Here is a 56,906-nt window from a genome sequence, read left to right on the forward strand (position 1 = left end):
GCCGTGGCCCCGCGCCATGGGGTGGAGGGGCGCATGCGCATTTCAGGGGCGCGGGGAACTGCGCGACCAGCCCCCACCGGGCGGCACCCGCGAACACGCCCCCGCCCCACGGCGAACCGGCGGCCCTAGAACGGCCGAAGCCCTTCCTCCCGGCGCTGGGCGAACCCGGGGGTCGGGTCCAGGTACACCCTGCGCACCGCAGGAAACCGCTCCTGCAACCGCCGAGCCGCATCCTCACAGGCCCACTCGATCTGCGCGGCGGTGGACGCGTCCCGGAAGTCCACCTTGGCGGCGACGAGCGCCTCCCGGGGCCCCTGCACCAGCGTGGTCAGTTCGAGCACCGCCTCGACGTGCTCCCCCGCGAGCAGCAGGGACCGGATCTCCGCCCGGACGGACTCCGGAAGGGGCCGCCCCACGAGCAGCCGCACATTGGACCGGCCGAGCACCCACGCCACCCAGAGCAGCAGCACCCCGATGCAGAGCGAGGCGACCGCGTCCCACACCCCGGACCCGGTGAGCTGCCCGCCGAGCAGCCCGCCCGCGGCGAGCGCGAGCCCGACGAGCGCGGCGCTGTCCTCCAGGACGACGGCCTTCACCGCGGTGTCGGGCGTGTGCTTCAGATACGTACCGACGGGCGCCCGGTACCTCGCGGCCTCTCCCCGCGCCTGCCGGACGGCGGTCCGCAGCGAGAACCCTTCCAGGACGCACGCGATCGCCAGGACGATGTAGGAGACCAGCGGGTCGCCCAGCTCCTCGCCCGCGACCAGCGTGTGGATGCCGTCGTAGAGGGAGAAGACGGCGCCGCCGACGAACGTGGCGACGGCGGCGAGCAGCGCCCATACGTAGCGCTCGCCGCCGTGGCCGAGCGGGTGGTCCTCGTCGGCGGGTTTCTCGCTGCGTTTCAGGGCGGTGAGCAGGAGCAGTTCGGTGACGGTGTCGGCGAAGGAGTGCGCGGCCTCGGAGAGCATCGCGCTGGAGCCGCTGATGACACCGGCGACCGCCTTGGCGAGGGCGATGCCCAGGTTGGCCGCGGCGGCGATGATCACGGTGAAGACGCTCTCCCCGCCCGCGGCTTCCTCTTCCCCGGCTCCCTCGGCACCCGCGCCCGCATTCCGTGCGTCCATGTACGGGACGTTATGTCCCTTCAGCGCGGAACGCGAACGACGCCTTCCTGGATGACGGTGATCGCGAGCTGCCCGTCCCGGGTGTAGATCCGGGCCTGTCCGAGCCCCCGGCCGCCCGAGGCGGAGGGCGACTCCTGGTCGTAGAGCAGCCATTCGTCGGCGCGGAAGGGCCGGTGGAACCACATGGCGTGGTCCAGGGAAGCGCCGACGACGTCGCCGACGGCCCAGCCGCCGCGGCCGTGCGCGAGCAGCACGGAGTCGAGGAGGGTCATGTCCGAGACGTACGTGGCGAGGCAGACGTGCAGCAGGTGGGCGTCGGCGTCGGTGGCACCGTCGAGCTTGCCGTTGGTGCGGAACCAGACCTGGGAGCGCGGCGGCTGCGGCTCGCCGACGGAGGCGAACGGCGGGGCGTCCACGTAGCGCAGGTCGACGGCCTCGCGCGCTTCGAGCAAGCGGTGGACGACGCCGGGGTCGACGAAGGCACCGGCGTACCGCGGCAGCAGCTCGGCGGCCGTGGGCAGCGTCTCCGGGTCGGGCGCGGCCGGCATGGCGGCCTGGTGGTCGAGCCCGTCCTCGTAGGTCTGGAAGGACGCGGAGAGGTGGAAGATCGGCTGCCCGTGCTGGATGGCGACGACGCGGCGGGTGGTGAAGGAGCGGCCGTCCCTGATCCGGTCCACGGTGTAGACGATGGGCGCGCCCGGGTCCCCCGCGACGAGGAAGTACGCGTGCAGGGAGTGGGCGTGCCGGTCCGCCGGGACCGTGCGCCCGGCGGCGACGAGGGCCTGCGCGGCCACCTGTCCGCCGAAGACGCGCGGGACCACGGCGGAGCGGGACTGGCCGCGGAAGACGTCCCGCTCGATCCGCTCCAGGTCGAGCAGATCGAGCAGGGACTCAAGTGCCTGATTCATACCGTCAGTTGTACTTAGTAGGCAGGCCGGCCGGGTTACAGGCCCATGTTCTTCGCGATGATCATCTTCATGACCTCGCTGGTGCCGCCGTAGATGCGGTTGACCCGGTTGTCCGCGTAGAGGCGGGCGATCGGGTACTCGTTCATGAAGCCGTAGCCGCCGTGCAGCTGGAGGCAGCGGTCGATGACGCGGTGGGCGACCTCGGTGCAGAACAGCTTCGCGGAGGCGGCCTCGGCGGCGGTCAGCTCACCGGCGTCGAGGGCTTCCAGGGCGCGGTCGGCGACGGCCTCGGCGGCGTCCACCTCGGCCTGGCAGGCGGCCAGCTCGAACTTGGTGTTCTGGAAGGAGGCGACCGGCTTGCCGAAGACCGTGCGCTCCTGGACGTACTCCTTGGCGAACCGGACGGCGGCCTTGGCCTGCGCGTACGCGCCGTAGGCGATGCCCCAGCGCTCGGAGGCGAGATTGGTGCCGAGGTAGCCGAAGCCCTTGTTCTCCTCGCCGAGCAGGTCCTCGGCGGGCACCTTCACGTCGACGAAGGCCAGCTCGGCGGTGTCGGAGGTGCGCAGGCCGAGCTTGTCGAGCTTGCGGCCGATGGAGTAGCCCTCGGACTTGGTGTCGACGGCGAACAGGGAGATGCCGAAGCGGCGGTCGTCCTCGCGCGGCGCGGAGGTGCGGGCGCAGACGATGACGCGGTCGGCGTGGACGCCGCCGGTGATGAAGGTCTTGGCGCCGTTGAGCACGTAGTGCGTGCCGTCGTCGGAGAGCTTGGCGGTGGTCTTCATGCCCGCGACGTCGGAGCCGGTGCCCGGCTCGGTCATCGCCAGGGCCCACATCTCCTGACCGGAGACGAAGTTCGGCAGGTAGCGCTTCTTCTGCTCGTCGGTGGCGAGCATCTTGATGTACGGCAGGGCGAGCAGCACGTGCACACCGGAGCCGCCGAAGGAGACACCCGCGCGCGCGGTCTCCTCGTACTGGATGGCCTCGAACTTGTGGGTGTCCAGGCCGGCGCCGTCGTACTCCTCGGGCACGTTGATGCCGAACAGGCCGAGCTCCGCCATCTTGGCGTACAGCTCGCGCGGCACGACGCCCTGCTGGAACCACTCGTCGTAGTGCGGGACGACCTCGGCCTCGATGAAGGCGCGCAGGGTCTCCCGGAACGCCTCGTGGTCCTCATTGAAAACGGTACGGCGCACGGAGAACTCTCCCTCTACGACGGTCTCTACGGCAGCTGTGCGGACGACGGCCACACTACTAAGCGCTTGCTCAGAGCCACGTTACCGGTCAGTCACGAGAGCGTCCAGAGACGCACGTCACTCGGCGGCGCCCGGTGCGGCGGCCGCCGCGAACGCGCCGCGCGCCAGCTTGTGCAGCAGGGCCGCGGTCGCCGCCCGGCCCGGCAGCGAACCGGGGCGGCTGAGGTGCGGCGTCGAGTTCAGCAGCCCGAAGACCGCGTGCACCGCCACGCGCGCGTGCGGCTCGGCGAGGCCGGGATAGACCCGGCGCAGGCACTCCACCCACAGCTCGACGTACTGACGCTGCAACTGGCGCACCAGCTTGCGGTCGCTGTCGCGCAGCCGGTCCAGCTCCCGGTCGTGCAGCGTGATCAGGTCGCGGTCGTCGAGCGCGAAGTCGATGTGCCCCTCGATGAGCGAGTCGAGCAGCGCCTCGGGCCCGTGCACGGCCTCCGCGACCCGCCGCTCGCCCCCGGTCATCAGCTGGCCGCTGATCCCGACGAGCAGCTCGGCGAGCATCGCGTCCTTGCCCGCGAAGTGCCGGTACAGACCGGGGCCGCTGATGCCGACGGCGGCGCCTATCTCGTCCACCCCGACCCCGTGGAAGCCGCGCTCGGCGAAGAGCCGCGCGGCCTCCTGGAGGATCTGCTCGCGGCGGGTGGGGGCGTCGGTTCTGGTGGCCATAAAACAATTCTAGACAGGGAGGTTAGCGACCGTTAACCTGACCGCAACAGGTTAACGCTCATTAACTTCGGCGGAGGCCGTGGACCGGGTGAGGAGAGCGCAGGATGCACGAGGCACCGGAGCTGTCGAGCGCGGCAGATCCCGCGTCGCAGGCCTGGCGGGCCAATGAGGCGGCCCACCGGGCGCTCGGCGAGGAGCTGCGCGGCAAGCTCGCGGCGGCCCGCCTCGGCGGCGGCGAGAAGGCCAGGGCGCGGCACACCGCCCGCGGCAAGCTGTTGCCGCGCGAGCGCGTGGACTCCCTGCTCGACCCGGGCTCCCCGTTCCTGGAGCTGGCCCCGCTGGCGGCGGACGGGATGTACGACGGCCAGGCGCCGGCCGCCGGAGTGATCGCCGGGATCGGCCGGGTCTCCGGCCGCACGTGCGTGATCGTCGCCAACGACGCGACGGTCAAGGGCGGCACGTACTACCCGATGACGGTCAAGAAGCACCTGCGCGCCCAGGAGGTGGCCCTGGAGAACCGGCTGCCGTGCGTCTACCTGGTGGACTCCGGCGGCGCCTTCCTGCCCATGCAGGACGAAGTGTTCCCGGACCGGGAGCACTTCGGGCGGATCTTCTACAACCAGGCGCGGATGTCGGGCGCGGGCATCCCGCAGATCGCGGCGGTGCTGGGCTCGTGCACGGCGGGCGGCGCGTACGTCCCGGCGATGAGCGACGAGGCCGTCATCGTGCGCAACCAGGGGACGATCTTCCTGGGCGGCCCGCCGCTGGTGAAGGCGGCCACGGGCGAGGTGGTGACGGCCGAGGAGCTGGGCGGCGGCGAGGTGCACTCCCGCGTCTCCGGCGTCACCGACCACCTCGCCGAGGACGACGCGCACGCGCTGCGGATCGTACGGACCATCGTCGCCACGCTGCCGGAGCGCGGCCCGCTGCCGTGGTCGGTGACCCCGGCCATCGAACCCAAGGTGGATCCGGCGGGGCTGTACGGGGCGGTACCGGTCGACTCGCGCACCCCCTACGACGTACGCGAGGTCATCGCGCGCGTGGTCGACGGCTCGCGGTTCGCCGAGTTCAAGGCCGAGTTCGGCCAGACGCTGGTCACCGGCTTCGCCCGGATCCACGGCCACCAGGTCGGCATCGTCGCCAACAACGGCATCCTGTTCGCCGAGTCCGCCCAGAAGGGCGCCCACTTCATCGAGCTGTGCGACCAGCGCGGCATCCCGCTGGTCTTCCTGCAGAACATCTCGGGCTTCATGGTCGGCAAGGACTACGAGGCGGGCGGGATCGCCAAGCACGGCGCCAAGATGGTCACGGCGGTGGCGTGCACCCGCGTGCCGAAGCTGACCGTCGTCATCGGCGGCTCGTACGGCGCGGGCAACTACTCGATGTGCGGCCGCGCCTATTCACCGCGCTTCCTGTGGATGTGGCCCGGCGCCAAGATCTCCGTCATGGGCGGCGAGCAGGCCGCGTCGGTGCTCGCCACCGTCAAGCGCGACCAGTTGGAGGCGCGCGGCGAGGACTGGTCCGCCGAGGACGAGGAGTCCTTCAAGGCGCCGGTCCGCGCCCAGTACGAGACGCAGGGCAGCGCCTACTACGCGACAGCCCGGCTCTGGGACGACGGCGTGATCGACCCGATGGAGACCCGCCAGGTCCTCGGCCTGGCCCTGACCGCCTGCGCCCACGCGCCGCTGCCGGAGAAGTCCGGCGGGTTCGGCGTCTTCCGGATGTGAGGGGAGGAACCGTGAGAGGAGAGACGACGGTGCAAGCCGTTCCACACGCACCGGGCACGCACACCGCGGCACCGGCCCTGTTCGACACCGTCCTGGTGGCCAACCGCGGCGAGATCGCCGTCCGCGTCATCCGTACGCTGCGCGAGCTGGGCATCCGCTCGGTGGCCGTGTACAGCGACGCCGACGCCGACGCGCGGCACGTGCGCGAGGCCGACGAGGCGGTGCGGATCGGCCCGCCCCCGGCCACCGAGAGCTATCTGTCCGTGGAGCGCCTCATCGAGGCCGCGACCGAGACCGGCGCGCAGGCGGTGCACCCGGGGTACGGGTTCCTCGCGGAGAACGCGGGGTTCGCGCGCGCCTGCGAGCAGGCGGGCCTCGTCTTCATCGGCCCCTCCGCGGACGCCATCGCGCTGATGGGCGACAAGATCCGCGCCAAGGAGACCGTCGCGGCGGCCGGCGTGCCGGTGGTCCCGGGCGGCCGCGACCCCGAACTGGCCGAGGCGGCACGGCAGCTGGGCGCCCCCGTCCTGCTCAAGCCGTCCGCGGGCGGCGGCGGCAAGGGCATGCGGCTGATCCGCGACCTGACCACCCTGGAGGAGGAGATCGCGGCGGCGCGGCGCGAGGCGCGCGCCTCCTTCGGCGACGACACGCTCCTGGTCGAGCGGTGGATCGACCGGCCCCGCCACATCGAGATCCAGATCCTCGCCGACGCGCACGGCAATGTCGTGCACCTCGGTGAGCGCGAGTGCTCGCTCCAGCGCCGCCACCAGAAGATCATCGAGGAGGCGCCGAGCGTCCTGCTCGACGAGGCCACGCGCGCGGCGATGGGCGCGGCGGCGGTGGAGGCGGCCCGCAGCTGCGGTTACCGGGGCGCGGGCACGGTGGAGTTCATCGTGCCCGGCGAGGACCCGGGCGCGTACTGCTTCATGGAGATGAACACCCGCCTCCAGGTCGAGCACCCGGTGACCGAGCTGATCACCGGCCTGGACCTGGTCGAGTGGCAGTTGCGGGTCGCGGCGGGCGAACCGCTGCCCTTCACCCAGGACGACATCACGCTCACCGGGCACGCGGTGGAGGCCCGGCTCTGCGCCGAGACGGTCTCCGTGCGCGAGGGCGCCCGCGGCTTCCTGCCGTCCGGCGGCACGGTCCTCGCGCTGAGCGAGCCGCAGGGCGCCGGGGTGCGCACCGACTCGGGCCTCAGCGAGGGCACCGAGGTCTCCTCCCTGTACGACCCGATGCTGGCGAAGGTCATCGCGTACGGGCCCGACCGGGCGACCGCGCTGCGTCGGCTGCGGGCGGCGCTGGCCCGGACGGTGACGCTCGGCGTGCCGACGAACGCCGGGTTCCTGCGCCGCCTGCTGGCGCATCCGGACGTGGTGGCGGGTGCGTTGGACACCGGGCTCGTGGAGCGCGCGATGGACGGCCTGGTCCCGTCCGAGGTCCCGGCCCCGGTGTACGCGGCGGCGGGCGTCCTGCGCCAGGAGCGGCTCGCGCCGGCCGGTGAGGCGGGGTGGACGGACCCGTTCGCGCGCCCCGACGGCTGGCGGCTCGGCGGCGATCCGGCCTGGACCGCGCACCATGTGCGGGTGGCGGGCCACGACCCGGTCGAGGTGCGGGTGCGCGGCGCCGAGGTCCTGGTCGACGGCGTCCCGACGCGGCCGGCCCGGCTCACGGCGACCGCCGGCGACTGGCTGGCCCTGGACGGGGACGCCTGGCACGTACAGGACCACGACCCGGTGGCCGCGAGCCTGACCGGCGCGGGCTCCGGCGGCGCGGGCTCCCTGACGGCGCCGATGCCCGGCACGGTGACGGTGGTCAAAGTGGCGGTCGGCGACGAGGTGACGGCGGGCCAGTCCCTGCTGGTCGTGGAGGCGATGAAGATGGAACACGTCATCGCGGCCCCCCACGCGGGCGTGGTGACGGAACTGGACGTGACCCCGGGCACGACGGTAGCGATGGACCAGACCCTGGCAGTGGTGAACCCGTCAACCCCCGAGCACGCAAGCGTCCCGCCAGGGGCGCGGGGCTGTGCCGATGAGCCGCTCCGCGGCGGAGCGCGAGCAACCACGTCGGCGTCGCACACGCCACCATCGCAGACCTCCCACGGCGAGGAGGCGAAAGCATGACCCCCGAACTCCCCATGGTGACCCCCGCCCAGAACCTGCCAGAAAAAGTCCGCATCCACGAGGTGGGCCCCAGGGACGGCCTCCAGAACGAGAAATCCACGGTCCCCACGGAGGTCAAGGCGGAGTTCATCCACCGCCTGGCCGAGGCCGGCCTCACCACCATCGAGGCGACGAGCTTCGTCCACCCCAAGTGGGTACCGCAACTGGCGGACGCGGAGACCCTGTTCCCCGCTCTCCAGGACCTCAAGGGCGTCCACCTCCCCGTACTCGTACCGAACGAACGCGGCCTGACCCGGGCCCTGTCCCTCGGCGCGAGCCGCCTCGCCGTCTTCGCCGCCGCGACGGAGTCCTTCGCGAAGGCGAACCTGAACCGGACGGTGGCCGAGTCCCTCGCCATGTTCGAGCCGGTCGTGGCGCGGGCCAAGGAGGGCGGCGCGCACGTGCGCGGCTATCTCTCCATGTGCTTCGGCGACCCGTGGGAGGGCGCGGTCCCGGTCCGCCAGGTCGTCGCGGCCGCCACCGCGCTCATGGACCTGGGCTGCGACGAGCTGAGCCTCGGCGACACGATCGGCGTGGCGACGCCGGGGCACGTGACGGCCCTGCTGACCGCGCTGAACGAGGCGGGGGTCGCCACGCCCCGCATCGGCGTCCACTTCCACGACACGTACGGCCAGGCGCTCGCCAACACCCTGGCGGCGCTCCAGCACGGCGTGACGACGGTCGACGCCTCCGCGGGCGGCCTCGGCGGCTGCCCGTACGCCAAGAGCGCCACCGGCAATCTCGCCACCGAGGACCTCGTCTGGATGCTGCGCGGGCTCGGCATCGAGACCGGGGTCGACCTGGACCGTCTGAGCGCCACGAGCGCCTGGATGGCCGCCCGGCTGGGGCGGCCCAGCCCCTCCCGCACCGTCCGCGCCCTGACCCACCAGGAGCAGTGAGTACCGATGGACCACCGCCTCAGCCCCGAGCTGGCCGAACTGCGCCGTACCGTCGAGGCGTTCGCGCACGACGTCGTCGCGCCGAAGATCGGCGACTACTACGAGCGCCACGAGTTCCCGTACGAGATCGTGCGCGAGATGGGCCGCATGGGCCTGTTCGGACTGCCCTTCCCCGAGGAGTACGGCGGGATGGGCGGGGACTACTTCGCGCTCGGCATCGCCCTGGAGGAGCTGGCGCGCGTCGACTCCTCCGTGGCGATCACCCTGGAGGCGGGCGTCTCGCTGGGCGCGATGCCGCTGCACCTGTTCGGCACGGAGGAGCAGAAGCGGCAGTGGCTGCCGAAGCTGTGCGCGGGCGAAGTGCTCGGCGCGTTCGGCCTCACCGAGCCGGACGGCGGCTCGGACGCGGGCGGCACCCGCACGACGGCGGTCCGCGACGGTGACGAGTGGGTGATCAACGGCTCGAAGTGCTTCATCACCAACTCCGGTACGGACATCACGGGCCTGGTCACGGTCACCGCCGTCACCGGCCGCAAGCCGGACGGCCGCCCGCTGATCTCCGCGATCATCGTGCCCTCGGGGACGCCGGGCTTCACGGTCGCGGCGCCGTACTCGAAGGTGGGGTGGAACGCGTCGGACACGCGGGAGCTGTCCTTCTCCGGCGTGCGCGTCCCCGCGGCGAACCTGCTGGGCGAGGAGGGCCGCGGGTACGCGCAGTTCCTGCGCATCCTCGACGAGGGCCGCGTCGCCATCTCCGCGCTCGCCACCGGGCTGGCCCAGGGTTGTGTGGACGAGTCGGTGAAGTACGCGGCCGAGCGGCACGCGTTCGGCAAGCCGATCGGGACGAACCAGGCGATCCAGTTCAAGCTGGCCGACATGGAGATGCGGGCGCACATGGCCCGCGTCGGCTGGTACGACGCGGCCTCGCGGATGGTGGCCGGGGAGCCGTTCAAGAAGGAGGCGGCGATCGCCAAGCTCTACTCCTCGACGGTGGCCGTGGACAACGCGCGCGAGGCGACCCAGATCCACGGCGGGTACGGCTTCATGAACGAGTACCCGGTGGCCCGGATGTGGCGGGACTCCAAGATCCTGGAGATCGGGGAGGGCACGAGCGAGGTGCAGCGCATGCTGATCGCGCGGGAGCTGGGGCTCACCCCGTAGGGCCCCGGGTACGGCGGGCCCCGCCCTCTGGACATGCCAGGAACTTAGGTTAACCTACCCTCAGTTCCGCAGAAGCGACCCGGCGCCTGGTCCGGCACGTCCGAAAGCAGCTCGTCATGCCCTACGCCCGCCTGTCCCGCCCCACCCGCCGCGGCGTGCTCGCCGCCGGCGGTGCCCTCGGCCTCGGTGTCGCGCTCGCCGCCTGCGGCGACGACGACGGCGCCAAGGACGGCGGCGGCGCCGCGACGAAGGGCGCCTCCGGCCCCTGGTCCTTCAAGGACGACCGCGGCACCACGGTCAAGCTCGACAAGGCCCCCGCGACCATCGTCGCCTTCACCGGCGTCGGCGCGGCCCTGTGGGACTACGGCGTGCGGGTCAAGGGCGTCTTCGGCCCGACGACGACCAAGGGCGGCAAGCCCGACGTCCAGGCCGGCGACATGGACGTCTCCAAGGTGACGGTCCTGGGCAACGCCTGGGGCCAGTTCAACATCGAGAAGTACGCGGGCCTCGCCCCGGACGTGCTGGTCTCCACCACGTTCGACGCCGCCGGCACCCTGTGGTCGGTCCCCGAGGAGTCGAAGGACAAGATCGCGAAGCTCGCCCCGAGCGTCGCGATCTCCGTCTTCGACCGTCAGCTGACGCAGCCGCTGGAGCGCATGTACGCGCTGGCCGAGTCGCTCGGCGCCGACCTGAAGGCCGACAAGGTCGTCGCGGCGAAGAAGCGGTTCGAGGACGCGGCGGCCCGGCTGCGCAAGGCCGCCAAGGCCCACCCGGACATCAAGGTCCTCGCGGGCAGCGCGAGCCAGGACATCTTCTACGTCTCCGGCACGAACCTCTCCATCGACCTGGAGTACTTCAAGGCCCTCGGCGTGAACTTCGTCGAGCCGACGGAGGCCGCGAAGAAGGAGTCCGGCGGCTGGTTCGAGAACCTGAGCTGGGAGAACGTCGACAAGCACAAGGCCGACATCATCATGATGGACGACCGCAGCCAGACCATCCAGCCGGCCGACATCGACGAGCCGACGTGGAAGCAGCTGCCCGCCGTCAAGGCCGGCCAGGTCATCCCGCGCTCCCCCGAACCGATCCTCTCCTACGACAAGTGCGCCCCGCTCCTGGAGAACCTGGCCAAGGCCATCGAGACGGCGAAGAAGGTGTCCTGATCCCATGACCGTGACGGCCGAAGCCCCCACTGTCGCCCCTTTCCGATTCTTCGATCTGCGAGTGGTACACACCCGGCGGCTCGGCCCGTCACTGCTCCGGGTCACCTTCACCGGAGAGGACCTGGCCGCCTTCCACGGCGGCGGCCGGGACCAGTCCCTCTCCCTCTTCCTGCCCCACCCCGGCCAGCCCGCCCCCGTCCTGCCGCCCGCCGAGCCGGGCGACGACGGCCGTGCCTGGCACGCGGCGTACCGGGCGATCCCGGCGCACGAGCGGGCCGTGATGCGCTCGTACACGCTGAGCGGCCAGCGCCGCGGCCCGGACGGCGCCGTGCGGGAGGTCTCCATCGACTTCGTCCTGCACGACGACGGCCTGGCGCCCGCGGGCCCCGCCTGCCGCTGGGCGCAGGGCGCGCGCCCGGGCGACCGGGTCGCCGTGCTGGGCCCGGCGGTCGCGGAGAACGCGGCCGTGCGCTGCCGGCCGCCGCGGGACTTCGACTCCATCGTCATGTGGGGCGACGAGACGGCCCTGCCCGCGGCGCTCGGCGTGCTCGCGTGGCTGCCCGCGTCCGTCGCGGCCCACGTCTTCCTGGAGGTTCCGCACCGCGACGACATCCAGCCGATCGTGACGGCGGCCGACCTCACCGTCACCTGGCTGGTGCGCGGCGAGGGCTGCGTCACCGCCCTCGAAGCCCTGCGCGCCGCGCGGCTGCCCGAGCGCGCCCGCCCGTACGCGTGGCTGGCGGGCGAGTCCGGGACCATGAAGGAGCTGCGCCGCCATCTCGTGCGTGAACGCGGGTACGACAAGCGGGCGGTGACGTTCGTGGGGTACTGGAAGCGCGGTCTGAGCGAGGACGCGCTGCGGGAGCAACCGGTCGCCGCGTAGCGAGGATCCAGCCATCGCCGGGCAATCCGGTCAGTTGTCCGGGGCGGGGTCGCGAACTCAAGTTAGGTTAGGCTAACCTAACCAAGGGGTTCGCGCCCCGCCCCGCTCTTTTCCCCGCCCCGCCCGCTTTTTCCTGCCCCACCCGGGACCACCCTCATCCCCACCCGGAGGAACCGTTCATGCGCTCGCACCTGCTCAATGACACGACCGCGGAGCTGTACCGCAGTTCCGTGACCGAGGGAATCGAGCGGGTGGCGGCCAAACTCGCCACCACCGCACGGCCGTTCACGGGCGTCACCCCGGACGCCCTCGCTCCCACCGTCGACGCCGTCGACCTCGACACGCCGCTGCACGACACCATGGCCGTGCTCGACGAGCTGGAGGACGTCTACCTCCGCGACGCCGTCTACTTCCACCACCCCCGCTACCTCGCCCACCTCAACTGCCCGGTCGTCATCCCGGCCGTGCTCGGCGAGGCGATCCTCTCCGCCGTCAACTCCTCCCTCGACACCTGGGACCAGTCCGCGGGCGGCACGCTGATCGAGCGCAAACTCATCGACTGGACCGCCGGGCGGATCGGCCTCGGCCCCGCCGCCGACGGCGTCTTCACCTCCGGCGGCTCGCAGTCCAACCTCCAGGCGCTGCTCCTGGCCCGCCAGGAGGCCAAGCCGGGACCCGAGGGCTGGCAGGGCCCCGCCTCGCTCGCGAAACTGCGGATCTTCGCCTCCGAGGCCGGCCACTTCAGCGTGAGCAAGTCCGCGCAGCTCCTCGGCCTCGGCGCCGATGCCGTCGTCTCCATCCCCGTCGACCGCGAGAAGCGCATGCAGACCGTGGCGCTCGCCGCCGAGCTGGAGCGCTGCCGCGCCGACGGCCTGGTCCCCATGGCCGTCGTCGCCACCGCCGGCACCACCGACTTCGGCTCCATCGACCCGCTGCCGGAGATCGCCGAGCTGTGCTCCCAGTACGACACGTGGATGCACGTCGACGCCGCGTACGGCTGCGGGCTGCTGGTCTCGCCGAAGAACCGCGACCGGCTCACCGGCATCGAGCGCGCCGACTCCGTCACCGTCGACTACCACAAGTCCTTCTTCCAGCCGGTCAGTTCGAGCGCCGTGCTGGTCCGCGACGGTGCCACCCTGCGCCACGCGACGTACCACGCGGAGTACCTCAACCCGCGCCGCACGGTCGCCGAGCGCATCCCCAACCAGGTCGACAAGTCCCTGCAGACCACCCGCCGCTTCGACGCGCTCAAGCTGTGGATGACGCTGCGCGTGATGGGCGCCGACGGTATCGGGAACCTCTTCGACGAGGTCTGCGACCTGGCCCACGAGGGCTGGAAGGTGCTCGCCGCCGACCCGCGCTTCGACGTCGTCGTCGAGCCGAGCCTGTCCACGCTCGTCTACCGCTACATCCCGGCCGGTGTCACCGACCCCGCCGAGATCGACCGCGCCAACCTCCATGCCCGCAAAGCCCTGTTCGCCTCCGGTGACGCGGTCGTCGCGGGCACCAAGGTGGGGCCGCGCCAGTACCTGAAGTTCACCCTGCTCAACCCCGAGACGACCCTCGACGACATCTCGGCCGTCCTCGACCTCATCGCCGGCCATGCCGAGCAGTACCTGGGAGACACCCTTGACCGCGCTTCCTGAATCCCGTGACCGTCACGACTTCATCGGGATCGGACTCGGCCCGTTCAACCTCGGCCTCGCCTGCCTGACCGAACCGATCGCCGAACTGAACGGCGTCTTCCTGGAGTCCAAGCCGGACTTCGAGTGGCACGCCGGGATGTTCCTCGACGGCGCCCATCTCCAGACCCCGTTCATGTCGGACCTCGTCACCCTGGCCGACCCGACCTCCCCCTACTCCTTCCTCAACTACTTGAAGGAATCGGGGCGGCTGTACTCGTTCTACATCCGCGAGAACTTCTATCCGCTGCGCGTCGAGTACAACGACTACTGCCGCTGGGCCGCCGCCAAGCTCTCCTCGATCCGTTTCGACACGACCGTCGCCGCCGTCACGTACGACGAGGACGACGGCCTCTACACGGCCACCACCGAGGACGGCACCCGCTACCGCGCCCCGCACCTGGTCCTGGGCACCGGCACCCCGCCGCATCTCCCGGAGGCCGTCCAGGGCCTCGGCGGCGACCTCCTGCACAACTCGCAGTACATGCAGCACAAGCGGGAGTTGCAGCAGAAGAAGTCGATCACGCTGGTCGGCAGCGGCCAGTCCGCCGCCGAGATCTACTACGACCTGCTGGCCGAGATCGACGTCCACGGCTACCAGCTCAACTGGGTCACGCGCTCGCCGCGCTTCTTCCCGCTGGAGTACACCAAGCTCACGCTGGAGATGACCTCCCCGGACTACATCGACTACTTCCACGCGCTGCCGGAGACCACCCGGTACGCGCTGGAGGAGCGGCAGAAGGGCCTGTTCAAGGGGATCGACGGCGAGCTGGTCAACGCCATCTTCGACCTGCTCTACCAGAAGAAGCTGGGCGGCCCGGTCCCCACCCGGTTGCTCACCAACTCGGCCCTGCGCAGCGCCGGTTATGAGAACGGCACCTACACCCTCGGCTTCCACCAGGAGGAGCAGGACAAGGCGTACGAGGTGCGGACCGAGGGACTGATCCTGGCCACCGGGTACAAGTACGCGACGCCCGCCTTCCTGGAGCCGGTCAAGGACCGCATCCGCCTGGACGGCCGCGGCCGCTTCGACGTCGCCCGCAACTACACGATCGACACGAGCGGGCGCGGCATCTTCCTGCAGAACGCGGGCGTGCACACGCACTCGGTCACCAGCCCCGACCTGGGCATGGGCGCCTACCGCAACAGTTACATCATCGGCGAGCTGCTCGGCACCGAGTACTACCCCGTCGAGAAGACCATCGCCTTCCAGGAGTTCGCCGTATGACCTTCGCAATACGCCCCCTCGACCCGGCCAAGGACGCCGAGCTGGTCCACGGCTGGGTCACCCACCCCAAGGCGTCGTTCTGGCTGATGGGCGACGCCACGCTGACGGACGTGGAGCGCGAGTACCACTCCATCGCCGCGGCCGAGCACCATGACGCCTTCATCGGCGAGCGGGACGGCGTCCCCGTCTTCCTGATGGAGCGCTACGACCCGCGCCACGTCGAGCTGGTCGGCCTGTACGAGCCCGAGCCCGGCGACATCGGCATGCACTTCCTGGTCGCACCCACCGACACCCCCGAGCACGGCTTCACCCGCGCCGTGATCACCGCGGTGATGGCGCACCTGTTCGCCGACCCGGAGGTCGAGCGCGTCGTCGTCGAGCCCGACGTCCGCAACAAGGCCGTGCACGCGCTCAACGCGGCCGTCGGCTTCGTCCCCGACCGGGAGATCGACAAGCCGGAGAAGCGGGCGCTGCTCAGCTTCTGCACCCGCGCCCGGTTCGAAGCCGCGACGGCCGCGGGCACGGAGGTGCGCGCATGACCCTCACCGACACCGTCTCCCACCTCTCCCCCGAGCGCTGGGCCGAGGCCAACCGCCTCCTCGTCCGCAAGGCCCTCGCCGAGTTCAGCCACGAGCGGCTCCTCACCCCCGAGCCGCTCGGCGACGGCCGGTACGCCGTGCGCAGCGACGACGGCGCCACCCGCTACGAGTTCCGCGCCCGCCGGCTGCTCCTGGACCACTGGCAGATCGACGCGGCCTCCCTCACCCGCCACCGTGACGGCGTCGAACTGCCGCTCCAGGCGCTGGAGTTCTGCACCGAGATGAGGGACGCGCTCGGCCTGTCCGACGCGATCCTGCCGGTCTATCTGGAGGAGATCTCCTCCACCCTCTCGGGCACCTGCTTCAAGCTGACCAAGCCCGATGTCACCGCGGCCGAGCTGGCCGCGTCCGGTTCCTTCCAGTCCATCGAGACGGGCATGACCGAGGGCCATCCGTGCTTCGTCGCGAACAACGGCCGGCTCGGCTTCGGCATCCACGAGTACCTCTCGTACGCCCCCGAGACGGCGAGCCCGGTCCGGCTCGTCTGGCTGGCGGCGACCCGCGAGCGGGCCGCGTTCACCGCCGGCGTCGGCCTGGACTACGAGTCGCTGCTCCGCGCCGAACTGGGCGAGGAGACCCTCGCCCGCTTCGACGCCGTCCTGCGCGACCAGGGCCTGGACCCGGCCGGCTACCTGCTCATCCCGGTCCACCCGTGGCAGTGGTGGAACAAGCTCTCCGTCACCTTCGCCGCCGAGGTCGCCCAGCGCCGCCTGGTCTGCCTGGGCGAGGGCGACGACGAATACCTGGCGCAGCAGTCGATCCGGACGTTCTTCAACGCCACGTCCCCCGAGAAGCACTACGTGAAGACGGCCCTGTCCGTCATCAACATGGGGTTCATGCGCGGCCTGTCGGCGGCGTACATGGAGGCGACCCCGGCCATCAACGACTGGCTGGCCGGGCTCATCGAGAACGACGAGGTGCTCAAGGGCACGGGCCTGACGATCATCCGCGAGCGGGCGGCCGTCGGCTACCGGCACCTGGAGTACGAGGCCGCCACCGACCGGTACTCGCCGTACCGCAAGATGCTGGCGGCGCTGTGGCGCGAGTCCCCGGTGCCGGCGCTGGCCGAGGGCGAGCGGCTCGCCACGATGGCGTCGCTGCTGCACGTGGACCGCGCGGGCCGCTCCTTCGCGGGCGCCCTGATCGAGCGCTCGGGGCTGTCGCCGCGGGAGTGGTTGAAGCCCTACCTCACGGCGTACCTGACGCCACTCCTGCACAGCTTCTACGCCTACGACCTGGTGTTCATGCCGCACGGCGAGAACGTCATCCTGGTCCTGGACGAGTGTGGCGTCGTGCGGCGGGCGGTCTTCAAGGACATCGCCGAGGAGATCGCGGTGATGGACACCGACGCGGTGCTGCCGCCGAAGGTGGACCGCATCCGGGCCGACGTCCCCGACGACATGAAGCTCCTGTCGATCTTCACGGACGTCTTCGACTGCTTCTTCCGCTTCCTTGCGGCGAACCTGGTCGAGGACGGTGTCCTGGACGAGGCCACGTTCTGGGCGGCGGTCGCCGACTGCGTGCGCGACTACCAGGAGTCGGTGCCGCACCTGGCGGACAAGTTCGCCCGGTTCGACATGTTCGCCCCGACCTTCGCGCTCTCCGCCCTCAACCGGCTCCAGTTGCGCAACAACGAGCAGATGGTGGACCTGGCGGACCCCTCGGGCGCGCTCCAGCTCGTCGGTGACCTGGAGAACCCGATCGCGTGAGCCGCTGACGCCGCAGCGACCGGAAGGGGCTCGGGAGACGGTCCTCCCGAGCCCCTTTCTCATGCCGGGACTACGGTGCGGGCCACGGCACCTGCGGCGACTTGTAGTAGCCGATGCCGAGCGCGTCCCAGCGCGGGCCCTGCGCCGCGAGCCGCACCTTGTACGTGTCCCAGTCGTGGGTGGCCGCGGGCGACCAGCCCAGTTCCGCGACGCCGGGCAGCCGCGGGAACGCCATGTAGTCGAGGTGCGCGGAGGTCGACAGGGTCTCCGACCACAGCGGCGCCTCGACGCCCTTGACCGCCGAGGCGGGCGCCGCCGGCAGGTAGCTGCCCGGGTCCCAGTCGTAGGAGCGCTGGACCTCCACGTATCCGGCCCAGGCCAGGCCCAGCGGCGTGTCCTTGGTGTACTTCATGTCGAGGTACGTCCGGTCGGCCGGTGAGATGATGAGCCCGGTCCCGTTCTTCGCGGCCTCGGCCACCTGCGCCTTCTCCGTGGCGCTGGTCCCCTCGGTGCCCCAGTACTGCGCGAGCGCGCCCTTGGCCGGGGTGGCCTGGACCAGCTGGTGCCAGCCGACGACCGTCTTGCCGTACTTGGCGACGATGGGCTGCACCTTGTTCATGAAGGTGACGTAGTCCTCGTGGCTGGTGGAGTGCGCCTCGTCCCCGCCGATGTGCAGGTACCTGCCCGGCGTGAGGGCGGCCACTTCCCGCACCACGTCGTCGATGAAGTCGTAGGTGACGTCCTTGCCGACGCAGAGCGAGCTGAAGCCCACCTCGGTGCCGGTGTAGAGCGGCGGGGCGACGCCGTCGCAGTTGAGTTCGGCGTACGAGGCGAGGGCCGCGTTCGTGTGGCTCGGCATGTCGATCTCGGGCACGACCTCCAGGTAGCGCGAGGCGGCGTACCGGACGATCTCCTGGTACTGGGCCTTCGTGTAGTGGCCGCCCGCGCCGCCGCCGACCTGCGTCGAGCCGCCGTACGTCGCCAGCTTCGGCCAGGAGTCGATGGCGAGGCGCCAGCCCTGGTCGTCGGTGAGGTGCAGGTGCAGCTTGTTGACCTTGTAGAGCGCCAACTCGTCGATGTAGCGCTTGACTTGCGGCACGGTGAAGAAGTGCCGGGCCACGTCGAGGTGGGCGCCGCGCCACGCATAGCGCGGGGTGTCCTCGATGGTGCCGCCCGCGACGAGCCAGGGACCGGGCTGTCTGCGGTCCGCCTCGACGGCGGCGGGCAGCTGCTGGCGCAGCGTCTGGACGCCGTGGAAGAGCCCGGCGGGCGCGTGGGCGACGATGGTGACCGACCGCCCGGTGCTGGTCAGCCGGTACCCCTCGGCGCCGAGCCCCTTCTCCTTGCCGCTCAGCCGCAGCCGGATGCCGTCGTCGGCGCGGCCGCCGGTGACGGGCAGCTTGTATCCGGTGGAGGGGCGCAGCACTCCGGCGAGGTAGTCGCCGACCCCGCGCGCGGAGCGCGATCCGTCCTCGACCCGGATGCGCGTCTTGCCGGTGATCCGGTACGCGGAGCCGCCCGCGGTCGCCTCGGCGGGCGCGGGGACGATCTGCCCGAGGGGCGTGGGGGCGGCGGCCGGGGCGGAGGCGGCGGCCGGGACGGTGCCGAGCGCGCCGGCCCCCGCGGCGACGAGCAGCAGCGCGCCCAGCAGGGCGGTGGCGGGGCGGCGGTGCGGGCCGGGGTCTGAGCCGGGGTGCGAGTTGAGGTACGTCCTCACGAACGGTCCCTTCGACGGAGTCGTTGGCGGTGTTCGTTGTGCGGCGTTCACTGTGCGGGATGGGCAACCGATCGGTCACCATGCGTACCGTCCGCCTCCCGGCCGGTCAAGGTGTAGACCACTTCTCCGCGGGGCGGATGCCAGAATCGCCCCATGGCGGAAATCATCCAGCGCGACGGCACGTGGACCTTCGACGGGGAGGCGCTGCGGCTGGTGCCGGGGCACGACAAGAACGTGAGCCTGCTCCGCCGGACGCTGGGTGAAGTGACCGTGCCGCTGCGGGCGTTGGCCGGGATCTCCTTCGAGCAGGGCAGGAAGTCCGGGCGCCTTCGGCTGCGGCTGCGCGACGGCGCGGACCCGCTGTCGCAGGCGACCGGCGGGAAGCTGCCGGACGGGTCCGACCCGTACCGGCTGACCGTCGAGCCGGACCGGTTCGGGGTCGCCGAGTACGTCGTGGACGAGGTGCGCAACGCGCTGCTGCTCGAACAGGTCCCGTCGTCCGCCTGCACGGAGTACGTGCTGCCGGGCCCGGCCGTGCCGCTGTCGGTCTCCGCCGGGGACGGCACGGCGAGCTTCGACGGGGAGCACATACGCCTGGAGTGGAACTGGAAGACGGAGGACGCCAAGGCCGCGGCCGGGGCACGGCTGCTCGCCCTCGCCGACATCGCGGCGGTGGAGTGGCAGCCGGCGGCGGGCCTGGACAACGGCTGCCTGCGTTTCGTCGTCCGCTCGTCCCCGACGAAGGCGCCGCCCAAGTACGACCCGAACTCCATCGAGCTGTGGGGCTTCAAGAAGGACCCGCTCACCGCCCTGGTCGCGGCCGCCGTCCAGGCCCGGCTGCCGCACCCCGGCGCGGGTCCGGCGCCGAACGAGCTGACCCCGGCACCGGCGGCTACCCCCGCTGCGGCCCCCGCCCCGCCCGGGGACGACCACGACACGCTCCTTCGGCGGCTGCGGGAGCTGGGCGAGCTGCACCGCTCGGGGGTGCTGACGGACGAGGAGTTCGCCGCGGCCAAGCAGGCCGTGCTGAAACGGATGTGACGGCGAGCACGGCACCCGTGAGCAGCACCAGGGCGCCGGCCGCCTGGAGCGCGCCGAAGGACTCCCCCAACAGCACCGTGGCGCAGAGGGTGTTGACGACGGGGACCGCGAACATCATCAGCGAGGCGGACGCGGGCCCGACGGTCGCGACGCCCCGGTAGTAGAAGAGGTTGGCGCCGGCGCCGACCGCCAGACAGGCCGCGTTCAGCCACCCGCTGCCGGGCAGCTGCGACCACCGCACGTGCGGCATCACCCCCGGCATGTTCCTGCGCGCGGCGCAGCCGCAGCCGTAGCCGTAGCCGCAGCCGCAGGAAGGAAGGTCAGCGCTTCACCTTCCGGGCGACGACGAACCGGTCGATCTCCTCGCCGGTCTCCGCAAGCCCGCGCACCGTCAAGGTGGCCGTACGGCCCACCGGCGCCGGCTCCACGTCGACCCGCAGGAACGAGTAGTCGGTGTACCGCACCCGGGACCAGTCCACCGTCACGGCCTTCTTGCTGCCGTCGGCCTGGGTCACGTACGACGCGAACGGGTCGGTCTCCTGCTCGTGCCCCTGGTAGGTGTCGGCGACCGGGAACGCGTACAGGCTCTTGCCCGCCGCGCCCGCCGTCACGTAGACGACGCCGTCGGTCTCGGGGTACGCCGTGCCGCCGACCGGCAGCTCCTTGGTGACCTTCTCGCCCTTGAGCACGTCGGAGCGCTCGTACACGTGGTTGTGGCCGTTGATGACGAGGTCCACGGTGTACTTCTCGAACAGCGGCACCCATTCCTTGCGCACGCCCCCCTCCGAGGCGTGCGCGGTGGCGGTGCAGTAGGCGCAGTGGTGGAAGAAGACGACGACGAAGTCGATGCCGGAGCCGTGCGCCCGGAACTTCTTCAGCTGCGCCTCGAACCACTTGGTCTGGGTGCCGCCGGAGAGGCCGAGGTTGGCCGGGATCTCCCAGGACACGTCGTTGGCGTCGAGCGAGACGACCGCCGTGTTGCCGTGCACGAAGGAGTAGACGCTCGGCAGGTTCTTGGGGTCCGGGCCGTTGCGCGGCGGCACGAAGCGGGCCTCCTGGCCGCCGTAGCCGTGCGGCGCGTACCAGGCCTCCATGTCGTGGTTGCCGTAGCTGACCATCCACGGCACGGTCTTGGCGACCGTCTCGGTCTGCGCGAGGAACTGGTCCCAGGTCCGCGCGTCGAACGTGTCCGTGGTCTGCCCCGAGCCGGACGGGTCCGCGTAGGCGATGTCGCCGGCGTGCAGGTGGAAGGAGGGCCCCTGGGCGAGGATCAGGCTGTCGTTGGCGAGCGCGTGGTAGCTGACACCCTGGTCGCCGAAGGCGGTGAAGGTGAAGCGCTCCGCGCGCGAGGGCGCGGTGGTGAAGGTGCCGATGGTCCCGGCGAACTTCGGCGAGGCCGGGTCGAAGCCCTGGTGCCCGACGCCGTAGTAGTACGTCTTGCCGGGCTTGAGGTGGGTCAGCTCGGCGTGCACGTAGTACTGGGTGTGGTCGGCGCTGGTGCCGACACCGGCCGGCGTGTACAGCGCGCGGACCTCGGCGGGGATCTTCCGCGACAGGTCACCGGCGTGCGCGCCGATGCGGATGTACGGGTTCTTGACGGCGACCGGCACCTGCCAGGAGACGGTCATCTCGGTGCGCGGGTCACTGCCGTACGACAGGTGGCGCCCGAAGGGGGCGACGAGCGCGCCGTCGACGTGCTCGTGGGCCGGCGCGGTGGCCGCGGCGGACGCGACCGGGGCGGCGGCGTGCGCGGCGCCCGGTACGAAGACGCCGCCGGCGACCGCGCCGAGGGTGACGGCGCCGCCGCGCATCATCGTGCGGCGGGAGAACCTGCTGCGCAGGTATTCGTGCTGCTCGGCCAGGCTCCGGCCGGCCAGCTCGTCGGGTACGCCCATACGTGGAATGTCCATGGCCTGAAAGTTGCTGGGGGCACCCATCCCGCCCGGATACGCCGGATGAACGGGGCCGGAACAACCGGCATAACACGCTCCAAGCCCGGCCCATTTTCCGGCCAAGCCGCTCACGCCTCACCCGGCCACCCTGCTTCCTGCCCGATATCGGGCAGATTTCTTGCGAAAGCGCCGCCGGTCCCCCAGGATCGTCCAGGTGCACGAGGAACTGGTCGACCATCTGACCCGCAGCACGTCCCTGGGCCGGGGCGAGGCGCTGCGGGTCGTCCAGGACGTGCTCGCCTACTTCGACGAGTCGACCCAGGACTTCGTCCGCCGGCGCCACCGTGAGTTGCAGGGCGCCGGCCTTGTGAACGCGGCGATCTTCGAACAGATCACCGCGGAGCTGCCGTACCGGGCGGTGGCGCCGCCCGAGCTCTCGCAGCGCCAGCTGCGCCGCATGGTCTACGGCTGACCGGCGCGCCCGGCCCGGAACAGATCCACCACCAGAGGGGACCCTCCTTACCTATGTGCGGAATTGTCGGTTACATCGGCAGGCGCGACGTCGCGCCGCTCCTCCTGGAGGGGCTGCAGCGCCTGGAGTACCGCGGCTACGACTCCGCGGGCATCGTGATCACCAGCCCGAAGGCGACCGGTCTGAAGATGGTCAAGGCCAAGGGCCGGGTCCGCGACCTGGAGGCGAAGGTCCCGGCCCGCTTCAAGGGCACGACCGGCATCGCCCACACCCGCTGGGCCACCCATGGCGCCCCCTCCGACGAGAACGCCCACCCGCACATGTCGGGCGACAACAAGGTCGCCGTCGTCCACAACGGCATCATCGACAACGCCGCCGAGCTGCGCGCCAGGCTGACCGCCGAGGGCGTCGCCTTCCTCTCCGAGACCGACACCGAGGTCCTCACCCACCTCGTCGCGCGCTCCGCGCAGACGGACCTGGAGGACAAGGTCCGCGACGCGCTGCGCCTCGTCGAGGGCACGTACGGCATCGCGGTCGTCCACGCCGACTTCCCCGACCGCATCGTGGTGGCCCGCAACGGCTCGCCGGTCGTCCTCGGCATCGGCGACAAGGAGATGTTCGTCGCCTCGGACATCGCCGCCCTGGTCTCGCACACCCGCCAGGTCGTCACGCTCGACGACGGCGAGATGGCCACCCTCAAGGCCGACGACTTCCGTACCTACACGACAGAGGGCACCCGCACGACGGCGTCCCCGACCACCGTCGAGTACGAGGCCGCCTCCTACGACATGGGCGGCCACGACACGTACATGCACAAGGAGATCTTCGAGCAGGCCGACGCCGTGGACCGCGTGCTGCGCGGCCGCATCGACGACCGCTTCTCCACCGTGCACCTGGGCGGCCTGAACCTGGACGCCCGCGAGGCCCGCTCGGTGCGCCGCGTGAAGATCCTCGGCTGCGGCACCTCGTACCACGCTGGCCTGATCGGCGCGCAGATGATCGAGGAGCTGGCCCGCATCCCCGCGGACGCCGAGCCGGCCTCCGAGTTCCGCTACCGCAACGCGGTCGTCGACCCCGACACCCTCTACATCGCCGTCTCCCAGTCCGGCGAGACCTACGACGTGCTCGCCGCCGTCCAGGAGCTGAAGCGCAAGGGCGCCCGGGTCTTCGGCGTGGTGAACGTCGTCGGCTCGGCCATCGCCCGTGAGTCGGACGCCGGGGTGTACGTGCACGCGGGCCCCGAGGTCTGCGTCGTCTCCACCAAGTGCTTCACCAACACCACGGTCGCCTTCGCGCTCCTCGCCCTGCACCTGGGCCGCATCCGCGACCTGTCCGTCGCCGACGGCAAGCGGATCATCGAGGGCCTGCGCAAGCTGCCCGCGCAGATCACCGCGATCCTGGAGCAGGAGGCGGAGATCAAGAAGATCGCCGAGGAGTACGCGGACGCCCGCTCGATGATGTTCATCGGCCGCGTCCGTGGCTACCCGGTGGCGCGCGAGGCGTCCCTGAAGCTGAAGGAGGTCTCGTACATCCACGCCGAGGCCTACCCGGCCTCCGAGCTGAAGCACGGCCCGCTGGCGCTGATCGAGCCGGCGCTCCCCACGGTCGCGATCGTCCCCGACGACGACCTGCTGGAGAAGAACCGCGCCGCGCTGGAGGAGATCAAGGCGCGTTCCGGCCGCATTCTCGCGGTCGCGCACCAGGAGCAGGAGAAGGCCGACCGCACCATCGTCGTCCCGAAGAACGAGGACGAGCTGGACCCGATCCTCATGGGCATCCCGCTCCAACTCCTCGCCTACCACACGGCGCTGGCCCTCGGCCGCGACATCGACAAGCCGCGCAACCTGGCGAAGTCGGTGACGGTGGAGTAGCACCCGGCGACGCGCGAACGGGTCCCCCGCGCGGGGGACCCGTTCCGGAAAGAGAGTGGCAAGGTGGCCGCCCGACTCCCGTGCTGTGTACCGCAGTTGCGCGCGGACGACGCTGCTACGGGATGACCACCACGGGCCGCTGCGCCCGCCGCGCGAGCCGGCCCGCGACCGAGCCGAAGATCCGCCCCACGAGCCCGTGCGTCGAGCCGACGACGATGGCGTCCGCGGAGTACTCCCGCCCGACCTCCTCCAGCTCGTGGCAGATGTCGCCCCCGCGCTCGACGAGGATCCAGGCCACCTCGGCCAGGTACTCCGCGCAGGCCAGCTCCAGGCCCAGCACCTCGGTGCGGTGGTCCGGCACGTCGACGAAGACGGGGGGCTCGCAGCCGGCCCACACCGTGGTCGGCAGCCGGTTGGCCACGTGCACGATGATCAGCCCGGAGCCCGAGCGGTGGGCCATGCCGATCGCGTAGGCCAGCGCGCGCTCGCTCGACATCGAACCGTCGAAGCCGACGACGACTCCGTGGCGGAAGGCGGGATCGCAGGCGTGACGTGTCTCTTCCGCCGCTCGGGGGGTCACCGTGGGGTCGGCGACCTGCCGCTTGCGGTCCGCGGGTTCAGGAATCTCGTGACCGGCCATGAGTGTCTCGGCGTGTACCTCGTGGGCCTCTGGATGAGGGGACGACAACGGACTCGGCGGAGCTGTGTCCGGGAATCATCTTCCCCACCTGATACCCCCAAGGGTACGGCGGCACTCCTCCTCCGCCCAGTTGCCGGCCCGGCGACAGACCTGCTTCCGCCTGCTGGTGGGTCACGCTCCGCAGCGTTCAGGGGAGCATGCACGAGGCCCGCCCGGATGGCAATGGTTGCTGCCCCGTACAGGCGTTTTGCGCACTCTTGTGGCGGCTGTCCGGGTCGGATCAGGTGACCGGGGCGGACACCGTGCGTTGAACTCCCGAATCCATGACACAGGGAGCACTCCGTGCCCGGACCGACCCCCGCGCACCACGCCGCCGACCACGCCGTCACCGCGCGCCGGAGCGTTCCGGCGCCCGCGGCGGCGCCCGCACCGCACGCCGGGCCCCAGGACGGCTCCGGCGCGCCCCCCGCCCCGGCGGACGGGGTGGGCGACGTCGTGCGCTGGGCGGCGTTCAGTTGCGTCCTGGTGCCGCTCGTCCTCGTCGGGTACGGCACCTCGGCGGCCGGTGCCGCCGGGACCGCGCTGGGACTCGCCGCGGTCACCGCCGCCTGCCGGCTGCTGCTGCGGCGTTCGGAACGTGGCGCAGCACAGTTGCACAGTGAACAGTGTTGCCCCCATCGTGGGCGACACGGACGGGGTGGTGCGGGGGCGCGCGGAGGGGGTCACCGGGCGGGCCGCGGTGCGCCGGTGGAATGACCGAACGCGGGTGCTGCTCCGTACATTTTCAGCCAACTTCGCTGTGGGGCACTCCCCTTGCCCGCGCGCTCTCCCAACCCCCGTTCCAGCAGGGCGGAAAGGGGCCCGGAGGGCTGATGCGCCATACGGGGACCGGCCACTGCGCCGAGGCGTACTTCCCAGCGACGCCCACGAGTGCGACGCTTCGTGATCGACTGCTTCACGCCACGTTCCCATGTCGACAATGTGCCAGGTCTTTAACTGGTCACGACGGCACCACGGGACACAGTAGATTCGATCATGACTGTCTGATCTGTAGGCGGCGGGGGACTTCGTGCAGGACCGAGGGGAAACGTGCAGGAGCGAACAGCCCGTCAAAGTATTGAGGGAGCCGCGATCACCGAGGGGGGCTTAGCAGGATGAGCCACGACTCCACCACCGCGCCGGAGGCGGCGGCTCGCAAGCTGGCGGGGCGCCGCCGACGAGAGATCGTCGCGGTGCTGCTGTTCAGCGGCGGACCCATCTTCGAGAGTTCCATCCCGCTCTCCGTGTTCGGGATCGACCGCCAGGACGCGGGAGTTCCCCGGTACCGGTTGCTCGTGTGCGCCGGCGAAGAAGGGCCGCTGCGGACCACCGGCGGCCTCGAACTCACCGCGCCGCACGGCCTGGAGGCGATCTCGCGGGCGGGCACGGTCGTCGTGCCGGCCTGGCGGTCGATCACCTCGCCGCCGCCGGAGGAGGCGCTGGACGCGATCCGGCGCGCCCACGAGGAGGGCGCGCGCATCGTCGGCCTGTGCACCGGCGCGTTCGTGCTCGCCGCGGCGGGCCTGCTCGACGGCCGGCCGGCCACCACGCACTGGATGTACGCGCCGACGCTCGCCAAGCGCTATCCGTCGGTCCACGTGGACCCGCGCGAGCTGTTCGTCGACGACGGCGACGTCCTGACGAGCGCCGGCACCGCGGCCGGTATCGATCTGTGCCTGCACATCGTGCGCACGGACCACGGCAACGAGGCGGCCGGGGCGCTCGCCCGCCGCCTGGTGGTCCCGCCGCGCCGCAGCGGCGGGCAGGAGCGCTACCTCGACCGGTCTTTACCCGAGGAGATCGGCGCGGACCCGCTGGCCGAGGTCGTCGCCTGGGCCCTGGAGCACCTCCACGAGCAGTTCGACGTGGAGACGCTGGCTGCCCGTGCCTATATGAGCCGGCGCACCTTCGACCGCCGTTTCCGGTCGCTGACGGGGTCCGCCCCGCTCCAGTGGCTGATCACGCAGCGGGTGCTCCAGGCCCAGCGGCTCCTGGAGACCTCCGACTACTCGGTCGACGAGGTCGCCGGGCGCTGCGGCTTCCGCTCGCCGGTCGCGCTGCGCGGCCACTTCCGGCGCCAGCTGGGCTCGTCCCCGGCCGCGTACCGGGCGGCCTACCGCGCGCGCCGGCCGCAGGCGGGCGACTCCGGGGCCGTCGTCAAGGCGGACCGGCCGCTGGACCTCGCCCCGGTGCCGGGTCCCGAGGCCGCGGGGCCCGGGCCGGTGCCCGCGCAGTCCCGGCGGACCGCTGCCGCCGCGCACACGCTGGGCGCGGCGGCGGCCTCGATGCAGACAGGTCCGTCGGGGCACGCGGAGGGCGTCAAACAGGCGTCCGAGGCGTTCGCGCAGGGCCGCGCGAGCCTGCCCGGGCCGCGTTCGGCGCCGTAGCACCGGACAAGGAGCCGGCACCCGTCGTCTGCCAGCGGGAAGGTCCGACCCGTAGGGTTGGTCGCATGAACGATCGCATGGTGTGGATCGACTGCGAGATGACCGGACTCTCGCTGGCGAACGACGCGCTCATCGAGGTGGCCGCACTGGTCACCGATTCGGAGCTGAACGTACTCGGCGACGGTGTGGACATCGTGATCCGCCCGCCGGACGAGGCCCTGGAGACGATGCCGGAGGTGGTGCGGAACATGCACACCGCCTCCGGTCTCCTCGACGAACTGGCGGGCGGTACGACGCTCGCCGACGCCGAGGCCCAGGTGCTCTCCTATGTACGTGAGCACGTCAAGGATGCGGGCAAGGCCCCGCTCTGCGGGAACTCGGTCGGTACCGACCGGGGCTTCCTGCTGCGTGACATGGCGGCGCTGGAGGGGTACCTGCACTACCGGATCGTCGATGTGTCCTCGGTCAAGGAACTGGCCCGGCGCTGGTACCCGAGGGCGTACTTCAACAGTCCGGACAAGAACGGCAACCACCGGGCGCTCGCCGACATCCGCGAGTCCATCGCCGAGCTGCGCTACTACCGCGAGGCGATCTTCGTCCCGCAGCCCGGGCCCGACTCCGACACCGCGAAGACGATCGCGGCGAAGCACGTCCTGCCTGCGCAGTAGCGCCCTTCACCCCCGTCCCCCGTCCATCCGTACGGGGTCCCGAAAAGGGGTGCGCGAGCACCCCGCCGGACCCTGTACACTTTTTCTCGGCCGGTCGGAAGAGCGACAGAAGACCGGACATGGTGGGTGTAGCTCAGTTGGTAGAGCACCTGGTTGTGGTCCAGGTGGCCGCGGGTTCAAGTCCCGTCACTCACCCTGATCGGCGAAGGCCCGATCCGCGCAAGCGGGTCGGGCCTTCGCCATTTCCGATCGGGGGCCCTCGTCGTCGTGGCTGTGTTCGTCGCGCTACTGACCGTGCTGGTGGTGCGGCAGTGGTTCGGTCCGGTAGGTCACGGGCCCGGGCGGTCCCGCTGGGTCGAGCGACACGGACGGTTCCTCGGGGCCGCCCGGCCCGTCCGGGGCGCCAGGGGCGGGACGGGGCCGATGGCACGCACGGCGCGGACGGTGTCGGTTCGCCCCGGCGGGGGCCGGCGAACCGCAGGGGCGGACGGCCGGGACGGCGCGGACGGGACGACGGAGTGTCCGGACGGGTACAGCTGGCAGACGCGGGCCCCTCGCGGGCGGTAGGGGCTGTTTCGTCATGCCGGATTGCGCGCAACAGCCCTAGGACAGGGGCCAGGGACGCAATCTCACGCAATCCCGCTCCGTAGAAAGCCAATCCACCACATCCTGAAACCCCACCACCAGACCGAGGGAGACAGACCATGGTTCGACAACTCCGCATGCTCGGCACCACCAGCGACGACGGCAAATGCCCCACGCTCTACGAGGACCTCGACACCGGAGACGTCCTCGTGCAGGGGCCGGAGGCCAGCGCCGAGGACATCGCGCAGATGACGAACCCGCTCTCTGGAGAGACCCTCGTCGTCATCCCCCGCGAACTGCTCACCCGCTTCGCCCCCAAGGAGTAGAACGAGTGCCGGAGTTCATCGACGATGCCACATTCGGCACCTACTTCGAGGAGTTCGCGCATACCGCTTGGAGGCTCGAAGCCCGCCGGGGCTACGGTTCGGACCGGTCCAGCGAGAAGTACCGCCAGTATCTGCAGACGGGGGAGGTACCCACCGACACGACGCGCCCATGGTGTGTCAACGTCCGGGCCCAGACCAGCGCCGGCAAGCGCATTGAGCGTGTACGGATCGTCGACTCTCCACCTACCGAAGAGCAGATGTACCTCCTCGCGGGAGCGGCCAGCAACAACGCCGCGGGTGAGGACATCCGCAACATGTGGCGAGTGGACGCCGAGGATCTGGGGCTGCCCGCCCTGGACTTCTGGCTGTTCGATGCACGCTGCGCTCTGGTCCTGCACTTCGACGACGCTGATTCGTACCTCGGCGCCGAGCTCGTAGAGGATCCGGCACGACTCGTGCAGTTCTGCCAGATCCGCGACGCGGCCTGGCACCACGCGGTCCGTCGCGAGGACTTCGTGGCACAGGTAGCGTCGACTGTGTGACCACGGACTTCCAGCTGGCCCGCGAGGCCCTCGGTGTGCGGCTGCGCGAACTGCGCACCGAGGCCGGCCTGAACGGCAAGGAGTTTGCGGAACGGATCGGCTGGCAGCGTTCCAAGGTGAGCCGACTTGAGAACGGCAAGCAGACCGCGACGCCCGAAGACCTCGAGGCGTGGGCCCGTGCAGCCGAAAGCCCGGGCGATGCAGCCGAATTGCGGGGGCGCCTTCGTGGGCTCGAATCGACCTATCGCAGTTGGAGGCGTGAACTCTCCGGCGGCCACCGTGCCGTGCAGGAAGGTCACGCTTTCCAGGAGGCGCACGCCGAGACCATCCATATCTTCGAGTCCGGCATCATCCCGGGCATCTTCCAGACCGCTCCGTACGCCCGCGGTGTCCTGACCGATGTGTCGATACGACTTGGCACCGCGCGTGACATCGAGGCCGGAGTGCGGGCCCGCATGAGACGCCAGGAGGCCCTGTACGAGCCGGGCCGCCACTTTCACGCCCTGATGTGGGAGGGCGCCCTGTACGTGGTGCGCTGCTCGGGCGAGGACATGGCCGCACAACTGGACAGGCTCGGCGCGTTGATCGGCCTCGACACTGTCACGCTCGGCGTGGTCCCGTTCGGGGCCCGCACGCCATTTTCGCCGAAGCACGGGTTCTGGATCATCGATGATCGTCTTGTTGTCGCTGACACCTGGAATGCCGAGGTGTGGCTCGACTCCGGCAAGGATTTGGCGTTCTACCGAAAGATGTGGCAGTTGATTCGCGAGTCCGCGGTCTTCAACCACCAGGCGCACAGGCTGATCCACCGCGCTCGGGCGAGTATCGATCTGGGATGAGCAACGGTCTGCAACCGCCGTGACCATTGGCGCAATCCGGCGCAATCGGTGAGCGTCGAAGCACCGGGAGTCTCTACGGTCCTGGTCATGGCCGTATCGACGCCACACCACCCCGGTACCACGTGGCTCGCGAACTGCGCGCGCCAGCCGGAAGTCGCTCACACCGTGTGGGCAACGGACGATCTCGCTCCGATCCACACCACCCTGTGGTTCGCGGTCGAGATCCAGCTCAACCTCGCGTTCCAGGCGTTCGCGAGGTTGCCGCGTCACCGCCGCGGCCCGCTAGTCGTCGACCCTGGGCTCGACATCGCAGGGTGGCTCGTCCCGCTCACCGCCGCGGACGACCTCCGCGACATCCCGACTGTGACCGTGCAGCCCGTCGCCGCCTGCCGACCGGCCAGCAGCAGGACGCTTCTGGCCCGTCCCGCCGGACGGCACGGGGCACCTCACCGAACCCGCATATCTCGCCGCGGCGGTCGGTCCCGCCCCCGGCCGACTTCCCGCGGAGGCCTTCTGATGACCGTTCCGAGAGCCGTCACCCCGGACGTGGTGCCCGTCCTTCTGCCGCCGAGCAGCGACCTGTCCGAGGCCGAGCTGTGTGGCCGGGACTGCACATGGTGCGGTGCGCACCTATTAGGGCGAGCCAGCGTCGACCTCGGCGAGCGGGATGACGAGTCCGGCAGGCGCATCTTCCCGCGGGCGTGCCCGAAGTGCGCGGTGCTGACGGCGTACCACCAGCTGATAAACCATGTCGCCGCATGCGCGGGGTGCGTGGAGGGCGGGAGCTACTGCTCGGAGTCCGCGGAGATGCGGCGCGCGTGGAATGAAGGGCGGAGGCTATGACGGCCGAGTTCGTGCCCGTGCCGCACGTCTGCTTCATCCGCACATCACCAGGCACGAGGGAGAGCACCTGTGAGCACACCGATCGAGCCCCAGCCGATGCCCGGCCCGCCGGACCCCGGCCCCGTCCCGGTAGCCCCGCCCATGGCGCGCATGCTGGTGGACGACGCTACGTTCGAGAGCTGCCGCAAGACGGTGCTGGACGGCAACCCGGCCATGTCCGCGAGTCTGGCCGGCCGGATCGTCGAGGAGGGGATCAAGCCCGTCGCGGCCTGCGCCGCTGTGCCGGGCGCGGGACTGGCCCCCTCGCGGATCATCGACGCACCCCGATCCACCTGCACAGACGGTGCCCTCCCCGCGCCCGAGCCCTGCGCACGCCGCGCCGTCGCCGCCGCTCCCGATGAGATCCGTACCGGAGATCGACCGAGTGTCACGTCTCGATCACAGGGGTCCCCACCCGTCCCGCTCAGCACAGATGATGGCCCTTCCAGCTCAAGATCCCTGGGGGGACCATGCACCGCCGCCTGATCGCCGTCGGCACCCTCGCCGCCGCGGCCCTCGCACTCACCGCCTGCACCAGCGACAACACAGTCGACGCCGAAGCCAAGCCGACCGCCCCGAAGACCTCCACGAAGACCGCCGCGCCCAGCCCCGACCTGGCGGACGCGGAGAAGTCCGCGGGCATCCCGCCCGAGCCCACCGGCCAGCAGCGCCAGGCGCTGCTGAAGATCCTCGCCGCGGCCAACCCGGACATCATCAAGTACGAGGACAAGGCGGTCGACGCCGCCCGCAACCAGTGTTCCGCCATCAACGGCGGCGCACAGAAGCTCGATCACACCGCCTCGCAGCGCTTCACGTACAAGGACGTGACGACGACGAAGGCACAGGGTGCGCAGATCAACGAGTCGCTGCAGGCGAGCGGCTTCTGCAAGTCATGAAGGCCGGCTGACCAGAAGCGGGGTGCCCCGGCGCCGGGCAGCCCCCGGCGCGGCCACCCTCGCTCACCCCGACACCCCCGGAGCCCCCAAAGCAACCCCACCCCTCAAGAAGACCCCCGCACCACCAACTCCGTCGGCAACACCACATGCCGCTCCGCCCCCCGCCGCACAGAAGACCGCTTCCCGTCCGCCGCCAACGCGATCTCATCGAGCAGCAGCTGCGTCATCGCGCGGCCCATGTCCCGGGTCGGCTGGCGCACGCTCGTCAGGCCCGGCTCCATGTGGCGGGCGATCACCGAGTCGTCGAAGCCGACCAGGGCGACGTCGTCGGGGATGCGGCGGCCGGCTTCGCGCAGTACCTGGCGGGCGCCGGACGCCATCAGGTCGGAGCAGGCGAAGACCGCGTCGAGCCCGGGGCTGCGCTCCAGCAGCTCGGCCATGCAGCGCCGGCCGCCCTCCTCGGTGAAGTCGCCGTACGCCACCAGCTTCTCGTCGTACGCGATGCCGTCCGAGGTCAGCTGGCTCTCGTACCCGGCGAGGCGCCGCTGCGCGCCGTACACGTCGAGCGGGCCGGTGATGACGGCGACGGAGCGGCGCCCGCGTGAGGTCAGGTGGCCGACGGCGGAGCGCGCGCCCGCGTAGTTGTCGGTGTCGACCGAGGGCAGCGGCTCGTCGGCCGAGCGCGGGCCGCTGATCACCGTCGGGATGTCCATCTGGAGCAGCCGGTCGGCGAGCGGGTCGTCGGCGTGCACGGAGACGAGCAGCACGCCGTCGACGCGGTGCGCGGCCAGGTACGCGGCCAGCCGGTCCTGCTCGCGCTCGCCGCGGGCGAAGGTGAGCAGCAGCTGGAGGTTGGACTCGGCGAGGGCGACGCCGACGCCGCCGACCATGCCGGAGAAGTACGGCTCCGAGAAGAACCGGGACTCGGCCTCGGGGACGACGACGGCGATGGAGTCCGTGCGGTTGGCGGCGAGGGCGCGGGCCGCGGTGTTCGGCACGTAGCCGAGTTCGGCGACCGCCTCCTCGACCGCGGCGCGGGTGCGGTCGCTGACCCGCGGCGATCCGTTGATCACCCGGGAGACGGTGCCCCGGCCCACGCCTGCCCGGGCCGCGACCTCCTCGAGGGTGGGACGCCTGCCGTGAGTGCCGCGAGCCGCCATGACTCCTACCTTCCCAAGTCCTCCGCGGAATCTAACAGCCCGATAACCGCGGCAAGTTGTCGCCGCCGACTCTCTTGACACCCCCGGGCCGAGCGACGACCCTTCAACACATCACACATGGGAGCGCTCCCACCGTAGTGGACGCATACAGAAGCCGCACGTTTCCTGCCCGAGCCGCCAGAGTACGAACGGGGCCCGCGAGGCCGTTGGCCGGGATCGGCACGTCAGAGCAACAGAGCACTTGGAGGACGCAATGCGCACTGCCCGTACGTCCCGACGCGCGATGACCTTCGCGGTCGTCGCCGCCTTGGCCACAGGGCTGCTTGCCGGATGCGCGAGCGACGGCGACAGTTCCGACGACGCCTCGGGCGGGGGGGCCGGCGGCAAGGGCGGCACCACCCTGACGGTCGGCACCTTCGGCACCTTCGGTTACAAGCAGGCCGGACTCTACGACGAGTACATGAAGCTGCACCCGGACATCACGATCAAGGAGAACGTCACCACCCGTACCGACGTGTACTGGCCCAAGACGCTCACCCGTCTGCAGGCCGGTTCCGGTACCGACGACATCCAGGCCATCGAGATCGGCAACATCACCGAGGCCGTGCAGACCCAGGCCGACAAGTTCATCGACATCGGCAAGGAAGTCGACAAGTCCAAGTGGCTGGACTTCAAGAACGCCCAGGCCACCACCAAGGACGGCAAGACCATCGCCCTCGGCACGGACATCGGCCCGATGGCCCTGTGCTACCGCAAGGACCTCTTCGAGAAGGCCGGTCTGCCCACCGACCGCAATGAGCTGGCCAAGCTGTGGAAGGGCGACTGGAGCAAGTACGTCGACCTCGGCAAGCAGTACATGAAGAAGGCGCCGAAGGGCACCAAGTTCGTGGACTCCGCGGCCTCCGTCTACAACTCGGCGATCAGCAGCGAGACCACGCAGTACTACGACAAGGACGGCAACGTCGTCTGGGACAAGTCGGACGGCGTCAAGCGCGCCTGGAACGACGCCATGCAGGCGGCGACCTCGGACATGTCGGCGAAGCTGAAGCAGTTCGACAAGCCGTGGGACCAGGGGTACGCGAACGGCACCTTCGCCACCGTGGCCTGCCCGCCGTGGATGATCGGCTACATCCAGGAGAAGTCCGGTGAGGCCGGCAAGGGCAAGTGGGACGTGGCGCCCGCTCCCGTCGCCGGCAACTGGGGCGGCTCGTTCATCGGGGTGCCGAAGGCGAGCAAGCACCAGAAGGAGGCCATCGCGCTGGCCAAGTGGCTGACCGACCCGGCACAGCAGGACAAGGTCTTCGCCAAGCAGGCGAGCTTCCCCTCGCGCAGTGACGCCTACGGCGACCTGAAGATGTCGCCCGAGACCACCGCCTACTTCTCGAACGCGCCGATGACGCAGATCTTCACTGACGCCGCCAAGACCATTCCGACGGCGTACCACGGTGCCAAGGACCAGCCGATCCTCACCGCGATCACCGACACCGGCATCCTCCAGGTCGAGCAGAAGGGCAAGTCCCCGGCCCAGGGCTGGGAGGCGGCCACCAAGGAAGTCAAGGACGTGCTCGGCCAGTGACCAGCTCCGAACAGGCTCTCGCGCAGACCGCGTCGAGCGCCGACGCCGTGCCCGGCTCGAAGGAGCCGGGCACGGCCCGGGGCGCTCACGGCCGTGGTACGCCGGGCTCCGCCTCGCCGGGTCCCTCCTCCTGGCGCAGCCGGCTGTACCGCTGGGACATGAAGGCGTCGCCGTACGCGTTCATCTCCCCCTTCTTCGTCATCTTCGGCGCCTTCTCGCTGGTGCCGCTGCTCTACACCGCCTGGTACTCGCTGCACCACGTGCAGCTGTCGTCCCTGGATCACCAGACCTGGGCGGGGCTCGACAACTACACCAACCTCTTCACGTCGGACTTCTTCTGGAACGCCCTGCGGAACACCTTCAGCATCGGTGTCCTGTCGACGGTGCCGCAGCTGGTCGTGGCGATCTGGCTCGCGCACATGCTCAACTACCGGCTGCGCGGCTCCACCGTGTGGCGCGTGATCATGCTGACCCCGTACGCGACCTCGGTGGCGGCGGCGACGCTCGTCTTCGTCCTGCTCTTCTCGCCCGAGAACGGCATGATCAACTGGGCGCTCGACCTGATCGGCATCGACCCCGTCAACTGGCGGGAGTCCGACTGGGGTTCGCAGTTCGCGGTCTCCTCCATCGTCATCTGGCGGTGGACCGGGTACAACGCGCTGATCTACCTCGCCGCCATGCAGGCCATCCCGGCGGACCTCTACGAGTCGGCGGCCCTGGACGGCGCGAACCGCTGGAACCAGTTCCGGCACGTGACCATCCCCATGCTGCGGCCGACCATCCTGTTCACCGTGGTCGTCTCCACGATCGGTGCCACGCAGCTCTTCGGTGAGCCGCTGCTGTTCGGCGGGGTCAGCGGCACCAAGGGCGGGTCCGAGCACCAGTACCAGACGCTCGGCCTGTACATGTACGACCAGGGCTGGATCGTCGGCAACCTCGGCAAGGCGTCCGCGATCGCCTGGTCGATGTTCCTGATCCTGTTGGTCATCGCCGCGATCAACCTGCTGGTCACCCGACGGCTGAGGAAGACCCAATGACCACCATCAGTGATGTGACGCCACCGGCCCAGGCGGTGCAGGGCGGCCCCGACGCCGGGCCGGTCCGGCGCCGGCGGATCATGGGCGCGGGCAAGCAGCTGCACGCGGGGCCCGTCACCTATGTCCTCCTGATCCTGTTCGCCGTCGTCTCGCTCGCGCCTTTGCTGTGGACGACGGTCGCCGCCTCGCGCACCAACGCCCGGCTGGCGCAGACGCCACCGCCCTTCTGGTTCGGCGGCAACCTCTTCAAGAACCTGGAGACGGCCTGGAACCAGGCCGGCATGGGCACCGCGATGTGGAACACCATCCTCGTGGCGTCCTGCATCACCGTCGGCACCGTACTCTTCTCCACGCTGGCCGGATTCGCCTTCGCCAAGCTGAAGTTCCGGTTCTCCAACGTGCTGCTGATGATGACCATCGGCACCATGATGGTCCCGCCGCAGCTGGCCGTCGTCCCGCTGTACCTGTGGATGTCGGACCTGGGCTGGGCCAACCAGCTGCAGACCGTCATCCTGCCGACGCTGGTCAGCGCCTTCGGCACGTTCTTCATGCGGCAGTACCTGGTGCAGGCGCTGCCGACCGAGCTGATCGAGGCGGCGCGCGTGGACGGCGCGAGCAGTCTGCGGGTGGTCTGGCACGTCGTCTTCCCGGCGGCGCGGCCCGCCATGGCCGTGCTCGGACTGCTGACGTTCGTCATGGCCTGGAACGACTTCCTGTGGCCGATCATCGCCCTGAACCAGGAGAACCCGACGGTCCAGGTCGCCCTGAACGCGCTGGGCACCGGCTACATCCCCGACGATTCGGTGATCATGGCGGGCGCGCTGCTCGGTACGCTGCCGCTGCTCATCGCCTTCCTGCTGTTCGGGAAGCAGATCGTCGGCGGCATCATGCAAGGGGCCGTCAAGGGGTGACCCGGCTCCCCCTGGGGGCGGTGCGCGGAATCCCGTCGGGGGTTCTCCGGCCTCGTCGCCGCCGCGCCCCCGGTGGGGCTTCTCGCGCAGTTCCCCGCGCCCCTGGAGCATGCGGCTTCGCCGCAGCCCCATGAGGGCGCACGCAGTGCGCCGCGCAGGGGCGCGGGGAACTGCGCGGCCAGCCACGGCGAGAGCCGCACCCGGGGGACCGCCGCCCCGCCCCGAGCCGTCAGCCGGTCCCCGATTCCTCACTCCACAACCCATGGGAGCGCTCCTATGACCACCACTGACCACACCGGCACCACCGCCACCACAGCCACCACCACCGCCCCCACCCTCGCCCCGTCGGAGACCACCCGGTTCCCCGAAGGGTTTCTCTGGGGCTCGGCCACCGCCGCGTACCAGATCGAGGGCGCCGTGCGGGAGGACGGGCGGACGCCCTCCATCTGGGACACCTTCAGCCACACGCCGGGCAAGGTGGCCAACGGGGACACCGGCGACATCGCCGTGGACCACTACCACCGGTGGCGCGACGACGTGCGCCTCATGGCGGACCTCGGTCTGAGCGCCTACCGCTTCTCCGTGGCCTGGCCGCGGGTGCAGCCCACCGGCCGGGGCCCCGCCGTGCAGCGCGGGCTCGACTTCTACCGCGGGCTCGTCGACGAGCTGCTCGCCCACGGGATCACGCCCATGGTGACCCTCTACCACTGGGACCTGCCGCAGGAGCTGGAGAGCGCCGGCGGCTGGCCCGAGCGCGAGACCGCCTACCGCTTCGCGGAGTACGCCGGGATCGTCGGCGAGGCGCTCGGCGACCGCGTCGAGAGCTGGGTGACCCTCAACGAGCCCTGGTGCAGCGCCTTCCTCGGCTACGGCTCGGGGGTGCACGCCCCGGGCCGCACCGACCCCGCCGCCGCGCTGCGCGCCGCCCACCACCTCAACCTCGGCCACGGGCTCGCCACGACGGCGCTGCGCGCGGCGCTCCCGGCGCGGGCGAACATCGGCATCAGCCTCAACCCGAGCGTGGTGCGCGCCCTCACCGACGCCCCGGCCGACCTGGACGCCAGGCGCCGCATCGACGCGCTCGCCAACCGTGTCTTCACCGGCCCCCTGCTCCAGGGCGCCTACCCCGAGGACCTGATCGCCGACACCGCGCGCGTGACGGACTGGTCCTTCGTGCGGGACGGCGACACCGACGCCATTCATCAGCCCCTCGACTTCCTCGGCATGAACTACTACACCCCCGCTGTCGTCTCCGGCCCGCGCGGCGCCACCGACGGCCCCCGCCTCGACGGCCACGGCGCCAGCGACCACTCCCCCTGGCCCGCCGCCGACGACGTCGTCTTCCACCACGCGCCCGGTGAAGTCACCGCGATGAACTGGCCGGTGGACCCGACCGGTCTCACCGACCTTCTCCTTGATTACACCGCTCAGGCCCCCGGGGTTCCGCTCTACGTGACGGAGAACGGCGCCGCCTACGACGACGCCGTCGACGCCGAGGGCCGCGTCCACGACCCCGACCGCATCCGCTACCTCCACGCGCACCTCGCCGCCGTCCACGAGGCGATCGCCCAGGGCGCCGACGTGCGCGGCTACTTCCTCTGGTCGCTGCTGGACAACTTCGAATGGGCGTACGGGTACGGCAAGCGGTTCGGCGCCGTCTACGTCGACTACGCGACGCAGACCCGCATCCCGAAGTCGAGCGCCGCCTGGTACGCCCAGGTCGCCCGGGCCGGCGGGCTGCCCGCCGACGCGTAGCCGCCGGGGGCCGGTACGCCGCGTGGCAAGACTCCGTACCGGCCCTTAATTTACGCATATGTCAGCTATCGCCTGCACCGAACTCCACTGAGCCGCCATGGGCGTGCTCAAGGACCATCCGGAACTCGTCCTGTTCGTGAGCCTCGCGCTCGGCTACCTGCTCGGGAAGCTGCGCGTGGGGCCACTGACGCTGGGCGGCATCTGCGGAACACTGATCGTCTCGCTGCTCCTGGGCGCCTGGACCAAGGCCCAGGTCTCCGGCGACGTGAAGACGGTGTTCTTCGCCCTGTTCATCTTCGCGCTCGGCTACATGGCGGGGCCGCAGTTCTTCCGCAACCTCACCAAGAAGAGCCTGCGCTTCTTCGTGCTGTGCGCCATCGAGCTGGCCGCCGTCCTCGGCATCGCGTTCGGCCTCGCCAAATGGTTCGACCTCGACGTCGGCACGGCCTCCGGCATCCTGGCCGGCGCGGCCACCGAGTCCGCCGTCGTCGGCACCGCCACCGAGTCCATCGGCAAGCTCTCCGGGCTCAGCGCCCAGCAGATCACCGAGTACCAGGGCAACGTCGCCACCGCGTACACCGTCTGCTACCTCTTCGGCCTGATCACCATCGTGCTCTACACCAGCCAGATCATGCCGATGATGATGCGCGTCAACCTCCGCGACGCCGCCCGTGACCTGTGGGAGCGCACGCGCAGCGGCGGCAGCCTGGAGCCCGACGAGCGGCCCGCGCTGCCGGACATGGTCGGGCGCACCTACCTGGTGACGACGGCCGACGGCCGCACCGTCGGCGACCTGGAGTCGCACCTCGGCGACCGGGTCACCGTGGAGAGCGTCAAACGCGGCAGCAAGATCCTCACCCCCGCGCCCGAGCTGGAGCTGACCCTCTCCGACCTGGTCCTGGTGGTCGGCCGGCGCGCGCGGACCATCGAGGCGGGGCGGCTCATCGGCCCCGAGACACCGGGGGTGCCCGGGCTCGACTCGCCGCTCGCCACCAGCCAGGTGTCGATCACCCGCAAGGCCAACGACGGCAAGACGATCGACCAGATCCAGCGGGAGAACCCCGAGTTCCTCACGGACGGCGTCTACATCACCGACGTCACCCGCACCGACACGGACCTGCCCGCCAACGGGGACACCGTCGTGCACCGCGGCGACGTCCTCACCCTGGTCGGCGCCCGCTCGGGCCTGGCCAAACTCGTCGGGAAGCTCGGCTCGGTCGTCAAGAACGACGCCACCGACTTCATCTACCTCGGCCTCGGCATCGCCGCCGGTTCGCTGCTCGGGCAGGTCGTGGTGAAGTTCGGCAGCATCCCGATGTCGCTCGGCACCGGCGGCGGCTGCCTCATCTCCGGGCTCCTCTTCGGCTGGTTCCGCTCGCGCAGCCAGACCTTCGGCGCGTTCCCGCCGCAGGCCGCCGCCACCCTCAAGGACATGGGCCTGGCGGTCTTCATCGCCTGCACCGGCCTGGTGTCGGGGCCGCAGGCGTGGCCGCTGCTGAAGGAGTACGGGGCGCTGCTGCCGTTCGCCGGGATCGCGATGGTGCTGATCCCCGCCTCGCTCTCGCTCCTCGTCGGCCGCAAGCTGCTGAAGATCGAGCCGCCGCTGCTGATCGGCGCCATCGCGGGCCAGCAGTGCTCGACCCCGGCGATCACCGCCGTCACCCAGGTGGCCCAGTCCTCGGTGCCGATGCTGGGCTACACGATCACCTACGCCCTCTCGAACTTCCTGCTCCCGCTGACCGGCCCCGTGCTCGTCGGCGTCCTCGGTTCCTGAGAGGCGGCCCGCACGTGATCAAGGTCGCGGTCGACGGGACCGTGAAGAACCTGTTCTTCACGATGTTCCTGTTCGCCCTCGGCTACAAGGTGGGCCCGCAGTTCTTCCGCGGCCTCAAGAAGTCCTCCCCCACTGAGCACCGCAAGGAAGCAGAGACCTCATGCCGAAGACGAACCTGACCCGCGAGCAGATCCAGCGGTACGCCCGCCTCTCCCCCTTCGAGCTGAAGAACGTCTTCATCGAGCTGGCCCAGGAGGCCCAGGGCGACCAGCCCGGGCAGAAGGACAAGTCGAGCGTCCAGATGCTCAACGCGGGCCGCGGCAACCCGAACTGGATCGCGACGGGCCCCCGGGAGGCGTTCTACGCGCTCGGCTACTTCGCGCTGGAGGAGTCGCGCCGCGTGTGGACGGCCGACAACCTCGGCGGCATGCCCGAGGAGCCGGGCTCCTACGAACGCTTCGACACGTTCGTGCGCCGCCACCCGGACCTGCCCGGCATCGAGCTGCTCGCCCAGTGCGTGCAACTGGGCATCCAGCGCTTCGGGTTCGACAAGGACGCCTTCGTGCACGAGCTGACCGACAGCTCGGTCGGCGACAACTACCCGGTGCCGGACCGGATCCTGCACCACACGCAGGAGATCGTGCGCGGCTACATCGCCGACGAGATGTTCGCGAAGAAGCCGCCGGCCGGCGACGTCTCGTACTTCGCGACCGAGGGCGGCACCGCCGCCATGTGCTACATCTTCGACTCGCTCATGAAGAACGGCATCCTGCACAAGGGCGACAGGATCGCGCTGATGGTCCCGGTCTTCACGCCGTACGTCGAGATCCCCGAGCTGGACACCTACGAGTTCGACGTCACGTACGTACAGGCCAGCATGTTCGCCGAGGCAGGCGTGCGCGAGTGGCGCTATCCGCAGGAGGAGGTCGCCAAGCTGGCGGACCCGGCCATCAAGCTGGTCTGCCTGGTCAACCCCTCCAACCCGCCCTCGCTCGCCCTGTCGCAGCGCGTCGCGAACCAGATCAAGGACATCGTCGCGACGGACAACCCGAACCTGCTGATCGTCACCGACGACGTGTACGGCACGTTCGTGGAGGGCTTCCGCTCGATCGCCGCCGACCTGCCGCGCAACACGCTGCTCGTGTACTCGTACTCCAAGCACTACGGCTGCACCGGGTGGCGGCTCGGGGTCATCGGCCTCGCCGACGACAACGTGATCGACGAGATGCTCGCCGCGCTCCCGGCGGAGCAGAAGGAGCGGCTGAACAAGCGGTACGGGACGCTCACCCTGGAACCCGAGAAGCTCAGGTTCATCGACCGGCTCGTCGCCGACTCCCGGCAGGTGGCGCTCAACCACACGGCGGGCCTCTCGCTTCCCCAGCAGGTGATGCTCGGCCTGTTCTCGCTCTTCGACATGCTGGAGGAGGGCCAGGCTTACAAGCTGCGCATCCGCCGCATCGTCCAGCAGCGCCTCGAACTGCTCCTGGAGGGCGCGAAGATGAAGATCGCCGAGGACCCGCACCGCGCCGGGTACTACATCGAGCTGGACCTGATGGCGCAGGCCCAGCTGGAGCACGGCGAGGAGTTCGCGGCCTACCTGGACGCCACCTACGAGCCGGTCGACCCGCTGTTCCGCCTCGCCCGCCAGACCGGCGTGGTCCTGCTGAACGGCGGCGGCTTCGAGGGCCCGCAGTGGTCCGTGCGGGTCTCGCTCGCCAACCTCGACGACCTGGACTACCTGAAGATCGGCCACCACCTGCGGGCCATCTTCGACGACTACGCGCAGGAGTGGCGGGACGCGCGGGGCTGACGGCGGGCATGGCGCGGCCCCGGCCGGGTGGGGGACTCCTGCGGAGCGCCGGCCGGGGCCGCGACCCCCGTTGCTCGAAATGGCTGATGGTTACGCCTACTTGAAGGCGGCGAACGCCTTCTGGAACGCGTTCGCGCTCTGCTCGACCGAACTGCACGTCGGCTGCGCCGAGTTCGCGGCGCCGCCCGGGCACTGCCGGTCGCGGGTCGCGGACCACATCGACAGGCCGCCGAGCCCCTTGGCCTTGGCGAAGGAGACCAGCTGTGTGGCGTCGTCGACCTTGAACACCTCGGTCGAGACGTCGTTGACGCCGATCATCGGGGTGATCGCGACGGCCTTCCAGGCGGCCGCGTCGGAGAGGCCGAGCGCGGTCTTGAGCTGCGCCTGCGTCGCGGTGGCGGCCTGCTCGGCGTAGCTGCCCATGTCGCCGCTGTACGAAGCGCCGTAGTCCATCGCCATGATGTTGACGAGGTCGGTCGCCACGCCGTTGGCCTTGGCGTTCTTCAGGAAGTTCACGCCGTCCGAGGTCAGGCCCTCGGGCATCACCGGGAGCGTGAAGGAGACGTCCAGGCCGGGGTTCTTCTTCTGGAGCGTCGCGATGGCCTGGGCGCGCTCGGTGTTGGCGGCCGTGTCCGGCAGGGCGCCGCCCTCGATGTCGAAGTCGACCTTGGTGAGCTTGTACGCGTCGATGACCTTCTGGTACGCCGCCGCGAGGTCGCCCGCCGAGGAGCAGGCCAGGGCGAGTTCGGTACCGGAGGCGCCGCCGAAGGAGACCCGGACGTCACCGTCGGCGGCCCGCAGGTCGCCGATCTGCGCGGCGACCTGGTCGCTGCCGAGGTCGCTCACGCCGCCCCACTTCGGGGCGCAGTCGCCGCCGGAGGTGATGAAGGCGAGGTTGTACTCCTTGACGCCGGTGGCCTTGGCGCCGGCGACCAGGTCGAACTTCGGGTAGAGCGAGGTGTCGACGTACGGGGCGAATCCGGCGGCCGCCGTGGTGCCGGTGCCCGTCCCGGACGAGGAGGACGGCGAGGGGCTCGCCGTCGCCGTCCCGCCCGGCTCGGCGGGGGTGGAGGCCGACGCGGTGGGGGCGGGGGTCGCCGTCTCGGTCGGGCGGCCGCTCGGCTCCGGGGTCGCGTCGTCGTCGACGGAGCACTTGGCGTCGTCGATGAGACAGCCGGTCGGGTCGGCGGCGCCGGAGACGACGAAGCCGACGGTGACGGACTTGCCGGCGGCGATGCCCTCCTTGTCCCAGGAGGCCGCCTTGACGGTGACGTGCGAGCCGCTCACCGTCGACTCGGCGTTCCACAGCGAGCTGAGTTTCGTGCCCGCGGGCAGGTCGAACTCCAGCGTCCAGCCGGACCGCGCCTTGTCCGTGTCGTTCGTGATGACGTACTGCCCGGTGTAGCCGCCGGACCAGCTGCTGGTCCTGGTGTACGCGGCGCCGACCGAGGCCGCCGACGCGCTGGACGCGAACAGGAAACCGCCGCCACCCACGACGGCCGCCGCGACGATCCCGCCTATCGCCTTGTTCCTGCCGCTGACCCTGCGCCGGTGCGTGCTGCTCATCTACGTGCCTGCCTTAGCTGTACGGGGGTGAGGGGGTGAGCAGCACGCTAGCGAGCCGGAAACCGTCAATTCGGGCAACCGGGAAGGGGCTTGAGGATCTTAGGGTTGGCTTAAGGGAGGGATCGGGAGCGATTAAAGGTCGGGACCAGTCCCTTGCGTTCCCGGCCCCGGCCCCGGTGGCCGGGGCCGCGGCGCCCGGGCAGCGGTCCGCGTCCGCCGAGCTGCACCCAGATCCGCACCTCGGTGCCACCGAGCACGGAAGAGCCGATGCGCACGTCGCCGCCGGTGGACTCGGCGAGGCGGCGCACGATGTCGAGGCCGAGCCCGGTCGAACCGTCGCTGCCCGAACCCCGGCCGCGGGCCATCGCCGCCTCCGGGTCGAGGATGCCGGGCCCGGCGTCGGAGACCAGCACGATCACGGCGTCCTCACCGCTGTGCACGTCGACCGCGAAGGCGGTGCCCTCGGGGGTGTGCCGGAAGACGTTGCCGAGCAGCGCGTCGAGGGCGGCGACCAGCTCGCCCCGGGCGACCGGCAGCCGCACGGGCCGGTCGATCCCGGCGACGCGCACCTTGCGGCCCTCGTCCTCGGCGAGCGCCGACCAGAAGTCCATCCGCTCCCGGATCACCTCGGCGGCGTCGCAGCCCGCGCCGGGCCCGGCCGCGGCGGTCCGCGGCTTGGCGTCGCGCGCCGTGCGGATGATGGTGTCGACCTCGCGCTCCAGCTGCTCGACGGCGGCCCGGGTCTGCTCGGCGGCGGCGCCGGTGCCCAGCGAGGCTGCGTTCAGCCGCAGCACGGTCAGCGGGGTGCGCAGCCGGTGCGAGAGGTCGGCCGCCAGCTCCCGTTCGTTGGCGAGGAGCTGGACGACCTGGTCGGCCATGGAGTTGAACGCGACGGCGGCCAGCCGCAGTTCGGTGGGTCCGTCCTCCGGGACGCGGGCGCCGAGCCGGCCCTCGCCCAGCTCGTGCGCCGCGCTGACGAGCCGCTGCGCGGGCTGCACCATCCGCACCCCGAGCCGGTCGGCGACGGCCACCGAGCCGATGACGAGCGCGATGCCGACGCCCGCGAGCACGAGCCACGCGGTCGTCACACCGTTGCCGACCTCGGCCTCGGGGACGTAGACCTCGACGACGGCGATCTTGCCGGTGCTCACCGCTATCGGCTGGAGCCATACGGAGCCGCCGGGCACCTCGTCGGCCCTGGCCCGGTTGATGTCCAGCTTGTCCGCGGGCACCCGCCGGCGGCCGAGGCGTATCTCGGGGTTCTGGCCCGCGGCCGGGACGTACACCGAGATCCGGTCCTCGGCGCCGGTCTGCGCGGTGGCGAGCGCGCGGGCGAGTTCGTCGCGGTCCGTGGTGATGGAGAGGGTGGGCCCGATGGCGGCGGCGGTCCGCTCGGCGTTCGAGAACGCGCGGTCCCGGGCCATCTCCTTGATGACGAGCCCGAGCGGCACGGCGAACGCCACCACCACCATGGTCGTCACCGCCAGGCAGACCCGGACCAGCGCCCACCTCACGGCGCGGGCTCCGGGCGCGGCGGCTCCAGCTTCACGCCGACGCCGCGCAGGGTGTGCAGATAGCGGGGGCGCGCGGCCGTCTCGCCGAGCTTCCGCCGCAGCCAGGACAGATGGACGTCGATGGTCTGGTCGTCGCCGTAGCTCTGCTGCCACACCTCGGCGAGGAGTTCCTTGCGGGCCACGACGACGCCGGGGCGTCCGGCGAGGAAGGCCAGCAGGTCGAACTCGCGCCGGGTCAGGTCGAGCCGCGCGCCGTCCAGCTCGGCCTGGCGGCGCAGCGGGTCGATGGCGAGCCCGCCGACCCGCAGGACCCGGGACGGCGGCTCGGCGGCCACACTGCCGCGGGCCCGGCGGAGCACGGCGGCCATCCGCGCGGACAGGTGTTCGGGCGAGAACGGCTTGGTCAGGTAGTCGTCGGCGCCGTCGTTCAGCAGCCGGACGATCTCCGCCTCGTCGTCGCGGGCGGTGGCGATGATCACGGGTACGTCGGTGATGCCGCGCAGCATCTTCAGCGCCTCGGCCCCGTCCAGGTCCGGCAGACCGAGGTCGAGGATGACGACGTCGAACCGGAGATGGGCGACCTCGCGCAGCGCCTCCAGGGCCGTGCCGACGCTGCGGACGGTGTGCGCCGCGTCGGTCAGGTGCCGGATGAGGGCCGAGCGTACGAACTGGTCGTCCTCGACCACGAGCACACTTGCCATGGGCGGCACCGTACGCCATCCGGGCGAGCGTGATCCCCTTCCGGGTGGTGGCGGGCTCCGTGGGACACGCGGGAGTGGCGTGGTGCAGTATGGCCCGCGATGCCACCGACACCGCCGCTCCCGCCCGAGGCCCCGGACCAGCCCGGACTGCCGCGTCCCCTGCGCCGGGGCGTGGTGCACGCGGTGGCGTGGCTGCTGGCGACCGGCGCGGCGGTGACCCTGTCGTGGTGGGGCGTGCACACGGTCATGGCCGGCACGGCGTACGACCCGCCGCGGGCGCTGCCGGTGGCCGAGGCCGACGCGTCCGGCCCGGCGTCACCGCTCGCCTCCTCCACCCACCGGCCCGAGCCCACTCCCCCGGCGACGCCGTCGCGGCCGCCTGCGAAGCCGTCGGCGTCGCCGACGTCCTCGCCCGCCACGACGCCCCGGCCATCCACCTCACCGCCGGCCGCCACTTCCTCTTCCGGCTCCTCCGGCTCTTCCGGCTCCTCCGGGGTCGTGAAGAGCTACGCGACGGCCGGCGGCCGCGCCGTCTTCGACCTGGGCGAGACTTCGGCGACGCTGGTGTCGGCCACGCCGAGCGCCGGCTGGTCGGTGCAGGTGTGGAAGCAGACGACGTGGATCCGCGTCGAGTTCACCTCCGGGAACCAGCGGGTGTCGGCGTTCTGCACGTGGCACGACCACCGCCCGTCCGTGGAGATCGCTACGTACTGAGGCGCGTGCTGAGTCTGAGCCGCGGCGGGACCGTCCGCGGCTCGTCAGTGGAAGACCGACGCGGGCGGCGCGGGCGACGCCTTCGCGGTGGCGTCCGTCGCGGGCACCGCGCCGCCCGCGAACGCCACCAGCGCCCGCCCGTACTCCACCCGCCCCGGATGCGGGTCGCTCGCCGCGCGCCGGGTCAGCTCGGCCACCGGCAGGGGCAGCGCGGAGGCGGCCAGCACCGCGTTGCCGAAGCGCTTGCCGCGCAGCACCGCGGGGTCGGCGACCAGGGCCAGTTCGGGGAAGACGGCCGTGGCGGTGGCGATCTGGCCGCGCAGGTACGCGAGCGGCGGGCCGTCGGCGAGGTTGGCGACGTAGGTGCCGGCGGGCCGCAGCACCCGGCGCACCTCGGTGAGGAACTCCGTCGTGGTGAGGTGGGCCGGGGTGCGCGCCCCGCTGAACACGTCCGCCACGAGGACGTCGGCCCAGTCGTCGGGGAGCCGGCCGAGCGCCTCCCGGGCATCGGCCGTACGCACCCGGATGCGGGCCCCGGGGTCCAGCGGGAGCGCGGTCCGTACGAGGTCGACCAGCGGCCCGTCCCGCTCCACGACCTGCTGGGTGGTGCGCGGCCGGGTGGCCGCGAGGTAGCGCGCCAGCGTGCAGGCGCCGCCGCCGAGGTGCACGGCGTGGACCGGGCGGCCCGGGTCCGCGGCCAGGTCGAGGACGTGGCCGATGCGGCGCTGGTACTCGAAGGAGAGGTGGGCCGGGTCGTCGAGGTCGACGTGCGACTGCGGGGCGCCGTCGATGAGCAGCGTCCAGCCGGCGGGCCGGTCCCGGTCGGGTACCAGCTCGGCGAGCCCGCCGTCGACGCCGCGCACCACGGGCTCCCGGGCGCCCCGGCCACCCCGCTCGCCCTTGCGCCCCTGGTTCCCGCGTGCCCGTGCCATCCCGCCATTATCCGCGGTGCCCGGCGCGCGGGCTCAGCGGCAGTTGTCGGCGGCCTCGATCAGCCGGGCGGCCTCGTCGAGCGCGGCCCGCAGCACCGCCGGGTCGGTGACCAGGTCGGCGTCGCCCGCACCGTCGGGGGACGGCGGCAGGAGCCAGCCGGTGCCCTCGACGGGCGGTGCGAGCGAGAGGCCGCGGCCCTGGGTGTGCGTACAGGCGCTGCCGGGGACGTCCCAGCCGTCGGCCGTGCCGGGGGGGACGAGGAAGCCGAGGTGCTCGCCGCCGTCGTGCAGCACCGGGCCGACCGGCTCCGCGCTGGCGCGGCGCAGGATGTCGACCGCCTCCAGGCCCTGCCGGGACGGCACCGTCACCAGGTCGCAGGCGCCGGGTGGCTGCGGGCCGCTGTCGGCCGGACGGTGCCGGGCCGTCGACGACGGCGCGGCGGATGGTGACGTCAGGGGTTCTGAGGCGTCCAACACGTCGGCCCCTCCTCGCTCTTCGCGGACACTGCATCGCTGCCCGTGGGGGTCTCGCCACGGGGTTCAACGCCCGGGAGCGTCAACGGCTACGGCGGCACGCCGCCGCAAAGGATGGCAGTTCATGGCAGATCGCGGGCGAGATATCCGATTTGTAGCCAAACGCTGCGTGTCGGTCCCGTCACAGCCGGTACGTTCGTGCCTCGCCGGACCACGGGAGTCATGGCGTCCGGCACGGTTCGCACGGGAGGACCCGCCCATGACGTCGTCTCCGTACCCACCGGACATCCCGGCGCCGCCGTCCCCGCGCCCGAACCTCGCCTTCCGGCGGCTGCGCGGACAGCGCTCGCCGGGCGAGTTCGCCGCCGCGGTGCGGCGCGCCGCCCGCGAGATCGGGGAGTGCGTCAGCTGCGACGCGCGCTACATCGGACGCGTGGAGTCCGGCGCGATCCGCTGCCCCAACTACGCGTACGAGCGGGTGTTCCTGCACATGTTCCCCGGCCGGTCCCTCACGGACCTCGGGTTCGCGCCGCGCGCCTCGGTACGCGGCCGGAGCGCGCGGCCCCGCGGTCCCGACAGCCCAGAAGCCACCGAGCACACGCACCACGAGGAGAGCGACGTGCGGCGTCGCGCATTCATGACCGGCATGACCGGCTCGACGGCCACCGTGGCCGTGGCCACCCTGACCCCGTTCGGTCTCCCGCCCGGCGCCGGTCCCGCGGACGCGGCCCTCGACCGGTATCCCGCGCGGGCCGGGGCCCGCGCCGTGGAGGAGGCGATCCGGCGCATCCGGCTGCTCGACGACCGGCACGGCGCGGACGGCCTCTACCGGCGGGCCGCGGCCCCGCTGCGGACCGCTTTCGAACTGCTCGACTCGGGCACCGCGCAGCGCGACACCGCCGACCGGCTCCAGGCCGGCGCGGGGGAACTGGCCATCTCCGTCGGCTGGCTGGCGCACGACTCGGGCCGCTACGACGACGCGCGCTCGCACTACGCGGAGGCGCTGGCGATGGCGCGGACGGCGGGTGACGAGGCGCTGGAGGCGCACGCGTTCTGCAACACGGCGTTCCTCGCGCGCGACGTGGGCCGCCCGCGCGAGGCCGTCCGGGCGGCGCAGGCGGCGGCCCGGGTGGCGGCGCCGCTCGGCTCACCGCGGCTGCTCTCGCTGCTGGCGCTGCGGGAGGCGGGCGGCTGGGCCGGGCTCGGCGACCGGCCGGCCTGCGAGCGGGCGCTGGCGCGGGCCCAGGCGTTGTTCGCGCGCGGTGGCGCGGAGACGGATCCGGAGTGGATGTCGTTCTACGGCGAGGCCGAGCTGGCGGGTCTGGAGGCGCAGTGCTGGTCGGCGCTGGGCGACTGGCGGCGCGCGGCCCGCGAGGCGCGGCGGGCGGTCGCCCTCCAGGACCCGCACTTCACCCGGAACACCGCGCTGTACACGGCCGAACTGGCGGACGACCTGGCCCGCTCCGGCCGCCCGGACGAGGCCGCCGCGGCGGGGGCGCGTGCGCTCGGCCTGCTCCGTGAGGTGCGGTCGTCGCGGGTGGAGGGGATGGTGGCGACCACGGCCCGCGTGTTGCTGCCGCACCGGCGGGATCCCGGGGTCGCGGCATTCCTCGAACGCCACGCGGCCACGCGCCGCTGACGACTCCCCTGCCGTCCGGTGGGGCTTCTCGCGCAGTTTCCCGCGCCCCTGAGATGCGCACTGCGTGCGCCGTCTCCCCGGGGGGCTGCGCGCAGCGCATGCCTTCAGGGGCGCGGGGAACTGCGCGACCAGCCCCCACCGAACCGGGAGCCGTGATCGAGACCGGCACCCTCCAGAACGGAGCGGAACCGTTCAGCCCACCGCCAGGTGCCCCGTCTCGTTCCAGCTCTCGATCGCCGTCTCCCCGTACGCCCACCCCAGCACCGACAGCGACGTCGGATGCAGCCGGATACGGGACGCGAAGTCCAGCGGCAGCCCCAGCCAGCGCGCCCCGATGGAGCGCAGGATGTGACCGTGCGCGAAGACCAGGAGGTCGCGGTCGGCGGAGCGGGCGTGGGCGACGACCTCGTCGGCCCGCGCCGTCACCTCCGCCAGCGTCTCCCCGTCGGGAACCCCGTCGCGCCAGATGAACCAGCCCGGCCGCCGCTCCTGGATCCGCGCCGGCGTGAGCCCCTCGTACGCCCCGTAGTCGATCTCCATCAGCGCGTCCCACGGAGTGGCCCGCTCTCCGAACCCGGCCAGCGCGCACGTCTCGCTCGCCCGCGCCAGCGGCGACGTCCGCACCTCGGCCCCGGGCAGCCCGTCGTAGGGAGAACGGTGCAGCCGCTCGCCCAGGAGCTTGGCGCCGCGCCGCCCCTCCTCCAGAAGCGGAATGTCCGTCCTGCCCGTATGCCGTCCGGACAGGGACCACTCCGTCTGTCCGTGCCGGGCCAACAGAATGCGCGGTGCCATGCGGGGACCTTTCACGACTACCCGTACGAGGCGGGGGACGTACGGGGTGAACGAGGGACGAACGGGCAGCATCGCCCCGTCCATCATCGCGTAACCGGATTGCCGAACGCCGCTCGGGCAACCCGGTCACTGATCTCCGCGTCTACGAGGGTCAGGGGTCACCCACGAAGCACCCCACATACACCTTAGGGTGAGCAATGTGGCCGGAGGCCGCCGGACGAAACAGAGGGGGAGCGGCCCGCATGTCGCAGACCGACCACGCACCACGCACGGAGGCGACCCCCCATGTCAGGCTCCGCTGGTGGACCGAGCTGCCGCTGATCCTCCTGGTGTACGGGGCCTACTCGGCGGGCCGGCTGCTCGCCCGGGGCGACGTGGGCACCGCCGTCGACCACGGCCTCGCGATCCTGCGGGCCGAGAAGGTGGTCCACCTCAACCTCGAACACCCGCTGAACCGTCTCTTCACCCGTGAGCCCTGGCTCGGGGTCCCGGCGGACTTCTGGTACGCGTCGCTGCACTACGTGGTCACCCCGGCCGTCCTGATCTGGCTCTTCCGCCGCCGCGCCCACATCTACCGGGCGGCCAGGACCTGGCTGATGACGTCCACCCTGATCGGCCTGGTCGGCTTCACGATGCTGCCGACCTGCCCGCCGCGGCTGCTCAGCGCGGGCCACGGCTTCGTCGACACCATGGCGCAGTACAGCTCGTACGGCTGGTGGGGCGGCGCGGCCAGCGCGCCCAAGGGTCTGGGCGGGATGACCAACCAGTACGCGGCGATGCCGAGCCTGCACGTCGGATGGGCGCTGTGGTGCGGTGTCATGCTGTGGCGCCACGGCCGCACCCCGTACGCGAAGGCCGCCGGCCTCGCCTACCCGCTGATCACCACGCTCGTCGTGATGGGCACGGCCAACCACTACTTCTTCGACGCGCTGGCCGGCGCCGCCGTGATGGGCGCGGGGCTGCTCCTGACGGCACCGGTCACCCGGCTCGCGGCGCGGATCAGGGACCGGGCGAGTGCGGTGCTCGCCACCGGTTCCCGCGCCGTCCCTTCCGCCACTCGCTCCCCGATTGTCAGTGGGGAGTGCCAGACTTCGCCGGGTGAGCGAATCCCCCGACAGCGCAAGGCCGCCACGTCGCACGAGAGCGGCGACGGGGCTGCGGCACCAGCTCGCTGAGGTGCGCGGCCCCGACAATCCGCCGCGCCCCCTGGACGCCCGCGCCCTGGCGGCGCTCGCGGCGAACCCGGGATGCGACAGACGGGCCCTGCTGGACGGGGCCGGGGTGGACAAGGCCCGGCTCGCCGACGCGCTCGGTGCGCCCTCGGCGTTCGGGCAGTCGCAGTTCGCCCTGGCGCGCGGCAATGTCTTCGAGGCCCGGGTGAAGGCCGACGGCGGCGCCCAGCTGCTGCGGCTGGTGCACGCGCGCGTGGACACCGCCGCCCCGGAGCCCGCGCCCGAGCTGATCCGCGCCCCCGACCTGTCGGCGGCCGGCCCCGAGGGCCGCACGGCGCGCACCGCGCTCGCGCTGCGCGAGGCGGTGGACTCCCCCGGCAGCTGGACGTTCCTGGACCATCCGATGCTCGCCCTGGACGTGGCGGGCAGCCCGGCGTTCCTGGAGCCCGACGCGGTGGTGGTGCATCCGGACGGGAGCTGGACGGTCGTCGAGATCAAGTCCTTCCCGATGATCGACGGCGCGGCGGACGCGGCGAAGGTGGGCGCGGCGGCGCGCCAGGCCGCGGTGTACGTGCTCGCCCTGGAGGAGGTGGCGGCCCGGCTGCCGGGGACCGGCGCCGTCGTCCGCGACCGGGCCGTCCTGGTCTGCCCGAAGGACTTCTCGAACCTGCCGGCCGCGTCCGCCGTGGACGTGCGCAAGCAGCTCTCCGTGACCCGGCGCCAGCTGCGGCGGCTGACCCGCATCGAGGAGATCGCGGCGGCGCTGCCGCCCGGCACCGTCCTCGACCCGGCCCGGCCCGCCGCCGAGCTGGCCGCCGCGGTCGAGGCGGTGCCCGCCACGTACGCGCCGGAGTGCCTGGCCGCGTGCGAGCTGGCCTTCCACTGCCGGGAGCGGTCCCGGCAGGCGGGCGCGGTGACGGCGCTCGGCCGGACGCTCCGTGCCGAGCTGGGCGGCCTGACCACGGTGGACGCGGTGCTCGCCGCGGCCCGCGGCGAGACGGGCGACCCGGCGGACCCGACAGTGGCGGCGCTGCGCCGCGCGTCCGCCCTGCGCGCCGAGGCCCTCGGAGCCGCCCGATGCTGACCCCAGCCACCCGCGCCCCGTCGCCGCAGAAGCCCACCCGCGAGCCTGCCCCACACCCAGGCCCCCAGAGGCACCCCGTGCTGATCGCGTCGTCCCGGGAGTCCGTCCTGTGAGCCTGATCAATCATCTGGCCCGCCTGGAGGCCACCAGCACCGGTCGCGCGCAGCCCGTCGCCACCGTCCGGCACCGGCACCTGTCCCAGCGGCCGCTGGTCCTCGTGCCGCTGACCACCGCGGGCGAGACCGGCGCCCCGCTCGGCGCCCTGGTCGGCACCGAGCGCACCTCGCCGCGCCTGCTGGTCGTCCCGCAGCCCCGCGACCGCGACCTGCGCTTCCTGTTCCTGACGCAGCTCGCCGAGACGGTCCTGCCGTACATCGACGCGTACGCCGGTGACGTCGAGACCGCCGAGCGCAGCGAGACCGACCCGGAGACCGGCAAGAAGGTCAAGGTCGAGGTCGAGCTCTGCGCGGACGCCCCGCAGCTGATCGTGCCGAGCCGGGCAGGACTGGACCTGGTGCGGCTGCTCGGCCGCTCGATACGCTTTCGCCGCACCGCCGAACAGGACCCCGAGACGCCGTACCCGGCGCCGCCGCACGTGCCGCTGCTGGGCCGCTGGCTGACCCACTTCGGGGAGCGGGCCCGCGTCCCCGGCTCCGCGCTGCTGCTCGCCATGACGGATCTGCTCTCCCGGCACTGGGCCACCGGCCAGTCGAGCCTGGAGGACCAGCACCTGGGCGCGCTGCTCGCCTGGATCGCGGCCCCGCCGGGTACGTCGGGCGCCGAGGCCGCGCTCCGCGCCGAGCTCGACCGGGGCCCGGACGGCCAGCTGCGCTGCCCGCCCGCGGGGCCGGCCACCGACCCCGCCTTCGACAACAAGCTGCTCGCGCCGGCCATCGAGCGGTACGACCGGGCCCGTACGCGTCTGGCGGCGGCCGAGGACGCGGTCCGCGCCGACGGCCTGCTCGCCGAACTCACCGCGGCCGAGCGGGAGATCCACGGCCTGGTCGAATCGCGCACCCGTCCCACGTGGGACGCGGTGTGGCGCGGGCTCGACCTGCTGTGCACGCTGCCGGAGGGGCCGCGCGCGGCCGAGCGCTGGACCCGGGACCGCTGGTCCTTCACCGGCCACCGGGACCGGGTGGCGGCGGGCGAGCCACCGCAGCCGCGCCGCGACGACGCGGTGACCGCGGCGAACAAGCTGGCCACGCGCGAGCGCGAGCAGGCCCGCCTGGACGCGCAGGAGGCGCTCGACGACCCGCTGGTGATGGCGGGGCGCCGGCTGGCCGGGGAGGCGTTCGCGGGTGAGGTGACCGAGGTCGTGGCGGCGTACAACGACAAGAAGCGGCCGCGGCCGCTGATCACGGTCCGCACCGACGACCGGCCGCACCTCGGAGAGCGGGTGAAGGTGTTCCGGTCCCTCGACGGCAAACCGCAGGCGGCGGAGTTCGTGAGCTACGAGGGCGAGGCGCGGGACGGCGTCGTGCTGCGCGTACTGGACAAGATGGGGCGGGGCAAGGAGCCGGAGGAGGGGTCCGTGCCGCAGAAGGGCGACCGGGTCTGCTGGACGCTGTTCGAGCATGAACAGCGCGGCGGGCCCAAGCTGCCGGAGCCGGAGGAGACGCCGTGGACGCACGGCGGGCCGCCCGGCGCCGACGCCCCGGCTCCCGACGCCGTGACCGCGGAGGACCTGCTGTGACCGTGACCCCCCTCGACCCCGCCTCGCTCAGCCCGTCCGCCGCCGCCACGCGGGCGACGGACGCGATCCTGCGCGACACGCTGCACGGCGACGCGCGCGGCGTCGTCGTCGACTCGCCGCCCGGTGCGGGCAAGTCGACCCTGGTCGTGCGGGCCGCGCTCGAACTGGCCGAGGCGGGCCGGCCGCTGATGGTCGTCGCGCAGACGAACGCGCAGGTCGACGACCTCGTCCTGCGCCTGCACGAGAAGAATCCCGGGCTGCCGGTCGGCCGGCTGCACAGCAGCGATCCGGACGCCTACGACAAGGCACTCGACGAGCTGCCGCTCGTGCGCACCTCGACGAAGACGGGCGACCTCGCGCCGCTGCCGGTGGTCGTCTCGACCGCCGCGAAGTGGGCGCACGTGAAGGTGGCCGACGCGGGCGGGCCGTGGCGGCACGCCATCGTGGACGAGGCGTACCAGATGCGCTCGGACGCGCTGCTCGCCGTGGCGGGACTGTTCGAGCGGGCGCTGTTCGTGGGCGACCCCGGCCAGCTGGACCCGTTCGCGATCGTCGGCGCGGAGCAGTGGGCGGGCCTGTCGTACGACCCGTCGGCCTCGGCGGTGTCGACGCTGCTCGCGCACAACCCCGAGCTGCCGCAGCACCGGCTGCCGGTGTCGTGGCGGCTGCCGGCGTCGGCGGCGCCGCTGGTGTCGGGGGCGTTCTATCCGTTCACGCCGTTCCGCAGCGGCACCGGCGAGGGCGACCGCGAGCTGCGCTTCTCGGTCCCGTCGGACGGTTCGGGCCCGGACCGGGTCCTGGACGAGGCGGCCGCGGCCGGCTGGGGGCTGCTCGAACTGCCCGCCGCGCACACGCCGCGGACCGATCCGGAGGCGGTGCGGGCGGTGGCGCTGGTCGTCCGGCGGCTGCTCGACCGGGAGGGCGTCACCCGCTCCGAGCGGGGGCCCGAGGAAGCGCCGTTGAGCGCCGACCGGATCTGTGTCGGCACCGCGCACCGTGACCAGGCGGCGGCGGTGCGCGCCGCGCTGGCCCAGCTCGGCGTCCGGGACGTCACCGTGGACACGGCCAACCGGCTCCAGGGCCGGGAGTACGACGTGACGGTGGTGCTGCACCCGCTGTCGGGCCGCCCGGACGCGACGGCGTTCCACCTGGAGACGGGCCGGCTGTGCGTGCTGGCCTCGCGCCACCGGCACGCGTGCGTCGTGGTGTGCCGGGCCGGGGTCGCCGAGCTGCTGGACGAGCATCCCTCGACGGAGCCGGTGCAGCTGGGCGTGGACGTGAAGTTCCCCGACGGCTGGGAGGCCAACCATGCCGTGCTGGCCCGGCTCGCGGAGCACCGGGTGGCGTGGACGCCGTAGGGCCCGGCGCCGAGGCCCCCTTGCGGGGCGTCGGACAATGGAAGGCGGCCCGGGCACCGAGCGGGCCGACCCGGCACAAGGAGGAACCACCATGGCGGAGCCCGACCGGCCCCGTACCCCGCAGCCGCGGCTGCGGCCCGCCCCGCTGATCTTCGAGCCCGCGGAGGCCGCCGCCGACCCGGAGCACTTCTTCGACCTGGAGTCCATCGAGGACCCCCGCGAGCTGCTGGCCCGCGCCACGGAGCTGACGCTGGCGTTCCGCGCGGCCACCGACCGGTCCCTGGAGTTCCAGGCGATGGCGGCGGCCCAGCTGGCCGATCCGCGGCGGTTCGACCGGCTGACGGCGGCGGAGATCGCGGAGCGGGCGCAGTGGACCGAGGACTACGCGAAGAAGATGGTCGAGTTCGGCCGTGATCTGCTGCGCGGCGGTGCGGAGCAGGCGCCGTAGGGCTGCCGCGCCCCTCGGCCGCGGGAAGATCGTCTGGCATATGCCAGACGGGCAAGATACTCCTTCCCCGGCCCTCCTGTCCCGATTTCCGGCAACCCAGGGGTACCGGTCCCTCACGCCCTGTAGATGTGGGGGACATGAGCCCCGCACACCCCTACCCCGCCCCGGCGCCCGGCGCCCCGCACGAGCCCTTAGACGCCAGCGGCGTCACCCCGGAGGGCGCCGCCTGGCTCGCCTCCGCGGGCGCGTACCCGCGCTCCACCCTTGCCCACTGGGCGTCCCGGCCGGCCGCTCCCGTGGTGCTGCCCTGTGGTTCCGTCTTCGACGTCGTGAACGTCCCGGCCATCTTCGGCCGGCGCATGCTGGACCGGCTCTGGGACGAGGGCCCCGGGTCCGGGCCGGTCGCGGCGCACCGCGGCCGCATGCTCCTGTTCTCCGCGCCGGGCACCGCGCAGCGGCTGCCCTCGCTCCTGGAGTGGGAGGAGTGGGGGCCCGCGGTGCCGCCCCTGCTCTGCCACGGCACCGGCGACGCGGTCACCGTCCCCGCGCCCACGGCGTCCCGCGCCGACCGCCCCGACTCCCGCTGGCTGGTCGCCCCCGACACCCGCCGCCCCTGGCTGCCCGGCCCCGAGATCCTGCTCTGGGCCTGCGTCCGAGCGGCCCGGGCCGCCGTCCGCGTATCGATTTTTCCTGCCGCCGATCAGGATGCTAAGGTCTACGACGTCAGCAGGCGCCGCTAGCTCAGTTGGTTAGAGCAGCTGACTCTTAATCAGCGGGTCCGGGGTTCGAGTCCCTGGCGGCGCACGTTGTCGGTGGCGGGATGTGTTCGCAGAAA

48 protein-coding genes, 2 tRNA genes and 2 pseudogenes are annotated in these 56,906 nt (G+C 71.8%); 37 read left to right on the forward strand and 15 right to left on the reverse strand.

Annotated elements, in window-relative coordinates; genetic code table 11:
• Positions 1–125 precede the first annotated feature (125 nt).
• The 4 genes from ABZY33_RS23165 to ABZY33_RS23180 all read right to left on the reverse strand — a co-directional run bounded on the left by ABZY33_RS23165 (position 126) and on the right by ABZY33_RS23180 (position 3,948).
• Positions 126–1,124, reverse strand: coding sequence for a cation diffusion facilitator family transporter (locus tag ABZY33_RS23165; RefSeq protein ID WP_356493537.1), 999 nt, complete (start codon positions 1,122–1,124; stop codon positions 126–128).
• 20 nt (positions 1,125–1,144) lie between these two features.
• The gene (locus ABZY33_RS23170) at positions 1,145–2,032 is read right to left on the reverse strand and encodes an acyl-CoA thioesterase II (RefSeq protein ID WP_356493538.1); all 888 of its coding nucleotides are present in this window, start codon (positions 2,030–2,032) and stop codon (positions 1,145–1,147) included.
• Between the two features lie 35 nt (positions 2,033–2,067).
• On the reverse strand, positions 2,068–3,225 hold the full coding sequence (locus ABZY33_RS23175) for an acyl-CoA dehydrogenase family protein (RefSeq protein ID WP_356493539.1): 1,158 nt from the start codon (positions 3,223–3,225) through the stop codon (positions 2,068–2,070).
• Positions 3,226–3,342: 117 nt separating this feature from the next.
• Positions 3,343–3,948 carry a TetR/AcrR family transcriptional regulator gene (locus tag ABZY33_RS23180; RefSeq protein ID WP_356493540.1) on the reverse strand — a complete coding sequence of 202 codons (606 nt, stop codon included), beginning with the start codon at positions 3,946–3,948 and terminating at the stop codon, positions 3,343–3,345.
• Positions 3,949–4,052: 104 nt separating this feature from the next.
• On the opposite strand from ABZY33_RS23180, the gene ABZY33_RS23185 reads away from it, so the two are divergent.
• From ABZY33_RS23185 to ABZY33_RS23230, 10 genes are all read left to right on the forward strand, one after another.
• Positions 4,053–5,675: a carboxyl transferase domain-containing protein gene (locus ABZY33_RS23185; RefSeq protein WP_356493541.1), complete on the forward strand. Its 1,623-nt coding sequence runs from the start codon at positions 4,053–4,055 to the stop codon at positions 5,673–5,675.
• Positions 5,676–5,752: 77 nt separating this feature from the next.
• Positions 5,753–7,801, forward strand: coding sequence for a biotin carboxylase N-terminal domain-containing protein (locus ABZY33_RS23190; RefSeq protein WP_356493588.1), 2,049 nt, complete (start codon positions 5,753–5,755; stop codon positions 7,799–7,801).
• Positions 7,798–8,739: a hydroxymethylglutaryl-CoA lyase gene (locus tag ABZY33_RS23195; RefSeq protein ID WP_356493542.1), complete on the forward strand. Its 942-nt coding sequence runs from the start codon at positions 7,798–7,800 to the stop codon at positions 8,737–8,739. Before ABZY33_RS23190 ends, ABZY33_RS23195 begins: the two co-directional genes overlap by 4 nt.
• A 6-nt stretch (positions 8,740–8,745) precedes the next feature.
• Positions 8,746–9,900 carry an acyl-CoA dehydrogenase family protein gene (locus ABZY33_RS23200; RefSeq protein WP_356493543.1) on the forward strand — a complete coding sequence of 385 codons (1,155 nt, stop codon included), beginning with the start codon at positions 8,746–8,748 and terminating at the stop codon, positions 9,898–9,900.
• Positions 9,901–10,016: 116 nt separating this feature from the next.
• Entirely contained in the window at positions 10,017–11,060 is a 1,044-nt protein-coding gene (locus tag ABZY33_RS23205; protein WP_356493544.1) for an ABC transporter substrate-binding protein, read from the forward strand.
• Positions 11,061–11,064: 4 nt separating this feature from the next.
• Positions 11,065–11,943 (forward strand): siderophore-interacting protein, encoded by an 879-nt coding sequence (locus ABZY33_RS23210; protein ID WP_356493545.1) that lies wholly within the window; start codon positions 11,065–11,067, stop codon positions 11,941–11,943.
• Between the two features lie 179 nt (positions 11,944–12,122).
• Positions 12,123–13,589: a lysine decarboxylase DesA gene (desA, locus tag ABZY33_RS23215; RefSeq protein WP_356493546.1), complete on the forward strand. Its 1,467-nt coding sequence runs from the start codon at positions 12,123–12,125 to the stop codon at positions 13,587–13,589.
• Complete coding sequence (locus ABZY33_RS23220) at positions 13,573–14,853, forward strand: SidA/IucD/PvdA family monooxygenase (protein WP_356493547.1); 1,281 nt, start codon at positions 13,573–13,575, stop codon at positions 14,851–14,853. Before desA ends, ABZY33_RS23220 begins: the two co-directional genes overlap by 17 nt.
• Complete coding sequence (locus ABZY33_RS23225; RefSeq protein WP_356493548.1) at positions 14,850–15,392, forward strand: GNAT family N-acetyltransferase; 543 nt, start codon at positions 14,850–14,852, stop codon at positions 15,390–15,392. The genes ABZY33_RS23220 and ABZY33_RS23225 overlap by 4 nt, the downstream gene beginning before the upstream one ends.
• A complete protein-coding gene (locus tag ABZY33_RS23230) occupies positions 15,389–17,161 on the forward strand; it encodes an IucA/IucC family siderophore biosynthesis protein (RefSeq protein ID WP_356493549.1) in 1,773 nt (590 codons plus the stop codon). The genes ABZY33_RS23225 and ABZY33_RS23230 overlap by 4 nt, the downstream gene beginning before the upstream one ends.
• 70 nt (positions 17,162–17,231) lie before the next feature.
• Here the strand turns inward: ABZY33_RS23230 and ABZY33_RS23235 are convergent, their stop codons facing one another.
• Complete coding sequence (locus ABZY33_RS23235; protein ID WP_356493589.1) at positions 17,232–18,812, reverse strand: beta-N-acetylhexosaminidase; 1,581 nt, start codon at positions 18,810–18,812, stop codon at positions 17,232–17,234.
• Positions 18,813–19,031: 219 nt separating this feature from the next.
• Here ABZY33_RS23235 and ABZY33_RS23240 point away from each other — a divergent pair, with 219 nt between their 5' ends.
• Positions 19,032–19,919 carry a DUF4429 domain-containing protein gene (locus ABZY33_RS23240; protein ID WP_356493550.1) on the forward strand — a complete coding sequence of 296 codons (888 nt, stop codon included), beginning with the start codon at positions 19,032–19,034 and terminating at the stop codon, positions 19,917–19,919.
• A 58-nt stretch (positions 19,920–19,977) separates the two neighbouring features.
• Here the strand turns inward: ABZY33_RS23240 and ABZY33_RS23245 are convergent.
• Together ABZY33_RS23245 and ABZY33_RS23250 are read right to left on the reverse strand one after the other, a co-directional pair.
• A pseudogene (locus tag ABZY33_RS23245) lies at positions 19,978–20,181 on the reverse strand (EamA family transporter); the annotation flags it as partial.
• A 58-nt stretch (positions 20,182–20,239) separates the two neighbouring features.
• Positions 20,240–21,814 carry a metallophosphoesterase family protein gene (locus tag ABZY33_RS23250; RefSeq protein ID WP_356493590.1) on the reverse strand — a complete coding sequence of 525 codons (1,575 nt, stop codon included), beginning with the start codon at positions 21,812–21,814 and terminating at the stop codon, positions 20,240–20,242.
• A gap of 211 nt (positions 21,815–22,025) precedes the next feature.
• Between ABZY33_RS23250 and ABZY33_RS23255 the strand changes: the two genes are divergently transcribed.
• Positions 22,026–22,283, forward strand: coding sequence for a hypothetical protein (locus tag ABZY33_RS23255; protein WP_356493551.1), 258 nt, complete (start codon positions 22,026–22,028; stop codon positions 22,281–22,283).
• Positions 22,284–22,336: 53 nt separating this feature from the next.
• Positions 22,337–24,154 carry a glutamine--fructose-6-phosphate transaminase (isomerizing) gene (glmS, locus tag ABZY33_RS23260; RefSeq protein ID WP_356493552.1) on the forward strand — a complete coding sequence of 606 codons (1,818 nt, stop codon included), beginning with the start codon at positions 22,337–22,339 and terminating at the stop codon, positions 24,152–24,154.
• A gap of 115 nt (positions 24,155–24,269) precedes the next feature.
• Here glmS and ABZY33_RS23265 read toward each other — a convergent pair whose 3' ends face one another.
• Positions 24,270–24,794: a universal stress protein gene (locus tag ABZY33_RS23265; protein ID WP_356493553.1), complete on the reverse strand. Its 525-nt coding sequence runs from the start codon at positions 24,792–24,794 to the stop codon at positions 24,270–24,272.
• Positions 24,795–25,277: 483 nt separating this feature from the next.
• Between ABZY33_RS23265 and ABZY33_RS23270 the strand changes: the two genes are divergently transcribed.
• The 8 genes from ABZY33_RS23270 to ABZY33_RS23305 all read left to right on the forward strand — a co-directional run bounded on the left by ABZY33_RS23270 (position 25,278) and on the right by ABZY33_RS23305 (position 31,958).
• Positions 25,278–25,550, forward strand: a complete 273-nt coding sequence (locus ABZY33_RS23270; protein WP_356493591.1) for a hypothetical protein — start codon at positions 25,278–25,280, stop codon at positions 25,548–25,550.
• A gap of 398 nt (positions 25,551–25,948) precedes the next feature.
• Positions 25,949–27,220 (forward strand): helix-turn-helix domain-containing protein, encoded by a 1,272-nt coding sequence (locus ABZY33_RS23275; RefSeq protein WP_356493554.1) that lies wholly within the window; start codon positions 25,949–25,951, stop codon positions 27,218–27,220.
• A gap of 65 nt (positions 27,221–27,285) precedes the next feature.
• Positions 27,286–27,888 (forward strand): oligoribonuclease, encoded by a 603-nt coding sequence (gene orn / locus ABZY33_RS23280; RefSeq protein WP_356493555.1) that lies wholly within the window; start codon positions 27,286–27,288, stop codon positions 27,886–27,888.
• A 122-nt stretch (positions 27,889–28,010) separates the two neighbouring features.
• Positions 28,011–28,083 (forward strand) — tRNA-His (locus ABZY33_RS23285).
• A gap of 509 nt (positions 28,084–28,592) precedes the next feature.
• Positions 28,593–28,799, forward strand: coding sequence for a hypothetical protein (locus tag ABZY33_RS23290; protein WP_356493556.1), 207 nt, complete (start codon positions 28,593–28,595; stop codon positions 28,797–28,799).
• Positions 28,800–28,804: 5 nt separating this feature from the next.
• Positions 28,805–29,341 carry a DUF6879 family protein gene (locus tag ABZY33_RS23295; RefSeq protein ID WP_356493557.1) on the forward strand — a complete coding sequence of 179 codons (537 nt, stop codon included), beginning with the start codon at positions 28,805–28,807 and terminating at the stop codon, positions 29,339–29,341.
• Positions 29,338–30,180, forward strand: a complete 843-nt coding sequence (locus tag ABZY33_RS23300) for a helix-turn-helix transcriptional regulator (RefSeq protein WP_356493558.1) — start codon at positions 29,338–29,340, stop codon at positions 30,178–30,180. The genes ABZY33_RS23295 and ABZY33_RS23300 overlap by 4 nt, the downstream gene beginning before the upstream one ends.
• A gap of 1,352 nt (positions 30,181–31,532) precedes the next feature.
• On the forward strand, positions 31,533–31,958 hold the full coding sequence (locus tag ABZY33_RS23305; RefSeq protein ID WP_356493559.1) for a hypothetical protein: 426 nt from the start codon (positions 31,533–31,535) through the stop codon (positions 31,956–31,958).
• Positions 31,959–32,062: 104 nt separating this feature from the next.
• Here the strand turns inward: ABZY33_RS23305 and ABZY33_RS23310 are convergent, their stop codons facing one another.
• Complete coding sequence (locus tag ABZY33_RS23310; protein ID WP_356493560.1) at positions 32,063–33,118, reverse strand: LacI family DNA-binding transcriptional regulator; 1,056 nt, start codon at positions 33,116–33,118, stop codon at positions 32,063–32,065.
• A gap of 253 nt (positions 33,119–33,371) precedes the next feature.
• Between ABZY33_RS23310 and ABZY33_RS23315 the strand changes: the two genes are divergently transcribed.
• The 7 genes and pseudogenes from ABZY33_RS23315 (at position 33,372) to ABZY33_RS23345 (ending at position 41,981) form a co-directional block, all read left to right on the forward strand.
• Positions 33,372–34,694: an ABC transporter substrate-binding protein gene (locus ABZY33_RS23315; RefSeq protein WP_356493561.1), complete on the forward strand. Its 1,323-nt coding sequence runs from the start codon at positions 33,372–33,374 to the stop codon at positions 34,692–34,694.
• Positions 34,691–35,731: a sugar ABC transporter permease gene (locus ABZY33_RS23320; protein ID WP_356493562.1), complete on the forward strand. Its 1,041-nt coding sequence runs from the start codon at positions 34,691–34,693 to the stop codon at positions 35,729–35,731. Before ABZY33_RS23315 ends, ABZY33_RS23320 begins: the two co-directional genes overlap by 4 nt.
• The gene (locus ABZY33_RS23325) at positions 35,728–36,642 is read left to right on the forward strand and encodes a carbohydrate ABC transporter permease (RefSeq protein WP_356493563.1); all 915 of its coding nucleotides are present in this window, start codon (positions 35,728–35,730) and stop codon (positions 36,640–36,642) included. Before ABZY33_RS23320 ends, ABZY33_RS23325 begins: the two co-directional genes overlap by 4 nt.
• A 276-nt stretch (positions 36,643–36,918) precedes the next feature.
• Positions 36,919–38,397, forward strand: coding sequence for a GH1 family beta-glucosidase (locus ABZY33_RS23330; protein ID WP_356493564.1), 1,479 nt, complete (start codon positions 36,919–36,921; stop codon positions 38,395–38,397).
• Positions 38,398–38,494: 97 nt separating this feature from the next.
• Positions 38,495–40,171 (forward strand): aspartate-alanine antiporter, encoded by a 1,677-nt coding sequence (gene aspT, locus ABZY33_RS23335; RefSeq protein ID WP_356493565.1) that lies wholly within the window; start codon positions 38,495–38,497, stop codon positions 40,169–40,171.
• A 17-nt stretch (positions 40,172–40,188) separates the two neighbouring features.
• A pseudogene (locus ABZY33_RS23340) lies at positions 40,189–40,293 on the forward strand (hypothetical protein); the annotation flags it as partial.
• Positions 40,294–40,331: 38 nt separating this feature from the next.
• A complete protein-coding gene (locus tag ABZY33_RS23345; protein ID WP_356493566.1) occupies positions 40,332–41,981 on the forward strand; it encodes a bifunctional aspartate transaminase/aspartate 4-decarboxylase in 1,650 nt (549 codons plus the stop codon).
• A gap of 96 nt (positions 41,982–42,077) precedes the next feature.
• On the opposite strand, the gene ABZY33_RS23350 is transcribed toward ABZY33_RS23345, so the two are convergent.
• From ABZY33_RS23350 to ABZY33_RS23360, 3 genes are all read right to left on the reverse strand, one after another.
• Entirely contained in the window at positions 42,078–43,547 is a 1,470-nt protein-coding gene (locus ABZY33_RS23350; protein ID WP_356493567.1) for a cellulose binding domain-containing protein, read from the reverse strand.
• A 110-nt stretch (positions 43,548–43,657) separates the two neighbouring features.
• On the reverse strand, positions 43,658–45,061 hold the full coding sequence (locus tag ABZY33_RS23355; protein WP_356493568.1) for a HAMP domain-containing sensor histidine kinase: 1,404 nt from the start codon (positions 45,059–45,061) through the stop codon (positions 43,658–43,660).
• Complete coding sequence (locus ABZY33_RS23360) at positions 45,058–45,762, reverse strand: response regulator transcription factor (RefSeq protein WP_356493569.1); 705 nt, start codon at positions 45,760–45,762, stop codon at positions 45,058–45,060. The genes ABZY33_RS23355 and ABZY33_RS23360 overlap by 4 nt, the downstream gene beginning before the upstream one ends.
• A 99-nt stretch (positions 45,763–45,861) precedes the next feature.
• Here ABZY33_RS23360 and ABZY33_RS23365 point away from each other — a divergent pair, with 99 nt between their 5' ends.
• Entirely contained in the window at positions 45,862–46,476 is a 615-nt protein-coding gene (locus ABZY33_RS23365; RefSeq protein ID WP_356493570.1) for a hypothetical protein, read from the forward strand.
• Between the two features lie 44 nt (positions 46,477–46,520).
• Here ABZY33_RS23365 and ABZY33_RS23370 read toward each other — a convergent pair whose 3' ends face one another.
• Both ABZY33_RS23370 and ABZY33_RS23375 read right to left on the reverse strand, forming a co-directional pair.
• A complete protein-coding gene (locus ABZY33_RS23370) occupies positions 46,521–47,408 on the reverse strand; it encodes a fused MFS/spermidine synthase (protein WP_356493571.1) in 888 nt (295 codons plus the stop codon).
• 33 nt (positions 47,409–47,441) lie between these two features.
• Positions 47,442–47,780, reverse strand: coding sequence for a hypothetical protein (locus ABZY33_RS23375; RefSeq protein WP_356493592.1), 339 nt, complete (start codon positions 47,778–47,780; stop codon positions 47,442–47,444).
• Positions 47,781–48,141: 361 nt separating this feature from the next.
• Here ABZY33_RS23375 and ABZY33_RS23380 point away from each other — a divergent pair, with 361 nt between their 5' ends.
• Positions 48,142–49,521, forward strand: coding sequence for a tetratricopeptide repeat protein (locus ABZY33_RS23380; protein ID WP_356493572.1), 1,380 nt, complete (start codon positions 48,142–48,144; stop codon positions 49,519–49,521).
• Positions 49,522–49,713: 192 nt separating this feature from the next.
• On the opposite strand, the gene ABZY33_RS23385 is transcribed toward ABZY33_RS23380, so the two are convergent.
• Positions 49,714–50,313: a histidine phosphatase family protein gene (locus ABZY33_RS23385; RefSeq protein ID WP_356493573.1), complete on the reverse strand. Its 600-nt coding sequence runs from the start codon at positions 50,311–50,313 to the stop codon at positions 49,714–49,716.
• 242 nt (positions 50,314–50,555) lie between these two features.
• Between ABZY33_RS23385 and ABZY33_RS23390 the strand changes: the two genes are divergently transcribed.
• From ABZY33_RS23390 to ABZY33_RS23420, 7 genes are all read left to right on the forward strand, one after another.
• Positions 50,556–51,488, forward strand: coding sequence for a phosphatase PAP2 family protein (locus ABZY33_RS23390; protein ID WP_356493574.1), 933 nt, complete (start codon positions 50,556–50,558; stop codon positions 51,486–51,488).
• Positions 51,412–52,569 (forward strand): hypothetical protein, encoded by a 1,158-nt coding sequence (locus ABZY33_RS23395; RefSeq protein ID WP_356493575.1) that lies wholly within the window; start codon positions 51,412–51,414, stop codon positions 52,567–52,569. The genes ABZY33_RS23390 and ABZY33_RS23395 overlap by 77 nt, the downstream gene beginning before the upstream one ends.
• 109 nt (positions 52,570–52,678) lie before the next feature.
• A complete protein-coding gene (locus tag ABZY33_RS23400; protein WP_356493576.1) occupies positions 52,679–54,265 on the forward strand; it encodes a hypothetical protein in 1,587 nt (528 codons plus the stop codon).
• A 2-nt stretch (positions 54,266–54,267) separates the two neighbouring features.
• Positions 54,268–55,623, forward strand: coding sequence for an AAA domain-containing protein (locus tag ABZY33_RS23405; RefSeq protein ID WP_356493593.1), 1,356 nt, complete (start codon positions 54,268–54,270; stop codon positions 55,621–55,623).
• A gap of 91 nt (positions 55,624–55,714) precedes the next feature.
• Complete coding sequence (locus ABZY33_RS23410) at positions 55,715–56,071, forward strand: hypothetical protein (protein WP_356493577.1); 357 nt, start codon at positions 55,715–55,717, stop codon at positions 56,069–56,071.
• A 137-nt stretch (positions 56,072–56,208) separates the two neighbouring features.
• On the forward strand, positions 56,209–56,811 hold the full coding sequence (locus tag ABZY33_RS23415; protein ID WP_356493578.1) for a bifunctional DNA primase/polymerase: 603 nt from the start codon (positions 56,209–56,211) through the stop codon (positions 56,809–56,811).
• Positions 56,802–56,875: transfer RNA gene (locus tag ABZY33_RS23420), tRNA-Lys, on the forward strand. Before ABZY33_RS23415 ends, ABZY33_RS23420 begins: the two co-directional genes overlap by 10 nt.
• Positions 56,876–56,906 lie beyond the last annotated feature (31 nt).

It is taken from the genome of Streptomyces sp. NPDC006552, from assembly GCF_040611655.1.
Classification (GTDB): Bacteria; Actinomycetota; Actinomycetes; order Streptomycetales; family Streptomycetaceae; genus Streptomyces.

Bases quoted from the DNA above. Each gene is read 5' to 3' on its own strand.
- ABZY33_RS23380 (WP_356493572.1), top strand. From the start codon at position 48,142: ATGACGTCGTCTCCGTACCCACCGGACATCCCGGCGCCGCCGTCCCCG.
- ABZY33_RS23180 (WP_356493540.1), bottom strand. From the start codon at position 3,948: ATGGCCACCAGAACCGACGCCCCCACCCGCCGCGAGCAGATCCTCCAG.
- ABZY33_RS23265 (WP_356493553.1), bottom strand. From the start codon at position 24,794: ATGGCCGGTCACGAGATTCCTGAACCCGCGGACCGCAAGCGGCAGGTC.
- ABZY33_RS23315 (WP_356493561.1), top strand. From the start codon at position 33,372: ATGCGCACTGCCCGTACGTCCCGACGCGCGATGACCTTCGCGGTCGTC.
- ABZY33_RS23310 (WP_356493560.1), bottom strand. From the start codon at position 33,118: ATGGCGGCTCGCGGCACTCACGGCAGGCGTCCCACCCTCGAGGAGGTC.
- ABZY33_RS23415 (WP_356493578.1), top strand. From the start codon at position 56,209: ATGAGCCCCGCACACCCCTACCCCGCCCCGGCGCCCGGCGCCCCGCAC.
- ABZY33_RS23330 (WP_356493564.1), top strand. From the start codon at position 36,919: ATGACCACCACTGACCACACCGGCACCACCGCCACCACAGCCACCACC.
- ABZY33_RS23205 (WP_356493544.1), top strand. From the start codon at position 10,017: ATGCCCTACGCCCGCCTGTCCCGCCCCACCCGCCGCGGCGTGCTCGCC.
- ABZY33_RS23325 (WP_356493563.1), top strand. From the start codon at position 35,728: ATGACCACCATCAGTGATGTGACGCCACCGGCCCAGGCGGTGCAGGGC.
- aspT (WP_356493565.1), top strand. From the start codon at position 38,495: ATGGGCGTGCTCAAGGACCATCCGGAACTCGTCCTGTTCGTGAGCCTC.
- orn (WP_356493555.1), top strand. From the start codon at position 27,286: ATGAACGATCGCATGGTGTGGATCGACTGCGAGATGACCGGACTCTCG.
- glmS (WP_356493552.1), top strand. From the start codon at position 22,337: ATGTGCGGAATTGTCGGTTACATCGGCAGGCGCGACGTCGCGCCGCTC.
- ABZY33_RS23230 (WP_356493549.1), top strand. From the start codon at position 15,389: ATGACCCTCACCGACACCGTCTCCCACCTCTCCCCCGAGCGCTGGGCC.
- ABZY33_RS23350 (WP_356493567.1), bottom strand. From the start codon at position 43,547: ATGAGCAGCACGCACCGGCGCAGGGTCAGCGGCAGGAACAAGGCGATA.
- ABZY33_RS23390 (WP_356493574.1), top strand. From the start codon at position 50,556: ATGTCGCAGACCGACCACGCACCACGCACGGAGGCGACCCCCCATGTC.
- ABZY33_RS23195 (WP_356493542.1), top strand. From the start codon at position 7,798: ATGACCCCCGAACTCCCCATGGTGACCCCCGCCCAGAACCTGCCAGAA.
- ABZY33_RS23275 (WP_356493554.1), top strand. From the start codon at position 25,949: ATGAGCCACGACTCCACCACCGCGCCGGAGGCGGCGGCTCGCAAGCTG.
- ABZY33_RS23200 (WP_356493543.1), top strand. From the start codon at position 8,746: ATGGACCACCGCCTCAGCCCCGAGCTGGCCGAACTGCGCCGTACCGTC.
- ABZY33_RS23385 (WP_356493573.1), bottom strand. From the start codon at position 50,313: ATGGCACCGCGCATTCTGTTGGCCCGGCACGGACAGACGGAGTGGTCC.
- ABZY33_RS23360 (WP_356493569.1), bottom strand. From the start codon at position 45,762: ATGGCAAGTGTGCTCGTGGTCGAGGACGACCAGTTCGTACGCTCGGCC.
- ABZY33_RS23170 (WP_356493538.1), bottom strand. From the start codon at position 2,032: ATGAATCAGGCACTTGAGTCCCTGCTCGATCTGCTCGACCTGGAGCGG.
- desA (WP_356493546.1), top strand. From the start codon at position 12,123: ATGCGCTCGCACCTGCTCAATGACACGACCGCGGAGCTGTACCGCAGT.
- ABZY33_RS23410 (WP_356493577.1), top strand. From the start codon at position 55,715: ATGGCGGAGCCCGACCGGCCCCGTACCCCGCAGCCGCGGCTGCGGCCC.
- ABZY33_RS23240 (WP_356493550.1), top strand. From the start codon at position 19,032: ATGGCGGAAATCATCCAGCGCGACGGCACGTGGACCTTCGACGGGGAG.
- ABZY33_RS23165 (WP_356493537.1), bottom strand. From the start codon at position 1,124: ATGGACGCACGGAATGCGGGCGCGGGTGCCGAGGGAGCCGGGGAAGAG.
- ABZY33_RS23365 (WP_356493570.1), top strand. From the start codon at position 45,862: ATGCCACCGACACCGCCGCTCCCGCCCGAGGCCCCGGACCAGCCCGGA.
- ABZY33_RS23290 (WP_356493556.1), top strand. From the start codon at position 28,593: ATGGTTCGACAACTCCGCATGCTCGGCACCACCAGCGACGACGGCAAA.
- ABZY33_RS23185 (WP_356493541.1), top strand. From the start codon at position 4,053: ATGCACGAGGCACCGGAGCTGTCGAGCGCGGCAGATCCCGCGTCGCAG.
- ABZY33_RS23345 (WP_356493566.1), top strand. From the start codon at position 40,332: ATGCCGAAGACGAACCTGACCCGCGAGCAGATCCAGCGGTACGCCCGC.
- ABZY33_RS23210 (WP_356493545.1), top strand. From the start codon at position 11,065: ATGACCGTGACGGCCGAAGCCCCCACTGTCGCCCCTTTCCGATTCTTC.
- ABZY33_RS23305 (WP_356493559.1), top strand. From the start codon at position 31,533: ATGCACCGCCGCCTGATCGCCGTCGGCACCCTCGCCGCCGCGGCCCTC.
- ABZY33_RS23225 (WP_356493548.1), top strand. From the start codon at position 14,850: ATGACCTTCGCAATACGCCCCCTCGACCCGGCCAAGGACGCCGAGCTG.
- ABZY33_RS23250 (WP_356493590.1), bottom strand. From the start codon at position 21,814: ATGGGCGTACCCGACGAGCTGGCCGGCCGGAGCCTGGCCGAGCAGCAC.
- ABZY33_RS23370 (WP_356493571.1), bottom strand. From the start codon at position 47,408: ATGGCACGGGCACGCGGGAACCAGGGGCGCAAGGGCGAGCGGGGTGGC.